The sequence below is a fragment of the Oligoflexus sp. genome (assembly GCF_035712445.1).
Lineage (GTDB): Bacteria > Bdellovibrionota_B > Oligoflexia > Oligoflexales > Oligoflexaceae > Oligoflexus.
This window is the reverse complement of sequence record NZ_DASTAT010000028.1, coordinates 1-57,671: the sequence shown is the minus strand read 5'-3', so window position 1 is coordinate 57,671 and position 57,671 is coordinate 1. Positions and strand designations below refer to the sequence as shown.

At 55.9% G+C, this 57,671-nt stretch carries 41 protein-coding genes (1 of these 41 running past the window's edge); 14 read left to right on the top strand and 27 right to left on the bottom strand.

What is annotated here, in order from left to right:
• The 8 genes from VFO10_RS06380 to VFO10_RS06345 form a co-directional block, all read right to left on the bottom strand.
• On the bottom strand, positions 1 to 430 hold the beginning of the coding sequence (locus tag VFO10_RS06380) for a hypothetical protein (protein ID WP_325138214.1). 602 nt of this gene lie to the left of the window's left edge; only the first 430 of its 1,032 coding nucleotides appear in the window; its start codon is at positions 428 to 430; its stop codon lies off the left edge, out of view.
• The gene (locus tag VFO10_RS06375; protein ID WP_325138212.1) at positions 427 to 1,287 is read right to left on the bottom strand and encodes an OmpA/MotB family protein; all 861 of its coding nucleotides are present in this window, start codon (positions 1,285 to 1,287) and stop codon (positions 427 to 429) included. Before VFO10_RS06375 ends, VFO10_RS06380 begins: the two co-directional genes overlap by 4 nt.
• 3 nt (positions 1,288 to 1,290) lie before the next feature.
• Positions 1,291 to 2,082, bottom strand: coding sequence for a motility protein A (locus VFO10_RS06370; RefSeq protein WP_325138210.1), 792 nt, complete (start codon positions 2,080 to 2,082; stop codon positions 1,291 to 1,293).
• 90 nt (positions 2,083 to 2,172) lie between these two features.
• Entirely contained in the window at positions 2,173 to 5,535 is a 3,363-nt protein-coding gene (locus VFO10_RS06365; protein ID WP_325138208.1) for a hypothetical protein, read from the bottom strand.
• A 132-nt stretch (positions 5,536 to 5,667) separates the two neighbouring features.
• The gene (locus VFO10_RS06360) at positions 5,668 to 11,421 is read right to left on the bottom strand and encodes a GLUG motif-containing protein (RefSeq protein WP_325138207.1); all 5,754 of its coding nucleotides are present in this window, start codon (positions 11,419 to 11,421) and stop codon (positions 5,668 to 5,670) included.
• 5 nt (positions 11,422 to 11,426) lie between these two features.
• A complete protein-coding gene (locus VFO10_RS06355; RefSeq protein ID WP_325138205.1) occupies positions 11,427 to 17,162 on the bottom strand; it encodes an IPT/TIG domain-containing protein in 5,736 nt (1,911 codons plus the stop codon).
• Between the two features lie 170 nt (positions 17,163 to 17,332).
• On the bottom strand, positions 17,333 to 17,968 hold the full coding sequence (locus VFO10_RS06350; RefSeq protein ID WP_325138203.1) for a hypothetical protein: 636 nt from the start codon (positions 17,966 to 17,968) through the stop codon (positions 17,333 to 17,335).
• Complete coding sequence (locus tag VFO10_RS06345; RefSeq protein ID WP_325138201.1) at positions 17,965 to 18,549, bottom strand: hypothetical protein; 585 nt, start codon at positions 18,547 to 18,549, stop codon at positions 17,965 to 17,967. Before VFO10_RS06345 ends, VFO10_RS06350 begins: the two co-directional genes overlap by 4 nt.
• A gap of 88 nt (positions 18,550 to 18,637) precedes the next feature.
• Between VFO10_RS06345 and VFO10_RS06340 the strand changes: the two genes are divergently transcribed.
• A complete protein-coding gene (locus VFO10_RS06340; protein WP_325138199.1) occupies positions 18,638 to 20,674 on the top strand; it encodes a hypothetical protein in 2,037 nt (678 codons plus the stop codon).
• Here the strand turns inward: VFO10_RS06340 and VFO10_RS06335 are convergent.
• A complete protein-coding gene (locus VFO10_RS06335) occupies positions 20,671 to 21,336 on the bottom strand; it encodes a class I SAM-dependent methyltransferase (protein WP_325138197.1) in 666 nt (221 codons plus the stop codon). The genes VFO10_RS06340 and VFO10_RS06335 overlap by 4 nt on opposite strands.
• A 66-nt stretch (positions 21,337 to 21,402) precedes the next feature.
• A complete protein-coding gene (locus VFO10_RS06330; protein ID WP_325138195.1) occupies positions 21,403 to 22,386 on the bottom strand; it encodes a hypothetical protein in 984 nt (327 codons plus the stop codon).
• Between the two features lie 217 nt (positions 22,387 to 22,603).
• Between VFO10_RS06330 and VFO10_RS06325 the strand changes: the two genes are divergently transcribed.
• From VFO10_RS06325 to VFO10_RS06315, 3 genes are all read left to right on the top strand, one after another.
• Positions 22,604 to 27,826 carry a SpoIIE family protein phosphatase gene (locus VFO10_RS06325; protein WP_325138193.1) on the top strand — a complete coding sequence of 1,741 codons (5,223 nt, stop codon included), beginning with the start codon at positions 22,604 to 22,606 and terminating at the stop codon, positions 27,824 to 27,826.
• Between the two features lie 213 nt (positions 27,827 to 28,039).
• The gene (locus VFO10_RS06320; protein WP_325138191.1) at positions 28,040 to 28,819 is read left to right on the top strand and encodes a hypothetical protein; all 780 of its coding nucleotides are present in this window, start codon (positions 28,040 to 28,042) and stop codon (positions 28,817 to 28,819) included.
• A 59-nt stretch (positions 28,820 to 28,878) separates the two neighbouring features.
• Positions 28,879 to 29,661: a cyclic nucleotide-binding/CBS domain-containing protein gene (locus VFO10_RS06315; RefSeq protein ID WP_325138189.1), complete on the top strand. Its 783-nt coding sequence runs from the start codon at positions 28,879 to 28,881 to the stop codon at positions 29,659 to 29,661.
• On the opposite strand, the gene VFO10_RS06310 is transcribed toward VFO10_RS06315, so the two are convergent.
• Positions 29,603 to 30,646: a hypothetical protein gene (locus VFO10_RS06310; protein ID WP_325138188.1), complete on the bottom strand. Its 1,044-nt coding sequence runs from the start codon at positions 30,644 to 30,646 to the stop codon at positions 29,603 to 29,605. The two genes, VFO10_RS06315 and VFO10_RS06310, sit on opposite strands and share 59 nt — an antisense overlap.
• A 191-nt stretch (positions 30,647 to 30,837) precedes the next feature.
• Here VFO10_RS06310 and VFO10_RS06305 point away from each other — a divergent pair, with 191 nt between their 5' ends.
• From VFO10_RS06305 to VFO10_RS06280, 6 genes are all read left to right on the top strand, one after another.
• Positions 30,838 to 31,233, top strand: a complete 396-nt coding sequence (locus VFO10_RS06305) for a response regulator (RefSeq protein ID WP_325138186.1) — start codon at positions 30,838 to 30,840, stop codon at positions 31,231 to 31,233.
• A gap of 14 nt (positions 31,234 to 31,247) precedes the next feature.
• On the top strand, positions 31,248 to 32,021 hold the full coding sequence (locus tag VFO10_RS06300) for a class III extradiol ring-cleavage dioxygenase (RefSeq protein WP_325138184.1): 774 nt from the start codon (positions 31,248 to 31,250) through the stop codon (positions 32,019 to 32,021).
• Between the two features lie 69 nt (positions 32,022 to 32,090).
• Positions 32,091 to 32,978, top strand: a complete 888-nt coding sequence (locus VFO10_RS06295; protein WP_325138182.1) for a 1,4-dihydroxy-2-naphthoyl-CoA synthase — start codon at positions 32,091 to 32,093, stop codon at positions 32,976 to 32,978.
• Positions 32,978 to 33,631, top strand: coding sequence for a 2OG-Fe(II) oxygenase (locus VFO10_RS06290; RefSeq protein WP_325138180.1), 654 nt, complete (start codon positions 32,978 to 32,980; stop codon positions 33,629 to 33,631). Before VFO10_RS06295 ends, VFO10_RS06290 begins: the two co-directional genes overlap by 1 nt.
• 91 nt (positions 33,632 to 33,722) lie before the next feature.
• Positions 33,723 to 33,986 (top strand): GlsB/YeaQ/YmgE family stress response membrane protein, encoded by a 264-nt coding sequence (locus VFO10_RS06285; protein WP_325138178.1) that lies wholly within the window; start codon positions 33,723 to 33,725, stop codon positions 33,984 to 33,986.
• A gap of 152 nt (positions 33,987 to 34,138) precedes the next feature.
• A complete protein-coding gene (locus tag VFO10_RS06280; RefSeq protein WP_325138176.1) occupies positions 34,139 to 34,831 on the top strand; it encodes a patatin-like phospholipase family protein in 693 nt (230 codons plus the stop codon).
• A 4-nt stretch (positions 34,832 to 34,835) separates the two neighbouring features.
• On the opposite strand, the gene VFO10_RS06275 is transcribed toward VFO10_RS06280, so the two are convergent.
• The 6 genes from VFO10_RS06275 to VFO10_RS06250 form a co-directional block, all read right to left on the bottom strand.
• Positions 34,836 to 35,708, bottom strand: coding sequence for an MlaD family protein (locus VFO10_RS06275; RefSeq protein WP_325138174.1), 873 nt, complete (start codon positions 35,706 to 35,708; stop codon positions 34,836 to 34,838).
• Positions 35,705 to 36,454 carry an ABC transporter ATP-binding protein gene (locus VFO10_RS06270; RefSeq protein WP_325138172.1) on the bottom strand — a complete coding sequence of 250 codons (750 nt, stop codon included), beginning with the start codon at positions 36,452 to 36,454 and terminating at the stop codon, positions 35,705 to 35,707. The genes VFO10_RS06275 and VFO10_RS06270 overlap by 4 nt, the downstream gene beginning before the upstream one ends.
• Positions 36,448 to 37,251 (bottom strand): ABC transporter permease, encoded by an 804-nt coding sequence (locus VFO10_RS06265; RefSeq protein ID WP_325138170.1) that lies wholly within the window; start codon positions 37,249 to 37,251, stop codon positions 36,448 to 36,450. The genes VFO10_RS06270 and VFO10_RS06265 overlap by 7 nt, the downstream gene beginning before the upstream one ends.
• Entirely contained in the window at positions 37,248 to 37,748 is a 501-nt protein-coding gene (locus VFO10_RS06260) for a hypothetical protein (RefSeq protein WP_325138168.1), read from the bottom strand. The genes VFO10_RS06265 and VFO10_RS06260 overlap by 4 nt, the downstream gene beginning before the upstream one ends.
• A 157-nt stretch (positions 37,749 to 37,905) precedes the next feature.
• Positions 37,906 to 39,189, bottom strand: coding sequence for an NAD(P)/FAD-dependent oxidoreductase (locus VFO10_RS06255; RefSeq protein WP_325138166.1), 1,284 nt, complete (start codon positions 39,187 to 39,189; stop codon positions 37,906 to 37,908).
• An 84-nt stretch (positions 39,190 to 39,273) separates the two neighbouring features.
• Positions 39,274 to 39,879: a GNAT family N-acetyltransferase gene (locus VFO10_RS06250; RefSeq protein ID WP_325138164.1), complete on the bottom strand. Its 606-nt coding sequence runs from the start codon at positions 39,877 to 39,879 to the stop codon at positions 39,274 to 39,276.
• 100 nt (positions 39,880 to 39,979) lie between these two features.
• On the opposite strand from VFO10_RS06250, the gene VFO10_RS06245 reads away from it, so the two are divergent.
• Positions 39,980 to 40,441: a DUF421 domain-containing protein gene (locus VFO10_RS06245; protein WP_325138162.1), complete on the top strand. Its 462-nt coding sequence runs from the start codon at positions 39,980 to 39,982 to the stop codon at positions 40,439 to 40,441.
• 4 nt (positions 40,442 to 40,445) lie between these two features.
• Here the strand turns inward: VFO10_RS06245 and VFO10_RS06240 are convergent, their stop codons facing one another.
• The 10 genes from VFO10_RS06240 to VFO10_RS06195 form a co-directional block, all read right to left on the bottom strand.
• Positions 40,446 to 41,756: an amidohydrolase family protein gene (locus tag VFO10_RS06240; protein WP_325138160.1), complete on the bottom strand. Its 1,311-nt coding sequence runs from the start codon at positions 41,754 to 41,756 to the stop codon at positions 40,446 to 40,448.
• Positions 41,757 to 41,832: 76 nt separating this feature from the next.
• Complete coding sequence (locus VFO10_RS06235) at positions 41,833 to 42,444, bottom strand: YkgJ family cysteine cluster protein (RefSeq protein ID WP_325138158.1); 612 nt, start codon at positions 42,442 to 42,444, stop codon at positions 41,833 to 41,835.
• Between the two features lie 2 nt (positions 42,445 to 42,446).
• Positions 42,447 to 43,508, bottom strand: coding sequence for a right-handed parallel beta-helix repeat-containing protein (locus tag VFO10_RS06230; RefSeq protein ID WP_325138156.1), 1,062 nt, complete (start codon positions 43,506 to 43,508; stop codon positions 42,447 to 42,449).
• 114 nt (positions 43,509 to 43,622) lie between these two features.
• Positions 43,623 to 44,552 carry a YihY/virulence factor BrkB family protein gene (locus VFO10_RS06225; RefSeq protein ID WP_325138155.1) on the bottom strand — a complete coding sequence of 310 codons (930 nt, stop codon included), beginning with the start codon at positions 44,550 to 44,552 and terminating at the stop codon, positions 43,623 to 43,625.
• A gap of 53 nt (positions 44,553 to 44,605) precedes the next feature.
• Complete coding sequence (locus VFO10_RS06220; protein WP_325138153.1) at positions 44,606 to 48,181, bottom strand: M1 family aminopeptidase; 3,576 nt, start codon at positions 48,179 to 48,181, stop codon at positions 44,606 to 44,608.
• Complete coding sequence (locus VFO10_RS06215) at positions 48,178 to 49,047, bottom strand: ABC transporter ATP-binding protein (RefSeq protein WP_325138151.1); 870 nt, start codon at positions 49,045 to 49,047, stop codon at positions 48,178 to 48,180. Before VFO10_RS06215 ends, VFO10_RS06220 begins: the two co-directional genes overlap by 4 nt.
• A gap of 15 nt (positions 49,048 to 49,062) precedes the next feature.
• A complete protein-coding gene (gene udp, locus VFO10_RS06210; protein ID WP_325138149.1) occupies positions 49,063 to 49,815 on the bottom strand; it encodes a uridine phosphorylase in 753 nt (250 codons plus the stop codon).
• Between the two features lie 106 nt (positions 49,816 to 49,921).
• A complete protein-coding gene (gene clpB, locus VFO10_RS06205) occupies positions 49,922 to 52,528 on the bottom strand; it encodes an ATP-dependent chaperone ClpB (RefSeq protein ID WP_325138147.1) in 2,607 nt (868 codons plus the stop codon).
• Positions 52,529 to 52,604: 76 nt separating this feature from the next.
• Positions 52,605 to 53,048: a DUF4920 domain-containing protein gene (locus VFO10_RS06200; RefSeq protein WP_325138145.1), complete on the bottom strand. Its 444-nt coding sequence runs from the start codon at positions 53,046 to 53,048 to the stop codon at positions 52,605 to 52,607.
• A 65-nt stretch (positions 53,049 to 53,113) separates the two neighbouring features.
• Positions 53,114 to 54,421: a vWA domain-containing protein gene (locus VFO10_RS06195; RefSeq protein WP_325138143.1), complete on the bottom strand. Its 1,308-nt coding sequence runs from the start codon at positions 54,419 to 54,421 to the stop codon at positions 53,114 to 53,116.
• 329 nt (positions 54,422 to 54,750) lie between these two features.
• Between VFO10_RS06195 and VFO10_RS06190 the strand changes: the two genes are divergently transcribed.
• The 3 genes from VFO10_RS06190 to VFO10_RS06180 all read left to right on the top strand — a co-directional run.
• A complete protein-coding gene (locus tag VFO10_RS06190) occupies positions 54,751 to 55,938 on the top strand; it encodes a hypothetical protein (RefSeq protein WP_325138141.1) in 1,188 nt (395 codons plus the stop codon).
• A 126-nt stretch (positions 55,939 to 56,064) separates the two neighbouring features.
• Positions 56,065 to 56,607, top strand: a complete 543-nt coding sequence (locus VFO10_RS06185) for a hypothetical protein (protein WP_325138140.1) — start codon at positions 56,065 to 56,067, stop codon at positions 56,605 to 56,607.
• Between the two features lie 90 nt (positions 56,608 to 56,697).
• Positions 56,698 to 57,671: hypothetical protein (locus tag VFO10_RS06180; protein WP_325138138.1), on the top strand; the 974-nt coding region annotated here is incomplete at its 3' end.

The window sequence follows — 57,671 nt, the reverse complement described above, 5'->3', positions numbered from 1 at the left end:
CGGTCGGATGATCCAGGCGCAGATGCGTAATGATCACGAGCTGGCCCTGAATCTTCCGAATATCCAGTTCAGCCGCCTGATCGTCTTTTTTCTGGAGAATCGCCTGCTCTTCGGGAGTGATCTGACCAAAGACGGTCTGAAGCGTGCTGCCATTCAAAAGAAGAGCGCGAGGTTCACGGGAAAAGCGCAGCTGCCATTGACCGTCCACGCGATCAAGGAAGAGACGCGATTCATCCCCTAGCATTTCCTTGATACGGTAGCCCTGCTGCTCAAAATTCATAAAAGCGATCGTGCGCCGGCTTTCAAGTTCATCTTTCAAATAAAAATAGAGCATGGTGCCGATCGACAGAAGAGGCGCGAAGATGGAAACACCAAGCAGGATCAGTCCCCAGCGGCGAAAGGTTTTGGCTTTGGCGGGTTTGCCACTCATGGCTTCCTCGTGGGTTCGGGCTCCGCTTCAGCTTTCTGAACGGGGCGCTTGCGTTTGATGGCGATTTCAATGCGGCGGTTTTTGGCCCGCGCTTCCGCAAGGGCTTCACCGGAAAGCCCCAGCACCGGAATCAGCGGCTGAAAATGAGCGACGCCGGCAATCCGCAGCTTTTCACCGGAAAGTCCTTCGTTTCGCAGGATCGCAGCGACAGACGCGGCCCTTGCGGCCGAGAGTTCCCAGTTGCTGGCCCACTTGCCGCCGACGCGGGTCGGCTGCTCATCGGTGTGACCTGTGACTTCCACTTCCAAAAGATCATCCAGGGGCAGAAGTCCCTGCGCCAGTTCTTTAAGATTATTTCGAGTCTGCGCGTTGACCTCGGCCTCGCCGCTGCGAAAGGTCGTGTCGCTTGGAATGACAAGGCGCAGAGCCACATCCTTTTGAAGAGGACCGGCCTTCAGGACCTGCAGCTGCTCTTTCGCTTTGGGGCTGAGTTCTTTCTCCAGGATTTTTTGAAAGGCCTGGGCGCTTCCGGCATCCGCATACTTGCGCTCGATGTTTCCGACCGCATTCTCGGCACTGTCGCCGAGGTCAAGCATGGTAACGAGCAGTTGAAAGGCGCGGGCTTTGCGTTCTTCGCTGGCCTCTTCGAGCACCTGCTCCATGGAGGCCCGCTTATGGCCCAGCATCGCATCACCGATCTGCTTTTCCAGCTTCTTCACCGAACCTTCATCGGCGACGACCTTATACATCAGGATGAAAAAGCCCAGCATGAGCGTGACAAGGTCAGCATAGGAGACGATCCATCCCTCGTCCCCTTCCTCGTGCGGCTGCTCCAGATGATGCGGGCTTTTGGACATGAATTAGGCGCTCTTCATTTGACGTTGACCGGGCAGAAGGAAGGACTTCACCTTCTCTTCGATGAATTTCGCGGGCTTTTTCTCGTGAATCAGCATGATGGCTTCAATGATCATCTTGCGGATGACGAATTCATCCCGCGATTTTTTCCCCAGGTATTCCGCGATGGGAAGAAAGACGACGTTGGCCAGGACGAGGCCGTAAAGGGTCGCGAGCAGGGCCAGGGACATCGAGCTGCCGATGCTGTCTGAATTGCCTTTGCCGATCGCCTGCAATAGGGCGATCATGCCCATGGTGGTTCCCATAAGGCCGAAGGCCGGAGGGAACTTGGCGATGGTTTTAAAGATCGCGGCGTCCTGATTGTAGCTGGCGAAAATCGTTTCGGCCCTGAGTTCAAGGAGTTCCCGGAGTTCTTCACGCGTGATGTCCGCATCGGTCCAGTGCAGAACCTGCGAGCATTCCCGCAGAAAGGGGTGTTTGACTTGTTCCGAGGCTTGTTTGAAGGCCTCACGACCTTGCACGCGCGCTTTGCTCAGCTGGATGATGGAATCGAGGACTTCGGCGTGAGTGTTGGCCGGCTTTCTTGCGATACCTTTGATGAAGACTTTGAAGAGATTGAGAACCTGGCGATAGGGGAAGCACGAGGAAGCCACGAAGAGCGTACCGCCCAGGACCAGGATGGTCGAGTGCAGATCGAGCGCAATCCAGGGGTTTTCCAGTGACATGATAAGGCTGACGATCACGATGACAAAGCAGCCAATAAAAGCGAAGACGGTACCAAAGTTGAAAGTTCCCATGGCGTTACCTATGCCTCTCGACGGCGGCTGACATTGATATCTATTTCATTTTAAGATGAAAACCGTAAGGATGGGGCGGGCAGAAACTGCTTAGCGTTCGGGCTGGAAGCGGGCCTTCCAGTTTTGCATGACGGTCAGCTGCTGCCTCGCAGCCTCGGCCAGGGGCGGGGTGGCCTCGGCCTTGCGCAGGGCGGACTCCATCCAGCTGATGGCCTTGCCGGCATTGCGATGATTCTGGAATTCGAGAAGACCGCAGTTGTAGTAAGCTTCCGCGGCAGGAGCTGGAACCGCCGTCAGGACTTCGCAGCGTTGATCAGCCGACTCGTTCCGCTCCAGCTGCCGTTCAATGGCCACCATGGTCCAGGCCAGCTGCGGATCGTCTTCAATCGGTTTCAATAGGACCATGGCTTTGGCAAAGAAACCAAAGCGCGCATGAAGAAGGCCGAGCTGCTTTCTGATTTCCGTCTGCTCGGGATCGAGCGCCAGAGCCTTCTGCCAGAAGTCCTCGGCCTGACCGAAAAGATCCAGCCGGGCCTTCAGGCGACCTTCCTGCCAAAGCCCGAGCGCCTTGATGCGAGGATCAGTGGATTGAATGAGTCTTTCGTTCAGCCATTCCGTTCGCGCAAAATCGCGAGTCTGGAGCGTGAAATAGATGGCCTTCAGAATAAGCGAAGACGATGCGACACCGCGATTGGCCTGGCTCGATTCCAAAAGCGCCGTCGCCACCTCGTCCCAGCGTGTCCAGCTGCTGATCCGTGTGCCGGGTGCTTCGGCATCTATAAGGCTCGGAAGCCAATCGTTGAATTGAATGGGATCGTCTTTCAGTCGATGGGCCTCCTGAATGACCCGCTGATTGTCGGGGTGCAGGATACCGAATTTTTCCACTGTTTTGCTGGCCTGTCCTGCCATGCTCTTGGCTTTGGCGCGCCAGCCCGCGATCTGGCTGGCGATCTGGCTCAAAAGTTTTTTGCGGTCCAGGCCTTCGATTTCTGGAATGCGGTTCAAAGCTTCCGCAAAATTTTCGGCTGCCAGGGCCAGATCGCATAGAGCGCTGCTGCCCCAATGCGGATCCTTGGTCTGCAGCACTTTATTATAGAGCGCTTCGATCTCGTCAAAGGCCTGTTTTTTAGCCTGAATCGACGCGATCAACTCGTCCGATCGGGTGCCATAGACGGGAATCGCCTGAAACGCGGTCAGGGATTTCTGAGCATCATCATAGGCGAGACCACCGAGTATCCGACGGGACTCTGGACCCAGACTATCGCTCTGTTCCAGGTAGTAATTGGTCATGGTCGTTTTGATGTCGTCGTCGCGGGCCGGAGTCAGGCTTCTGGCACGGCGCAGAAGATCAAGGACCATGATTTTTTGATCGACGCTCAGGTCCTGTCGATTCAGAAGATGATCCTGGGCATAGCCATGCAGCGGATCACTGTAACCACCATAGGCCAAAGCCCGGGCAAGGCGCAGACGCAGAAGCGAACCCTGCGTGACATGCGGCGCCAAGGCCTCGCAGCTTTTGATGGCGGTCAAAGGCTGCTCCAGAATATCGAAGAGGCAGGTTTTTTCCTGAATTTGATCCTTCTGCTCCGAGGTCCAGGTGTAGGCGCGGGTCCACTGCAGATACTGGCGAACTCGTGGAATCTGCAAGGCGTTCTCGGCCATGCTGATAAGCTGGAGCAGGCGGGACGGTGCATCCCGGGAGTCTGGATAATCATGGAGCCAGATTTCCAGGCGATCCAGGGCCCGCGCCAGGCGTCCGGATTTTTGATCCATGGCCACGGCCGTCAGAAGACTTTCATTGGCGAGAGGATCGCCCTTTTCCTTTTGCGAAAAGACGAAGTAGGCCTCGGCCTGATCATCGCTTGATGCCAGCTGAGTGATTCTTTGATAGGAACTTTGTCGGCGCAGATCCTTGAGCTTGAGCGCCCAGGGGCCGCTCTGGAAACTGCTGATATTCAGGAGCGTGTCGGTCGTGCGATAAAGATCGTCTGGAGTTTTGCGATTCAGTTCGATCAAGCGTTCGGCCGCTGTCTGTCCTTCGATCTTATGGGGAAAGGCATAGACGATCTGCCAGAGTTTTTGCTGGGCATTGGTTTCCTGACCCTGGCTGAGGGCCTGGCGGGCCATCATAAGATCACAGCGGGCCAGCTCCTGACGGGCCTCGGGAACCAGCTTCTGATAGATGCGGCAGGCATCGGTAAACGCGGGATCATCCACAAGGTCGGCTGCGGCCAGTCCAAAATTTTGCAGCATAAGATTGGCCAGGCGCCTTTGCTCAGAAGGAGCCTGAACCGAGAGTGCAAGTTCACGATAGAGTCGGGCGGCCTCGGCGTTGCGTCGGCCTTTTTCCAGGATGCGACCGCGCAGAGCCACCAGCTTCGAGACATCGAAGTTTTGGGCCGGAGGTTCAGCCTTGGGAAGAGCCGCCAGGGATTTTTGCACGATTCCGTCCAGGCGGTCGAGGAGGGAGGATGATTCCACCAGCGTGCGACTCGTCAAAAGAAAATCCCCGGCCTTGCGTTGGACCTCCATGAACTCATAGGCATCATCGTTCAGGCGAAGATCAGAAGGCCGACGGAAGCGCGCCGCGGCGTGATTCGTATAGGATTCGAGCCAATTCAAAAGACCTTCGGCGTGCACAGGCTCGACCAAAAGCTTCTCGATCTGTTTGCCCGCCAATCGCAGGGACTGCGAATGAGGTTCCGGCAGCTGTAAAAGCGCAGCAAGAGCCGCTCCGCGATCATCGGCATCGCGAGAGACGGTCAACACGCAGAAGGCTGCCTGGCCGAGGGAATCAGCGTCGGCTTTATTCTTCAGCTGCTGCAAGAAAGGTCGGACGGCGCGGCCACTGACCGAGAAGGCCTGGATGAAGCTTTGCAAGCGTTCACGAAGGCGGGGATCCTGCAGAAGTTCTGACTTCAAAACCAGAGCGAGCTGATCCAAAGAGCCTTCATTCTGGCCCAATAAAAATAGGGTTTCCATGCGGCGCCAGTCCAGCCAGCTGCGAAGGGCCGGGATGTCGAGCTGGTTATAGGCCCGGAGCGCTTCCGCATAGTCACGCAGCCCCAGACTGGTTTCCGCCTGAAGCCACACATTCAAAGGACCATCCGTTTTCTTCAACGCAGGATTCAAGACATCCCACTGCCTTTGGGCCAGCATTAAAAGCAGCCAGTGACTGCGCAAGGGCTCCAGACCGGGATCAGGCTTTTGCTGAAAAAGAAATTCCTGGATCGAACGGGTCAGATCCTGGGCTCTTGTGCTATTCCAAACCGGAATCGTTTCGCGGGATTCCTTTTCGATCAATGCGCGAAGATTTTGTTCCAGATCCAAAGCATCCGGACGCTTGCTGCTTTCGAGCTGACGCAGAGCCAGGGGAAGCGCGGGGGCTGGATCCATCGGATCATAGCTTCGCTGGCAGTTTTCCTTCCATTCCGCATAGGCTTTCGCATTCAAGCAAAAGACCAAAGCCCAGAGTAATCTGGGCCATTTCCGGGTTCTGGCCCGGAGTCTTGGATGCGGGGAACGAATCAGCATGCGGGTCCGATCACGTGCATTGTGAGCCTTGATTCCAGTATAGAACACTCTTCACGGCGCCGGGAGTTCCCAGAGGAAACGAGGATAGTCCTGGCTCGAATAGGACCAGATGGTGGCATCCCAGTTGGAATAGAGTGAAGAACCGAGCATTTCGCTCGTATTCTTGCCGATACCGGCCTTGCTCGTCGCCCGCCCGGACGCCTGCTTGTCCCAGTAGCTATAAGGCGCATCGCGCGGCCCATCAGGACTCCAGAGGTTTCCGACCAGACCACCGAGGTTGGTTTCACTCGATACCTTATCCACGCGGCCCGAGGCATAGACCTTCTGAATGATGTCACCGACCTGGCCGGCGAATCCACCGACGCTATCATTGCCTTTCACCTGACCGCGCGCATAGCAGTTGGTGATCGATACGTTATTACTGTTGTTGCGGAACGCCAGACCCAGAAAGCCCCCGACGTTGGTGTTGCCCGTAACGTTCCCGGTCGCGAGGCTTTGCGTGATCGTCACGTTATCCCCTTCGATCTGGGCGATCAGACCACCCGTATAAGTCGGGCAGGTCGTTGAACCGGAAGCCGCATTCTGCCGAATCAAAGCATACGAACGCACGCGACCGAACATGCCGCCGCAGCGCGTGTCACCGATGACGTTCCCGGTGGCCTTATTCTGCTGAAGGTTATTCACGCGCGTGGTGTTACCGTTTTCCAGATAACCGACAAGGCCGCCGATGTCGGCGTTGCCTGTCACCTCGCCCGAGGCTGTCGAGCCGGTGATTTCCCCACGATAGTAGCCGGCAAGACCACCGACATAGTTGCGACCCACGACCACACCGGAAGCCTGCACACGCGTCATGGTCGAACCATCGGAATCCGTCCAGCCCGTCCCGACCAATCCCCCCGCATAATCACCGTTGGGCGACGCCACGTTTCCTGTTGCATAGGAATCCACGAGGAGCCCGCGGCGCATTTCACCGACCATACCCCCGGTGTAACCCACGGCTGTCACATCACCGGCACTGGAGCTGCCATTGATTTCAAAGTTATCCCCGTATCCGACGAGGCCGCCCGCGCGGAAGGGACTGGTGACCGATTTCAGGTTCACGCAGTTTTTGATAAGAGCACGCTGGGTCGTCGATGTTCCGTAAATGCGTCCTGCGACACCGCCAGCTGTATCCGAGCCGGTGACGGGAGGAACCTGAGTTGGAACGGCCGCAAGCACGTTCCCGTTATTCGTGCAGTTCGTAACGCTGCCATAGGTCAGCTGCCCGAAAATGCCTCCCGTGTAATAACGTCCCGTCACCGCGCCTGAGAAGCTGGCGTTGGTGAAGACACCGCTGTTGGTTTCTCCGATCAGACCGCCCACATAGTTGCGACCCACGACGGTGGCGGTCGAGGAAATCTGATCCAAATCTCCGTTGGTAAGCTGTCCAATCAAGCCACCTGTATACTGCGCACCTTGGCCCGCATCATCGGTGCAGGTGACCGACCCTGAGCTTTTCGCGTTGGTAACGGAGTAAGTGCTCGCCGCCCAATGACCGGCAATACCACCGGCATAACACTGGTTGCTGTTCCCGGTCGCGAGAACGCTGCCGCTGTATTCCAGATTGCTGGCACCCCAGATTTTGCGGCCGAAAAGCCCGCCGATGAAACGGCGGCCAGTCACGGAAGCGAAAGACATCATGTTAAAGGCATTGCCATGACAGCGGCCGATGATGCCACCCGCATAGACATCCGCTGCAGTCACCGCTCCCGTCGTGAAGATGCCATCGAGCGTAATGTAATCGGCGGCTACGACTGCATCACCGTTGTAGCTGACCGTTCCCACGCCACCCGCCAAAGTTCCGACATACGAGCGGCCGCGAACCTGGAAGTTGATCAAACCCAGATCGCGAACATCCGAGTAATTCAAAATTTTGAAGAGGCCGACGAAGTCTGCGTTGATGTTATCGTAGCTCCAGTTGGCAATGATGTAGTTGTTGCCTTTGATGGTGCCGCGGAATTCGGTGTTGGCACCGTTGGTGATCGGCGCGAAGTTAAGACCACCGAGGTCGATGTTTTCACCAAGGGCATAGTAACGGCTATAGGGCTGGTTGCGGAGGTTATTGAGATGCGCGGCATTACAGATAATGAAAGGATCTGCAGCCGTGACGCCTGTACCATCGGCGAAGTTATTGTCCCAGTCGACAGGACGATTGCAGATGTTGGTGCAGCTGTTCGCGACGCTGGGATTACAGTAGTGATACGCATCGGCAAGGACGGCCGAGGATCCATCGGGATTTTGCACGGTGACGGCCACGGTGCTGTCGCTCGCAGCAGGTGGTGCATTGCAGAGGATGTGTTTACGCGAGATGATCTGCACCGACGAGCAGTTCGACGAGCCGATACTGACGGTGGCATCCGGCTTAAAGCCATCACCGACCAGGACCAGCGTGTTGCTGCCGGCCAAAGGACCTTCGGTTGAACGAACCGAGGTCAGAGTCATGCGGTTGTTCGAGGCCAGGGTCAAATGCCTGGTGGCCCTGTTGCCATCGGAATCCAGGGCTTCCAAAAGATAATGAATATAGGTGTCCGTGTTGATGGGCCCCTGCAGATTCGTTTTGCTGGTGGCCCCGCCCTGTGCCACTAGCACGGTATCCGAAGTCGTGGCCCTGTCGAGCGGATTGCTCGAAATCCTCTGATAGATACGATAGAAAATCGAACCCGCTGCCGTCGCGTTGTCAGAAGCGGTCCAGCTGAGCGTCCAGTTCCACTTGGTATCCGTCTTGTCACTGGTAAAGCTTGTGATCACAGGGGGAACAAGGTCCAGGGTCGTGATGGATTTCACGTTGCCATCGCAGGTGCGATTGCCGGTTCCATCCACAGCGCAGACTTCATAGAAATAGGTCTGACCGCTGGCGTAATCCGTACCGGGATCGGTCCAGGTCAGGTCCTGCGTTCTTTGCACGAGGGTCGCATCCGCGGTCGTGGGATTTGCGGGGTTGGCAAAGGTGCTGCCGGTTTTGCGCCAAACCTCGTAGTTGATGACAGCTCCGGGTTCCAAGGCATACTGATTATCGGTGGCCAGGGTCCAGGTCAGCTCCGTGCTCGCATTGCCGTAAACAGCGGTCAGCTGCGACGAGAAACTGGGCGAAGTCGTATCGCTCGTGCGCTTTTTGGTAGCGCTCACCATGGGATCCAACTGAGTCACGTTCCCGGCCGCATCATAGGCACGCACGTGAAAGACATAGGAGCGGAAGGGATTCAAACCCGTGATGGGACAGGAGAGCAGCGGGACAGGGCAACCCTGGGCCGAGCAGGCACACTCCCAGACCGGTGAATCCAAAAGGGCGTTGGTGGCCTGATCCACGAGATAAACTTTAAAGCCTTTGTAATCCGTCCAATCACTGGGCGCGATCCAGGTGACGTTGACCGTCCCCTCGACCGGCGTTGTCAGATCCGGTTCGGCGGCAATACCGAGGAAGCCTGGAGGCGGTTCAATATCCGGCAAAGTCAGAGTTTTAGGAACATCAAGCGCCGAGCAGTTCTGAGTCCCGCCGGCTATGCTGCCGCCGTTATCACAGGCGTTGACCAGGACATAAATATCCTCGCCGCTATTCAGATTGATGGTGCTCTTGCTCAGACTGGTGCCAGTGCGAGCCGTGGACTCAGGCAGTTTCAAAAGCGTGACGGGAACCTGCGTGCGATCAGGGTTGCTCTTCCAGATTTGGACCTGATATTCATAGATATCCGCGGCTGTGGACGGACTCCAGGCGAGCGCGAGTTTGCCGCTTTCCTTGTTGAAGGTCACGGTCTGCACGCCATCAAAGGTCGGGGCCGTGATATCCAGAGTCGAGCGATTCAATGCAAGCGTGGTGGCCGAGATATTGCCGGCTTTATCCCGGGCTTTCAGACAAACGCCATAATTGGTTTTCGGAGCAAGGCCCGTGATGACCGCTTCACCTTCCTGAGTGGCGGTGAAGGCGCTGGCCGGGAAAATCTGATGAATGCTGGTCAAGGAACAGGCGTTGCCCCCACCGGGCTGCACATAGGCGAGATATTCCCAGGTTCCGTACTTATTGCTGTCCGACTCAACATCAAGAGCGGTGAAACGGGCCCGCAGAGTGGTTTCCTCCTGGCCGCTGCTGCCGTTGACAAGGCTCGTCATGCCGGGGAAATTCGGAGCGGTCGTGTCGCCTGAAAAAATCGTGCGGGCCGTGGTCACCGTATTGGTCCTGCCGCTCGGATCCTGATCGCGAACGATGACATGATAGGTCGTGTTATCAGTGATACCGGTGTAGGTCAGCTGCGTGGGAACCTTGCCTGCTAGGGTCACCGGCACGGTCATCGCATTCACATAATCTGTAAGCTGAGTCGAGACCGGCCCATCCTTTTTAATATAGACAAAGCGTTTGGCCACGCCCCCCATGGAAGGCGTCCACGGTGCTGTGATCACAAGGCCGCCGTCACGCACGGTCAGAGCCGAGGCTCCTGTGGTCTTCGGGGCTCCATCATCCCTTGTGCTGGCCAGCAGGGCTAGATCGTTGGTGTCGCACACCCCTTTGATCGAACAGGCCCTTACACCAAACGCATAGGGAAGATCATCACCCAGGTCCTGCAGTTCGACTTCCATCGTATCGCCACCGACCATTGTCATGGGATCAGCTTCCCAATCCACCTGAGTTCCTGGGTTTGCATAGACTTTGAATTTGTGCGTGGGAACGCCGGTGCTGACGCCCCAACGGACCATCGCGGTGTGAGCGGACGTGATTTCCACAGTCCGAATGCCTTTGAAAGTCGGGGCATTCGAGGTCAGGGTGCCGACTGTGAGTTTGGTATTGCCCGTCAGGGTCAGGTCTTTGAATGTCGCCACGCACGAATACTGATAGACTTCACCTTCCTGCAGGCCAACGTCCATATATTCCGTGACACCCTTATCGCGGGTGGCAAAGACCTGGGTACCATTGCGATAGATTTTGAAGGTTTCAAATTCCTCTTCAGGCCAGGTGAACTGGATGCGGATACGATCCGCGCCGCGCGCCTCGCCTTTCAAACAGCCTTCAAAGACTGCGCTTGATTCCGGGATCGCGACGGTGATGACCTTGGTATTGCGGTCCGTGCGACCCTTGGGATCGGTGGAGCGAACACCATAGCTCAGAACTGTGCCCGGACGCACGCCCCGGACCGAGATCTGCATTTTGGTATCCGTGGTAATGGCCACGGGTTTGCTGAAAGCCGGACCCTCGTAAACGGTGTAGTTCACATCCTGGCCCTTCAGAGCCGTGACGAGTGCAGGCCATTCCAAAAACACATCGTCGCCGATGAGATCGGCTTTGCTGATACCTTCATAGCCCACGGTGCTTTCAATGCTCAGGATCACCACACGGGTGTTGGTATCACTGCGACCATCAGCAGCCACGGCCCGCACCTGGAAGGCATAGTGCCCGGGCAGGAGCGTATCGATCTCATAGCTATTCAAATCTCCGGCAATCACCTGCAAAAGCTTGCCTTTGGTGACCGGTGACTCCGCATCAGGCAAATCCAGGATAACGGTCGCCGTGCCGGTCGATGAACTGCCGGCATCATCCAGAAGTTTGGTTGTGGCGGTCGTGGCGGTCAGATCCTGAACATAGATTTGATAGCCGACGACCGTGATGGCGGCCGGTTGATCCCACATGAGGATAAGGCCACCCTTCGCTGCGACCTCGATCCCTTTCAGGCCTTTGAAGAGGATAGGCTGGGATTCCTGAAGCGTTTTAATCTTGTCGCAGCCCATCATCCCAAGGATGAGAGCGAGGCAGCCGAGAAATCCTGTGAGTAAGCGTTTCATGGCATTCAACTCCCCGGCCCAAGAAGGGTCGGATACGCACCACTTTTGATATTCCAGATGGCAGGATCATAGTTCACAAAGGTGCTGGGATCTTTCATTTCAAAACTGGTCTTGCCCGTACCGCCGGCACTGGTGCTGCGGCCTGATGTGGTGGTATCGTAAAAGCATTCGGGAGCGGACATGCTTCCGCCGCTGACGAAGCGACCGATAAAGCCGCCCAGGTTCGACGCTGTTTGCCCCTGGGTCACCGCGCCCGTGGAATAAGATTTGGAAATGATGGCGCCGGTCAGGCCCGCGAAGCCCCCGACATCGGACTCGCCCTGCACGGCGCTGCGGGAATAGTTGTTCATGACCTGCATCGTGGCATCGTAGCGATAGCCATAGCCCAGAAAGCCTCCGACCCGGGTTTTGCCGATGACTTTGCCCGTGGCATAGTTTTTCTCGATTGTCGTGGGACCCATGTCCATGGAACCCGCAAAGCCCCCGACGTTGGCATCCCCCGTGACGTCACCGCTGGCATAGGAATAACGAATTTCCATGGAGCGATAGATGTGACCGATGAATCCACCCACATGATCCACCGCGGCACTGACGGCGCCGCTTGCGAAACTTTTCTCGATCTTCGTGCTGACGGCCCCCGAAAGGTCGTAGTTACGACCGCAGAAACCGCCGACCACCGAGTTGCCGACGACCCGTCCTGTGGCGTAATTGGAGGTATAGGTTCCCCGACATTGGCCGGCAAAGCCACCAATGTTGTTGTTGCCTGCGACATCACCTTTGGCGAAGGAATTGGTGATGACATGACCACCATTCACATCCGTGATGCCTACGAATCCGCCGACGTTATCAAAACCTGTGCTATCCACATCACCGTTGGCGAAGCTTCCATCGATCACCACACTGACTTCAGACCAGCCGAGAAAGCCACCGGCCTGGCCTTTGGATCCCTTCACATCACCGTTGGCTGCGGTGTTGATCACATCGGTGTTCGAAGCACTGCCGATGGCGCCACCGGTTCGATAGCCCCCGAGATTTTGCACAGCTCCGTAGGCGGCGCTGCTCTGAATCAGGTTTCTGCGATCCGTTCCTGAAGGCTGCGCCCCACCAGCTGAGTTGCCGACAAGGCCACCTACATAACTGTAATACGAGGTGACCGCAGCGGAGGACGTGCTGTTTTTAAGAACGGCGCGATAAAGGAGACCGACGACGCCTCCTGTTTCATAACCGCTGTTGACATAAGCGGAATGCCCGCCCGTGACCGTACCGAGCACCTGCACACCTTCCACGCCGCCGCGGACGACAGTACCGACTGCGCCGCCCGTGCGACGATCGCCAATCACTGTCCCGCTGAACCAGCTATTGCTGATCGTATGATCATTCAAACGTCCGACGAGGCCGCCAGTTTCCAGCATCTCGACGGCAGAGAAGCGTTCGCAGCGGACCGTTGCGGCGGCGTTGATATCACTGGCTGTTCCGTTATTGCCATCCCAGTAGCCGACGACGCCCCCGGTATTGCAGGTCGTGCCTGCGGGAACCGTCGTGACCGTCCCTTCAAAATAGAGGTTGGACGCGTTCTTGGTCTTATAGCCGATGACGCCTCCGACCGTGACCTTGCCATTGATCGTTCCATAAGCCGACATATCGAACGACTGCACCATCGCGCGACCCAGGATGCCACCCACATCCTGGCGACCGTTCACGGTTCCTGACATCATGATGTCCTGAATCACTGTGTTCGCATCGTTCGCTGTATCACCGACCAGAGCCCCGACGCGATCCCGCGCATTGATGTTCACATTGATGAACTTCAGCGACGAGACTTTGCTGTTGCCCGAGATGTATTTGAAGAAGCCGTAATCATCCTGATTCGTGTTGTTGTACGAGAAATTGGCGATTATATTGCCGTTCCCCGTGAAGTTGCCCTGGAAGGTGGCGCTGGATTGCGTGACAAGCGGGGTCCAGGCCACGCCGTTGAGGTCGATGTTCTCCATAACCGAGAAATAGCGGCCGTTCGCAATCGTGCGGATGTTATTCAGATGCGTGGCGTTGCAGATGATATAAGGCGTGGTCACAGTCGTGCCGCGGCCGGTCTGCAGCGCGAAGGATGACTCCCAGCTGCCGGGGTTATTGCAGATGTTGGTGCAGTTCACGTCGGCCGTACAGTAGGTGTAGGCATTATTCATCGTAGCCGAGGACCCATCGCTGTTGCTGATGGTCAAGGAATAGGTATTCTGCGATTTCGCAGGAGTCCGGCAGAGGATATGACGTGACGAGACGATCTGGGTATTCTGACAGTTTGTTCCGCCGATGCTGACGGCGGAGCTGTTATGAAAGCCGCTGCCCTCGACCAGAATCAAACGGTTGCCGGTCGTCGGCCCTTCGGACGTGCGGACGGCGGTGATGGTGATCAGGTTCAAAGATTGAATATCAATCTGCCTGGTCGTCGTGTTACCGGCTTCATCGGTGACCATGAGGAGGTAATGGATATAGGCGTCCGTGTTCACAGGACCGGTAAGGCCCGTGGCGCTGCTGGCGCCGGTGGCCGTGAAGATCGTGGGATCGGAGTCCTGGACTTTTTCCGTCGGATCCGTGGATATCCGGGCTTTGATGCGGAACAATAGATTGGCGTTGCTCGTCGTGTTATCCGCCGCTGTCCAATTCAGGTTCCAGGATTTTGCGCTGGACGTCTTATTGGTGGTCAGCGCGCTGATGGTCGGGGGGACAAGGTCAGGTGTTTGAACGGATTTATAGGTACCGTCACAGGCTTCATTGCCGCTCGCATCCACAGCGCAGACCGTATAATAGTAGGTCGTACCGCTGACGAGGTTGCTGGCATCGAAGTAGCTGCGATCAGACAGTTCCACGAGCGCCGGTCCAGCAGCCCCGGGGTTAAGAAGGTTGGCAAAGTTGCTGCCGGTTTTACGATAGACGCGATAGGTGAGGGTCGCGCCTTGCTCCTGCGCATACTGATTGTCACTGGCCGCTGCCCAGTTCAGCATCGAACCGCCGTCTTGAAAGTTCAAGGCCAGGTTCGAAACGAAGGTCGGCCTGGTCAGGTCGATCGTCCGCTTGTCGGCAAAGGACATGATGGGATCGAGTATGGTGAAGTTTCTGGCAACATCATAAGCGCGCACATGAAAACGATAGGTGCGGAAGTCATTTAATCCCGTCACCTGGCAGCTGCTGATATGATCCAGGCAGCCCGGCATCTGACTGCAGGCACAATCTTTCACCAGGGTCAGAGCATTGGAACCATCCAGGGTATAGACCTGAAAGCCTGCATAATCCGCCCAGTCCGTGGGTTCAATCCATTTCACGGTGACCTGGCCTTCGGTGGTAGCGATCAGGTCCGACGAGGCCGCGATACCCATGAATCCAGGTGGCGGCTGGATATCGGCAAAGGTCATGGAAAGGGCCTGAGCCCGGGCGAAGACGCTGCAGTTTTTACTGCCGTCGGTGATGCTGTCGGCGTTGTCGCAGGCATTCACCGCGACTTCCAGAGTGGCCTCACTTTGGAAGGGGACGACCGTACTGTCAAAGCTGAAGGAGTTCGGCGATTGCGCTGCCGTCCTTTGGATGGTGATCGGCAGGGCCGTCGCGCTGTTCTTCAGCGTCAGCCAGGTGTCGATCTTATAGCTGCCAATATCAGCTGATGAAGACGGGTTCCAGGTCAGCTTCACCACACCTTTGTCCGCATCGAAGCTGAGGGTTTGAATGCCATCGAAATCCGGCGCGGTCTTATCCTGGGTTTGCCGGCTCAAATAGTTGGTGTTGCTTGAAAGGTTGCCATTGGCATCAATGGCTTTGATACAGACGGAATAGAGCGTCTTCGCCTTCAGCCCGGGTATGGTGTAATTCGCATCCCCTTCGGGAACGGTGAGGGCATCGACCTGAAATTTATAGTGATCCTCGTGGCAGGCGGCACCACCGCCTTCGCGCACATAGAAGCGATAGCCAAAGGCCCCGCGCGGATGCTGCTGATAATTCTGAATCGCGCGGAAGTTCGCGATCAGGGTCGTTTCCTCCTGGCCGCTGGCGCCTGGAAGAAGTCCGTTGGCATTCAGACCATTGAAATCGGGAGGACGCAGGTCCCCGACCGTGACGGTGACGACCCGCGAATTGCTGCTGATATTTCCATGCTTGTCTTCATCGCGCACGATGATGTGATAGGTCCGCGCGCTGGTCACATCATTGAGCGTCAGAAGACGGGGCGGGTTGATAGGGTTCGTGACGACCACGGTTTGCGCCAGTGTATAGACACTGATATCAGTGCTGGGGTCGCCGCCGACTTTCGTAAAGACCTTACGTTTGAGTATACCGCCCTGCTCGGGGCTCCAGGGCGCCTGAATCAGAATTTGCCCCGTGCTGACCACGGCGCTTTCCGCTCCGATTGTTTTGGGCGCGCCATCGTCCGGCATGTTGATAAGAATCTGCTCGGTATTGGGATCGCAGACGCTCACCCCGCAGGCCCTGACACCGAAGGCATAGGGGAGATCGTCACCCAGATTTTTGATGGGAGTCTGCAAAACGCTCGGTTCGATGGTGGCAGAAGGTTGCGCGGCCCAGTCCACGCTGCTGCCGGGATTCGCATAGACCGTGAAGGACTGCGCTGGAACTCCCGTCGTCACGCCCCAGGAAACAGTGGCCTGATGCGCATCATCAGCCTTGACGTTGGTGATGCCTTTGAAGGTCGGCGGGTTACTCGACAGCGTCGCACCTTTGATCTGGTTGCTGCCGGCGATCACATCCTTGCCCGCCACGCCCTGGCAGGTATAGGTGTAGTATTCACCTTCCACCAGCCCGCGATCGACGAAGCTCGTGACCCCGCGATCCAGAGTCACGAAGGCTTCCTGCTGGTTTCTGTAGATGCGCATGGCCGTATAGTTTTCCGAGGGCCATTCAAAATTGACTTTGAGGCGATCTGCCCCCAAACCCTGGACCGATAGGCAGCCAAGGAAGTTCTTATTGATGACGGGAACCGTCAAGGGCAGGAGCGTGGTGTTGCTATCCTCGACGCCTTTGGCATCGACAAAGCGAACGCCGTAATAGAGAGTGTCGCCGCTGTTTTCCTTGAGCAGGGAAATGCTGACTTCCGATTCCTTGGTATAGGCCACGCGCTCATTGAAGGCGGGTCCTTTGTAAACGATATACTGGTAGCTGTCGGTGGCCCTGATGTTCGGATAGGGGATCCACTTCAGATGAGCATCCGAGCCAATGACTTCAGCGATCTGAAGACCTTTGAAGAGCTGGCCGGCACTGACCCTGACGATGCGCGCACTCACGTTGTTATCGCGCCGTCCATCAGCGGCGAGGGCGCGCACCTGGAAGAGGTAGATGCCTTCATCAAGACTCGCGGTGCGGTAGGAACTGCGGTCGGCACTGACCAGGGCCACGAGCTTGCCCTTGGTCATGGGGTTGAAGGCGTCGGTCACCGTCACGGCCTGGGATACATCCGTGCTTTCCGCCGCGGGGCCGTCTTTTTTATCGGAACTGCTGGACGCTGCAGCGGCTATCAGCGCGTCGGCATCGGCCGCCTGTATCGGCTGAACATAGACTTCGTAGTTTTCGATGAAGACGGTAAAGGGAATCTTCCAGGTCAGGATATAACTATTATCAGAACTGGCCTGTATGCCCGTTATGCCGGAGAAGGTAATAGGATTCGCTTCGCCTGCCGTCTGCAACTTATTGCAGGACAGCAGTGCGAAGAGCATCATGAACAATACGAGGCTTCGCGTTTGCATGTTTCCCAAGCCTAAAAAGGGTGAACCCCATCATAAGAAAGCTTCGGCTGGGATTTCCCGAACTTGAGACGCGGGCTCGGACTTGTTTCTTTTTTAAGGTAAGAATCGGCCAAAGCCGAAATGTTTGGCTGCTTTATTTTACTGGGGAAGGAATACCGCAGGTCTTCATATCAGAGGTAATAACGCCAGGACAGGGTGAGCTCGGTGGCCCTTTGGGTCGACTTCTCGATGCTCATGGCCATCGAGAGAAGGGTGACCATGGCGTCGACGCCCAGGCTGGACTGCGATCCATACTTCCACGTCATACGAAGGCCGGTATCGAGATGAAGGTTGGATCCGGTCAGTTCCAAAGCGCCGACGGCCGAAGGCGTGGCCGAAAAGCTGGCATAACCGAGCCGCCAGGCCCAGCCCAACGCAAAATCGTTGCTGCTGGCAAAGGTGCCGGCGCGGAGACGATGGATCTGCTGCTTTTTCCCGCCCAGAAAATTCCAGACGAGACTGCCATGAACGCCTTTGCGAATGACCTGAAGACTGCCGCCATCGATGAGAAAGTCAAAACCTGCGGAGCTGGTAAAGCGGGAGAGGAGATATTCATTATAAACGCTGGCGCCGGTCAGAAGACCGCCAAAGCTTTTCGAGAAATTGTCTTTGGTGGTGAAGGTGCCGAAGCCCGCTCCAAAATGGAGATCAAGGTCCCAGGGATCTTTCGCTGGTACGGGAATGGTCTTGCTGACCCTCGTCTCGCTATCGCGATCCTGAGCCACGGCGGAACTGGCCAGAAAACAAAGCGCCAGAAGTTTTTTCATGGGTTGCTCAAGCGCAGGAGTTCTTCAAGATCGCGGTCCTCTGGGTCCAGATTCTTGGCTTTCAGAAAGGAAGCGCGCGCCTTGGACTTATTGCCCTCCGCTAAAAAGCTAAGGCCGGTGATGATGTGAGGGGCGGCGATATCGGGTTGTAACTGATTGATTTGTTTAGATATTTCTCGGGCTGTTTCCAGGTCTTTGGCCGTCAGGGCTTTGTAGGCGCGCATCATCATGCGGAAGGAGCGATTGAGTTCCTGCAGTCGGAGCGCGGCATCGCTCTCACCGGAGTCTTCCTTGCGATCCAGGCGCAAAGTGATTTCTGTTTTGCTGTCTTCCAGGGGTTTCACAACCCAGAACTGGGGATGCAGGTCTTCACCCCAGACGCGAATATACTGTCGTTTGAGTTTATCGACTTCAATGGCGACCGGCGTTTCCCCGACCAGATCGCCTTCACCGGCCTGGTCGTCGTAATCGACAAGGCTGATGTTGGCTTTTTCATTGCTGACGAGGGTCAGGGTTTTGGTTGCGCAGCCGCCGGTCAGGGATAAGCTCGCGAAAAGCATTAGAAATTTTTTCTTATTCATAATTCCCTTAACCTCGGCTGATAACCGACGATAAGCCCAGATATCAGGTGCAATTCGCCCTGTTTGCTGTCCGTAAAGGAAGTTTCCCATGGTCAGTGGCAAGTCTGCAGCCTTCGTGCTTTTCCTCATTCTAGCATCCGGTGTTTCATGGGCACAAGGAGCGCGTACCAAGGAAGTGGCCATCACGCCATCCGCCGAGTCGCAAACGGCCCTGGTTCGGCACGCTTTTGAAAGCGAGCTGGAGTCCATCCTGCAGAAATATCTGAAGCCGCATCAGTACGCGATGGACATCAATTTTAAAATGCCAGCGAATGCGCGCGGTATAGGTGATGTTCCTTATGCACCCGACTCCATCATCCCCGAATCCTATCAGGGTCTGCCGCAGCCTGCGCAGCTGAAAAAACTCCAGGACCTGAAAGTCAAGGTCCTCGTTCCGCAGTGGATGGATGGTCAAACCAAATCCACTCTGCAAAACCTCCTGAGCAAGCGCCTGGAGCAGCTCATGGGCGCTCAGGTGCCTTTGGAGCTGCAAAGCGTTCCCCTGAATGTGGAAGAACCAGCCAAACCCATTCCCGGTTTAAGCGCAGCGCCCGGTGCCGTTGCGAATAACGCGGCGGTCGAAGAGCTGAAGGCTCAGTTTGAAAAAGAGCGCGAGCAGCTGAAAGAGGAGCTGCGCGATCTGCAGGATAAACTCGCGAGCAGCGAGAAGACCCCGGGTGCCGCAGCCCCAGCCGCAAGCGGCAACAGCTTTCAGGAATTCTGGGATTTTGCCAAAGCCAATCCAGTCGGAGCGGCCATTGTTTTGATTTTGATCTATGGCGGTATTTTTACCTTGGCCTTTCTGCCTTCCCGTTCGATGGCGACCGGCCTGGGTTCGATCCAGGGGGCGTTTGGTGCCATTGCCAAATCCATCAAAGGCGTGGCGGATTCCATGGCTCGTTCAGGCTCCGGCGGCGGCAGTTCATCGGAAAGCGCGGACCGTGCGCCACCTGCATCCACATCCCCTTTGAGTGGCGGCACAGCGGTAGCGACCAGCAATAAGTCCCAGCAGCCCAGCTACCCTGAGCTTCGCGAGATGCTGCAGGAGCTGCAAAAACAGCATAAAGTACCGTCCGATCCCATAGCGATGGAAATGATCCAGAGTTTTCTGACCCAGGACGGCCAGGCCTTCAAAGCCGTGCTTGTACTTGAACTCCTGGGACCGCAGCATGCGAATCGCATCTTTGAACAGCTGGCTCCTGATCAGAAGGATACGATGCTGCGCTTGATTCAACGTGCAGAGCATGCTGTCTCGGATAAAACCGAAGTCCTTTACGAAATCGCCGAGGCCTATCAAACAAGGCTTTTGGCTGCCGGATGGAAGGGTGGAACGCGCGCCGCGCTCAATGATAATCTGCAGCGAGCCGTGGGTGGTTTGAAAGCGGATGAACTGGCCTTCATCGCCCGTCAGTTGAAAACAGAAGACGGTCTGCGTCGCTTCATGCTCTATCTCGATGCACCGGCCCTTGTGCAGCTCATTCAGAACTTCAAGCGCCAGCCCCAGGAAAAGGACCTCGTGCTCAAAGCCCTGGCTGAGATGCCCGAAGCTTTGGATGCCGGTCATGCGGATCGGGAAATAGATGGGGTCCTTCAGCATTACCTGACGCGCAAACGCGAGGATCGTTATCTGCCTTACCTCGCTCATTACGAAAGCATCATCGCCCAGAGCGGCGAGGATATGGAAGACGATCTGATGGAACAGATCAGCCTCAGCAATCCCACGGTGGGACGTCAGCTGCGCCGGCGCGTGGTTACAATCGGCAGCTTCTTTGCGCAGCCGGATAGTGTGCGTGCGGACCTGCTCGGGCCGTTCTCGAACTATGAACTCGCTGTGCTGGCGTCGGCCTTCCCGGATGATCAGAAGAAAGCCGCGCTCCTTAGCTGCATCGAACCACGACGTCGCGAACTCGTGCAGGAGCAGATGCATATGCTGGTCGATGAAAATAAGTATGCCCTCGCAGAAACCCAGCGGAATCTGAAGGCTCGATTGAAGGATGGTCTGCGTGTGCTGAAGGCCAATCAGGGGGATGATGAGCCCTTGGATGAGCAGGACGCGGCGCCGACGTCGTCGGGAGCTGCCGCCTAGCGTGTCAGCTGAAACGAATGAATCTCAATGGGAAGCTCATGACCGGAAATCATGAGCTTTTCAAGCTTATACTGCCCCTTCGTCTTCAGGCTCGACCCAAAGCGGGACACCGCGTAGCGACCGGGATCGGCAATAATAATCAGACATTTTTGAGCGGCGTGACGCAGGATGAAATCCTCAAGTTTCGGATAAAGATCCGGCTCATAGAGGATGTCGCTGCCGATGATCAGATCAAAGGTTCCGAGGCGCGCGCTGGTATTTTGAAAGGACGCGAGATGAAAGGTCAGGGTCTTCAGCTTATTCCGCTGACAGTTGCGGGCCAGGAGCGAGGCGACGCCGGGATGGTGATCCATGGTTTCCACCTGGGCTCCGAGCTTGGCGCAAAGAAGACTCGGCAGGCCAAGGCCGCAGCCGATTTCCAAAACCCTTTGCCCGCGGAGCGGCCAGTCTTTTTGCAGAAGATAGTTGGCCAGACCTTCCGCAGCAGGCCAGAGGCTGCCAAAGAGAGGCGGCTCGGGAAGATCCTTGGCAGGATCGCTCAGTTCATCAAAATGAGCCGAGAATTCACGGTCAAGGTCCGCGAAAAGTTCCAGCTCAAAGCGTTCCTGAGCCACAGCGACTGATTTTATGGTAAAGCGATTGTTCATACTTCTATTGTTCATGATCCTGAATACCCAGATCAATGGGAAAAAGTTTCCTACCCTGGACCTGGCGGCAAGTCAAGCCGCTTAAAAATTGTCATAGGCTTCCAGAAGGTCGATGAAACCCGCTGCGCTCGGGGTGAACAGGCGGCGACGGTAATCCACCGCCTGCGGCAGTCCCTTGGGGTGACAGGCCGTGCCATCGAACTCAAAGGGATCGGGCTTCCCATTTTTTTTATACAGTTCAAAGCTTACGACGGGGCGAGACATACAGGACCAGGCGTAGGCGTCAACAGTGGGTGCTTCCAGAGCCCTGAGCGCGGTCAGGAGTCTTTCGTTTTCGGTTTCGTCGAACGGAATCGTTCGCGATCCCAGACCGCGATCGCCGTCACAGCGTGAGACTTCGATACTGCGTGCGTCCGCATTATAGGTATAGGACCTTTGCCAGGGGCAGGCTGGATTGCCTGGCAAGAGCTGGGGAAAGACTATCGAAAATCCATTATGCTCGTTATAAATTTTGCGTAGCGCGCGTTCTTGAGTGATAGGGGCTCGCCTCGCTGCATAACCAAGACTATCATTCAAGCTGTTGGCCGCGATCTCATCAACGTAAGCCACACGGGAGCCGCAGCTCTTCCAGCCTGGTTTTGTGATCAAGAATGTTTCCTCGCCCACGCGACCTTGAAGGATGAGAGCTGCAGGGATGAAATCCGCAACGCAGGAACTGCCATGATCATCCAGTGTGTGAATGTTCTGAGCCATTCCCAGATAGAACTCTTTTTCCTCATGACTCAGAGGTGTCTTTTGATGCGTGATTTCTGGAAAACAGCTGCAGCGTTCTTCCTCAACAAATGATTCCTGAAAGGAAATCGTTCGTTTCACACGGAAAGGGCAGCTGATGTTGGAATATTCGGCACCCGTGCATTCATTCATGGCAGAAATGGGCGAGGAATACTCCACAATGGAAAGCGCAAAGGTATCCGCCCGCACCGGATAACTCACCTTGGGTTTGGAGCGCAAGACGCTACAGCTTGCCCATAGCAAACTCAGACCCAGGACTACGGCCTGCCGCATAATTCCCTCAAGAAGTATAGAGGGAAACATGCAAGAAATGGGCACGACCTAAATCATGGATATCCCTGGGCTCCATTTGTCAAAGCTTCACCACTTGGTCAAAAGCATAAACATTCAAAATTCCTCTCTTGTTTTAGACGGCGAGCCTCGTAAACCCTCAATCTTTCCAGCAAAGCCCCGAAACAGAAAGGGGATTTAACACAATCCAGGAACCCGCATGAGCGCATGGTCCAGCCAACTCTTCACCGATGTCGAGCTTCTTTACGAGCTCTGCGGCATCCGTGTGGCTCGGGCGCGGACTTCGGATGGGACGCGGGTCCTTTTGAAATCCTTCGACAACGCCTTTCATCCCGAATGGGACGTCGGGCTATTGGAAGCGGAAGCCCAGCTGCTCGAAAGTTTTCGTCTGCCCTGCTTTCCTGAATTGATCAGCCTTTGGCACGAAGGCACAAGCACCTGGGCCGCCTATCAATTCCATGAAACCTTGAGTCTTGATCATTATCTTCACATCGAAACGCTGACCCTCGCCGAAAAACTGCGGGTCGGACGCAAAATACTGGATGCCCTGAGCATGATGCATGAAGTCTCGCTGATTCATCGCACGCTCTGCCCGCATCTCATCCGAATCACCAAGGACGGCGAGACCATCATCTTTCAGGACCTTTATTTCTCGGTGCATGAAGGCCATCGCGGAGCCCTGGTGCAGGATATTCCCTTTCCCCAGGTGTCCCTGCCTTTCATGGCTCCCGAGCAGTTCGGCCAGATCGAAAATCGCCTGTCGCGCGCCAGTGATTATTATGCCCTGGGCCAGGTTTTGTACCGCATCCTGTCCGGCAGCAACGCCTTTCAGAGCAGTGATGCGCGCGAGCTTCTCTATCAGCATCTGTCCGTGATTCCCAAGCCCCTGCATAAAAGCATCGAAGGCCTGCCGATTCCTCTTTCCCAGATCGTTCAAAAACTTTTGGAAAAGGTCCCGGTTGATCGCTACCTCACCTTCGATGGCATACGAACAGACCTCGGGCAGGCCGCCGCCATTGTCGAAGGGCGTATGCCCGGCAGCACGCGTTTTCCGCTCGCCAGCACCGACGTGCTCGATAAACTCACGATACCGGAAAAAATCTATGGACGCGCCGACGCGCTGCAGACTCTGATTCGCGGCGTCGATCGCTTTTTGGAAGGCCGGCCCACCTTCATCATGCTGCGGGGGCCGGAATATGCGGGCAAGGCTCTTTTGGTCAAGGAACTCTGGCGGCCTCTGGCCAAGAGCCGCGGCTACCTCCTGCAGGGATCTTTACAGAAGCACCGCCTCGGCATTCCCTATGAAAGCCTCGCTTTGGTGCTTGATCTGCATCTCATGCAGCTTCTCTACCGGCCCAAAAATGAACTTGAATACTGGCGTAAAAAAATAACGGAAGCCTGCGGACTCAACCTCGCCGTGCTCCTGGATCTTCTGCCCAGCCTCGATCAGCTCTGTCCCGGTCTTGCGCCGCTGCAGAATCTGCCGCCGAAGCAGCAGGAAAGCCGTTTCGAATTGACCCTGAAAAATCTGGTGCGGGTGCTCTGTGAACCGAATCATCCGCTCTTGCTCTTTTTGGATCAGCTGCAATTTTTGGATGGCAGCTCGGCAAGGATTTTAAAAAGCCTCACTCTTTATGATCCCGTGCCGCATCTTCTTTTCATCGGCGCCTTCCGGGAAAATGATCCTGAAGTCACGGCGACCTTCCGCGAGTTTCTGCAGGAGGCCGCGCAGCAGTCCTCGTTCCTGGAAATCCAGGTGCCGCGTCCCGAGCGGCGCGACATCGTGCAGATGGTTCAGGACATGGCGCGCAGCAGCGATGAAAAATTTCAGGCGCTCGGCGAGCAGCTGCATCTTATGAGCCATGGCGACGCGAGCGTGATCGCATCCGTCATCGAAAAACTCTGCGGCATGGGGGCTCTGCGCTTTGATGCCGAGCAGCATCGCTGGCAGATCCGTGATGATGTCGTGCGCATCTGCCAGGCCATGTCACCCAACATGGTGAGTCTGCAGGAAGAGTGGCGCTGGCATCCGGGCTTTGAGTATCTGAAATATGCCGCGATCTTAGGCATCAGCTTTGAAAGCAATGACCTGCAGGCGCTCCTGCCACCCGGTGCGGTGCGCTGTGGCCTCTATGATACGCTGCATGACGCCATACAAAGCGGTCTGATCGTCGCCTTGCGCACAAGTGAGTTCCGCCAGTTCCAGGTGCAGCCCACCCGTAACTGCGGTTTCATGTTCGCCGCCAAAAGTTTGCGCGATAACATCTTGCACCGACTCTCGCCGGCCGAGAGTCGGACGCTTCATGAACAGATTTATCTTTATCTCCGTGTCAAAGGCAACGGCAGCATCCGTATGCAGACCCTTATGAAAGCGGCCCGCTGTCTGGATGAGGCGCGTTTGCAGAAGGCCTTCTTCCATGCGGAAGAAGTGGCCCGCATCAATCTTCTGGCCGCCCGCGAGGCGCGGAAAATCTGTGATTATGAACTCTGTCTCCATCTGGTCGAGCAGGCACTGTCCTGCTTCGGCGCTGATCGCTGGGAAAAGCACTATCAGCTTTGCGTGGACCTGCTCACAGAAAAGGCAGCGGCCGCCTTCATGTATGAACTCCGTGACGAGCTGGATGCCGCCGTCCGCGAGGTCGTCGATAACGCGCGCAATCCTCTGGACGCCTTTACCTGCCAGGAGCTCATGGTCGAAGACCTGCTCCGTCGCAACATCTTTCAGGGCATCCTCTATGGCAAGCGGGTCATTTTTGAGCTGGGCCTCGCCGTTCCCGAATTCGTTGGCCGTGCCCAACTCATGCGGGAGCTGCTCAAAGTCATCCGGCTCGGCGATCCGCGCCATGTGATGGAAACCATCATGCAAAAGGGCCCGACGGTCGATGCGAAAATGGATGCCGCCTTTCGTTTAAGCCAGCGTTTGTCATCAGCCTCCTATCTGGTGGAACCCTTCCTGGCGCCACTCTTTGTCTGCAAAGGCATTCTGATGGCGCACGAAAAAGGCACGACCGCAGAAATGCCCGTGATTTGTCAGAGTTTCAGTCTCATACTTCTGGCGCTGACAGGTCGTATCTCCTATGCCGCGGATCTCTCGGCCGTCGCGCGGGAAAAAGCCCGCAGCGTCGGCAGTTCCAGCACCCGCTGTCGCGTGGAACTCCTCTACCAAGGCTTTATAAGGCCCTGGCTCGAACCGATCGGGCGCAGTATTCAATCGCTCCTGGGTAACTTTCAAAAGGCCCTTGACTGCGGCGATTACGAGTTCGCCACTCACTCCTTCAACCTTTATGCCATTTATAGTTTTCAATCGGGTCGGCCCCTGAAAATCTTTCAGGATGAGATGCGAAAATACGCGCGCCTTCTGGATGAACTGCACCAGGAGCACCTGATTCCGCATCGCAGCGTGTTCGTCGAGGCCGCGGCGGTCCTGCTTGGGGAAACCCAGGACGGTTTATCCTTGAAAGGTTCAGCTTTCAATGAAGACGACTACAGCAATTTCCTGCATACCGTTCAGGACTGCGCATTCTACTATCATTCTGCCAAGCTCATGCTGGCCTTCTATGCTGATGAATGGACGGTCGCGGCCCATTATGCCGATGAAGCCCTGAAACTCAGGGAAGCGGTGCTGGGATCGTGGGGGCTGACGACGGTCCTGTTCTATGGGGCGCTGGCGAGCCTGCGTCTGGCGGCCGGGACGGAGGGCCTGGACAAGCGGCGGCTGGAGCGGAAGGCGAAAAAAAATCTGCGGCAGCTGCGGCGCTTCATGGGCCAGGTGCCGTGCAATGTGCAGCATCGAGTCTTCATCTTGGAAGCCGAATGGGCCCTTCTGCATGAAAAATCCGAGGACGCCATGCGTCTTCTTCATGAGGCGATGCTGGCCGCGCGCGCCTCGGGCTTTGGTTTTGAAGAGGCTCTGGCGGCCGAGCAGCTCGGCTTTCTCTGTAAGTCGATGCGGCTTCAGGAAAGCGCTGATCATTGGCTGGGTTTGGCCCTGCGCCTTTATGCGGAATGGGGCGGGGTACGCAAGGCCCAGGCCCTTTTAGGGCGCGTGGCGCTGACTTCGCCCATGGCTCCCATCGAGGATCTGGTCAGCACCGGCGGCAACGAGCTGACCTCCTTCCGCACCGCGATCGCGGACATCGCCCGTGAATCGGACGATCGCCTGCTCTTCAAGAAAGTGATCGCCTATGCGTCGCAACTTTCCGGAGCGCAGACCGGTCAATTGCTCACCCGCGATGGCGTATCGCACCGCTGGAACGTGATTGCCACCTTTCAGGATGGTCAGGTCGACGTTAAAAGCCCGGATGCTATTCAGGATTCCTCAAGCGTCTGTTGGCCGGTGATCGGTTATATCGAACGCACCAGAAGCAAGCTGGTGATCGACGACGCTCATGTCGCGCAGAGCATGCTTCCGGGGCTTGAAAAAGAGCTTTACATCATCAAAACCGGCGTCAGGGCTATCGTCTGCCTGCCGATCATCACGGGTGATCGGGATGCCTATGAGCTCCTGGGAGTGCTTTATCTTGAACATCGACAGATGTCGCATGCCTTCAACGGGCAGAAAATAGAAGTTCTCGAATTGCTCGCGCAGATCACCGCCGGGCGCATTGAACTTTCCTCCAAGGCCAGTTCACTGGAGGCTTCATTCCGCGAGGTGCGGCAGGTGCAGAGCGCCTTGCTGCCGAATCAATCCATAAGTCCGCATTACGCGATATCGCACTATTATCGTTCCGCGGAAATCAGCGGCGGCGACTGGTTCGGTTTCTTCGAGGATGAGGAGCAGGGCCGACTCTACCTTTTCGTGGGTGACGTCACCGGTCATGGCGTCCCGTCGTCCTTGATTACCGGGACCGCTGCAGGTTCTTTGTACTCCACGCTTTATGCCTTCCGTTCAGCGAGCGTGAAGCTGAGCCTGGAAGAGACTCTCATGACCCTGGTCAAAGCAACGAATCAAACCGTCTTGGAGACCGGCGCGAAAGTCGATCGACTCATGACGATGGTGTTCATTGGTATCGACACCAAAACCGGCGCGGGAACGATGATCAGCGCCGGACACCAGCCCGGCCTTCTGCTCGGTCGGAATCGAATCAGTGGCCTGAAAGCCGCAGGCAGTCCTCTTGGGCATCGCACCGATGGCAACTGGAAACCGCGCAGCTTCCAACTTGAAAAAGGCGATGCGCTTTTCCTCTTCACCGACGGACTCCTCGAAAATGTAGGGCCGCAGGGCGAAAAGATGAATCTCAGAACGCTCGAAAAAATTCTGGAGAACTCACGATCTCCTCATGATTTAAGACGCCAGATTCTGGAAGAAGCCTTTCATGTTTGGAAAGAACACAAGCCAAGCGATGATGTCACTTTTCTTCTTGTGCGTTGGGGTGAGGCTCTGGACAAGGCTTTGGACGAGCCCTGGAGCGATTCTGCTTGAGCCTGAAATCGGGCAATTCGACTCTGCATGATTCCTGGTCTTCCATTTTTCGCGTAATCGACGTAATATTCAGCCCACCCCCGAATAGGGGGCGACAACAGTGTCGACTTCACAGTCAAATGTGTCTGTCAAGTCATTGCTTTGATACAAAGGCCGTCCCGTGCATGGCTTTTGCAGCAAGGCTCTCGAACCACTTGAAGAGGCTTGTCACAAATGGGTCCTTTCACCCTCAGCGTAATCTTGTATGCGGCTGCTCACGCCGGACAAAACTGCGAAACGGTCTTTCAGGAAACCGCTGCGAAAGTCAACCCCAGCATCCTTTCCAATGGGGAGCGCCCCTACCTGGAAGAGCTGGCCTACGCGGCCTGCCAGACAACGAATCCCGATATCATCTGGCAGATCGTCAATCAGGAATCAAGTTTCCGTTTTGTCATCGCAAGGGACAATGCAACAGAAGGCGGACGCGTTTATCGAGGCCCGGCCGCCATCGACTTTCTTAAAGATCTGCAGAAGAAATCCCGCCGTAACCCCGAAAAGGCTGCCAGCGTTGATATTGGTGCCATGCAGTTCAACTGGAGCTGGCACCATGACGGCTTTGGCAAAGACCCCATCCGGATGCTGTCCCCCAGTGCCCAGGTTGAATATCTGCTGGAAAAATTCGGAGAGCATATCTATCAGCGCTGCTCGCGCCAGTGGGTCGGCTGCTATCACAATGCCTCCGACCGCGAGCGTGGCCTCGCTTACCAGACGGCCGTCCAGAAGAAAGGCCGCATCCTTCAGCTTCAGGCTCTTTATTATCTGAAGGGCGCCTTGAAAGAGATGAGTCCCGAACAGAAGGCCTCGCTTCCACGCCTCCGTAAAGAGGAATTCTTTCAGGTCCTGAACCAGTCGCGGGCCATCCCCCTTCCCGAGCGGGAAATTCGGCGTTTTGTTATCAATCCGCCTAGTCTCGCCCCGGAAGCAACGCCCCTTTTCCGTGATCTTCGCAGCTAAGGCCATTGACGGCTCTCCCCCGGTCCCTTGACAATGGAAGGGAGAGGAGGGCCTCACCCATGAAAGAACTCATCAAGCGCCGTCTGGTATTCGTCGAAGCCGAACAGACGATGACCGATGTCGTGGCCACCATGCGCGACCAGAATATCAGCAGCATCCTCGTGCTCAATCACGATCGCCATGTCGTTGGCATCGTCACGGAGCGCGATATCGTCCAGAAGTTCACGCTGCTCGAAAAGCAGGAGAAGCTTCATGCCAGCGTCGCCGCGTTCATGACCCGGCCCGTGGCCTTTGCCCGCCTTTCCCATCTTGAAGAGGATGTGCGCGAGATGTTCTTTCAGAAACATCTGCGCCACTTCCCTGTGAATGATGGTTCGGTCCATGAAAAAGATATACTCGGTATGCTGACCGTCACCGACATGACCCGCGCCTATCTGAAATCCGGGCAGAACCTGAAGAAGGATCTGGTCAAGGAATCGCTCGTCATCGTCTCGCGCGATATCGGGACGAGGAAGCGTTATCAGACGCTTTTTGAAGCCCTTAATTTCACCGTGATCACAGGCGGAGACATCGACCTTCTGGTGCGGCAGGCGCTGAATGGAGTTTATCCCATAGTTTTTGATGTCGATAATTTAACGCTCGATGAAGCCAAGAAAGATCTGGCCCGACTCAAAACGCATCGCGGCGTTTTCATCGTCCTGAGTTCCCAGCCTCAACTGGTGGAACCCTTGAAGAAACTTCTGAATAACGATCTGCACTGCGTGGCGCAAAAGCCGCTGGATATCAGCTATATTCTGCTTCTGCTGTCGCGTTTGAATCAGGCGGCGAGTCAAGCGTCTTGAAGAAGGCGGTCAGCTGCCATCCCTCGGGTGATTCCGCGCTGTCCTGAAGCGAGGCTCCCACGCGCTGAAGCATTTGTTCCGCCAGGGTCCTGTCGGCATAAGCCCAGGGCTTGCCATGCTTCGCGTTATCGCGGTAGCGAAGGCGCAGGCCGTCACCCTCCGGTTCAAGGTCCAAGCTGATCTCTTTCCCGTTTCCATCCTGGTCCTTGAAGCGATCGACGCTATGCAGGATGAAATGCATGAAGAGAGTCTGCATCAGCGTTGGATGCCCAAGGGCGTTCGGAAGGTCGGAAAGGGCAGGGACGCGTACGTGGATGCTGTGATACTCCAGAGGACGCTCCACGAACTGCAGAGCATCCTGGAGCACTTCCGGCAGGCTGAGCGACTGCAGCGGCTCATGCCTGGAGTCCCGGGTCAGAAGGCTCAGCTGGGTCAGAAGCTTCAGCATTCTGTCATTGGCAAGAAGACTGCGTTCGATCTTGCGCCGCTGCGCCGCGGACAGGTCATCTTCTTTCATCTGATCGAGATAGCCTGTGACAATGGCAATCTGATTGCGCAGCTCATGACCCAGCCCCACGGTCATGCGACCCCAGACATGGTAGCGCGCGATCTGCAAAAGCCCGTCCTGCAGTTCACGGATCCTTTCTTGTTCCCGATGCAGCATAAAGTGCAGCGTGCTGACGAGGCTGCTCAGAAAAACCAGGAGCACGGCAAGGCCAAAGCCGGATGGGATGGAGCGCCAGGGATTCATGGACAGGACCTCCCATGAGAGGGAGGCGGACATGACACAAAAGATGCCCACCGTCAGGAAGGGCGCTTTTCTGTCCCAGATATATCCGGCGGTCAGAGCCCATACCAGAAAACTCCCATAAGCCCAGCTCGCAGATCCGACGAAGAATTGCAGTGACCAGCTGAGCAAAAGACTGACGCTCCAGACGACGCGAAGTCGATTTTTGCTGTATTTGATGGGCAATGAAGGCAACACTCTCATGTCCTGGATACTGGCCACGATAATGATTGGTATCGGCTATATTTGCTGAGGGATAAGGCCGCAGAGCATAGGCTGCCGTGCGCCTTTTGTGAAGAACTCCCAAAGAGTAAAAAAAAGCTGAGGGAACCCGGGGCCTTCTGTATTATAAGGACCTAAGGCCTGCGAAAGTCTCATGGGTGTTACAAATGAACGAAAATCCAATTTCGGTGCTGGTAGTGGATGACGAGCCGGTGTTGCGTGAACTGGTCGCGTTTATATTAATCGATAAGGGTTTTCAAGTACTCGAGGCGGAAAGCGGCGATGCCGCTTTTCAGTTGATCTGCAAGAATGATTTTGATGTCGTTGTCAGTGATGTGCGCATGCCCAATGGTAGTGGCGTCGAATTGCTGACCCGGATCAGCAGCATGACCAAACGCAAACCCATGGTTTTTTTGGTGAGCGGCTATTCCGAAATCAGTCTGGAAGAAGCGCGGAGACTTGGTGCCCGTGATCTTCTCAATAAGCCTGTCGACTATGACAAACTCTGTCAGGCCATCATTTCCAGTGCGCGCACCAATCAGCAGCATTCGAATTCCGGCTAAGGGGGCGCAACGCCATGTCTGACGCTTCTCGCATGCCCGTTCTCTTCGTCTCTCACGGCGCTCCCAGCAAGGCTCTCGATCACAATCAGGCCGCGCACTTCCGCGCCTGGGCCAAGGCCCTGCCGGCCCCGGAAGGCATCATCGTGATTTCCGCCCACTGGTGGGAACACGCGATGCAAATCTCCTGCTCCGATCCCTTGCCGACAATTCATGACTTTGCCGGCTTTGGCGAGGAGCTGAAAAAGATTCAGTATAAGGCCCATGGTTTTTCACCCGAGCAAAGAGCGCGGGTGCAGGCCTGCATCGGTCCATTGGATGAAGTGGAGCGAGGCCTGGACCACGGGGCCTGGGTGCCCCTCATGCATATGTATCCGGATGCTGCCTTTCCCATACTGCCGCTGGCTTTAAGGCTTAAGGATAAGTTCCCACGCTTTTTTGAAATCGGAGAGAGACTCGCCGTTTTGCGTCGCGAGGGTTTTCTGATCATCGGGACTGGCGCCGCCACCCATAACCTCGGGGCCTTCGAGGAGGGACGGACGGATGCGCCAGAGTGGGTGACTGACTTCGATCGCTGGCTGCAGGAACGTCTTCTGGCTCGGGACAAGGACGCTCTGGTGGAGCCGCGCTTTATCCAGCCCCTTTTCCGCAAGAACCATCCGACCAATGATCATTATGCCCCGCTTCTTGTCGCTCTGGGTGCAGCATGGCAGGGACTGCAGGATGTTCGATTTCCCATTCAGGGGATGGAGCACGGAGCACTCAGCCTACTCTGCGTGCAATTCGACTGATTGTGTTTGACCCCCTGGCGTGAACTGTTGAATAAAAGAGGCCTGATTCGGCTCAACATGAGGTACGTCATGGTTTCTCCACTTTTTCGCGCCGCCAGCTGGGAAAAAGTTCCTGGCTTTGATTTTTCCGATATCACTTACCACCGGGCCATAGGGCAGGGAACTGTTCGGGTCGCCTTCAACCGACCTGAAGTGCGCAATGCCTTCCGTCCGAAAACAGTGGATGAACTTTATACCGCATTGGATCATGCACGCTGCAGCGCTGACGTTGGCACGGTGCTGCTCACCGGGAATGGTCCATCACCGAAGGATGGGGGCTGGGCCTTCTGTTCCGGTGGGGATCAGCGCATTCGCGGCAAGGACGGTTATCAGTATGAAGATAATGCAGCGGCCCCGACCCGCCTCGGTCGCCTGCATATTCTTGAAGTGCAGCGATTGATCCGTTTCATGCCCAAGGTCGTGATCGCCGTCGTACCGGGCTGGGCCGTAGGTGGTGGTCACAGTCTTCATGTCGTCTGCGATCTGACCCTTGCCAGTCGCGAACATGCCATCTTCAAACAGACCGATGCGGACGTCGCCAGCTTCGACGGTGCTTTTGGTTCGGCATATCTGGCCCGCATGGTCGGACAGAAAAGAGCGCGCGAAATCTTTTTCCTGGGTGCCAACTACAGCGCCGAGGAAGCCATGGCCATGGGCATGGTGAACAAGGTCGTGCCGCATGAGCAGTTGGAAGACGTGGCTCTGGAATGGGCTGGTGAGATCAACAGCAAATCACCAACGGCCATTCGCATGCTGAAGTTTGGTTTCAACATGATCGACGACGGCCTTGTCGGTCAGCAGCTCTTCGCCGGGGAAGCTACCCGCCTTGCCTATGGTACCGACGAGGCTGAAGAAGGCCGTCGGGCCTTTTTGGAAAAGCGTAAGCAGGACTATTCCAACTTCCCTTGGCCTTACTGATGAGAAAGACCTTTGCCGAGCGTTCGGAGACTCTGGATCAGCTGGCGATCGACGGCTATGCCGTGATTCCCGACGCCTTGCCCCCGGCGCAGACGGAAGCTCTGCTGCAGGAATGGCGAAGGCGCTATGCTGAAGGCGCTTCGACTCCGGCCCAGATCGGCAAAGGTCATCAGAAGCACGAAGCGCAAACCATTCGCAGTGATCGCATTCATTGGCTGGACCCCAGCGATCCCCAGCCGGCAGTGGCGGCCTGGTTCGAACTCGTTCGCAGCTGGAGCCGTGCGGTCAATCAGGGGCTTTATCTTTCCATCAATGCTTTTGAGTGCCACTTTGCAGTTTACGAGGCGGGTGCATTTTATCAAAAGCACCGCGATCGCTTTCAAAACGACAACGGCCGCCGTCTGTCGCTGGTCTTTTTCCTGAACAAGGATTGGCAAAGCCAGGACGGAGGTGAGCTGGTGATCTATGACCCCGAGGATGAGGACCGCATTCTCAAAATTGTTTCACCCGCTTTCGGTACCCTCGTCCTCTTCGATAGCCAGCGCTTTCCGCATGAAGTCCGGGCCCCGAAGCGCCAGCGCCTTTCCCTCACGGGCTGGCTGAAATCCATTCCTGCCCATGAAGCCGCTCTGAACGGAACGGGCTTCCTCTGACCCCGCATGACCCCCGAGCCTGGCAAAACTCTTGCAAAGAACGAAATGGGATTGTGATGGTATCACGGTAACCTGCGTAAAGGGGACATATATGGGTTTGGAAACGATTTTGATTTGGGCTGTTATTGGTTTGATTGCGGGCTGGCTCGCATCCGCTGTCGTCGGCGGAGGATACGGAGTACTCGGTGATATAGTGATCGGTATCGTCGGTGCCTTCATCGGCGGTTTTCTTTTCCGTGAGCTCGGAGTCGGAGCCCCTTTCGGTGGGCTGGCCGGAACTATTTTCGTGGCCTTCATCGGTGCGATAGTTTTGCTGCTTCTGCTGCGCCTCATTCATCGTGCGCAGCGAACGTGAACGGGTTTTGAAATAGCGACATTGAGAGGGGAAGCCGGAAGGCTTCCTTTTTTTATTTGTAAAGCGTGGCATTGAATTCGCATTGCTTACGTTATGACGATAGGAGATATCGTCTGCTTTCAAGGAAGGCTCAATGTGCAGGAGGTGAACATATGCTGGAATTTTCCTTGCCAGGAGGCGGTCTTTGGGGAATCGGTTTAACCGGTTTTTTATGCGGTTTGCGAGAACGGCGTCTTGTTCCTGATGTGGTGTGCTCTGTCTCCTCGGGAAGTCATGCAGCGTATCTCACCTACAGCAGCAGCGATGCAATGCGCTCGCTGCAATGGTTTCAAACGGCCCGCGATTTCCTTATCAGTAAACCCTTGAAGCGTTTTCTTCCGCCTTACGATATGCAAGGCGAAACACTGCGGACTCTTGTGCAACCTTTCATTGCCAATCCCGAGAGTTTCGCGAGCATCGGGCTCCGGCATTTCTTCGTCGGCTATGTGAGCCTGAAAAGCCGCAGCTTCGTGATGGAGGATATCCTCGCCCATCCTTCCGACCTGGCCTATAAAGTCATCATCAAGTCCTCGACCATTCCCTTCCTCACCAACTTCGTGCCGCATTTCGATGGCTGCATCGATGGTGGCTTTGTGACCAATAACTTCACATCGAAGCTGGAAACCACGGAAAAATGGATGATTTCTTATGATTTCGGCCGGCTGCCGGTGTTGGACAAAAAAACCTATCATCGGCGTATCGTCCTGCCAAGGCCGAAGGGAACGCCGCTTTATATGAGCAATGATCAAATGAGTGAAATCTTCGAGCGCTGCTACGAGATCGGCGTGACGCTTCACGCCGCCTGACGCCTCAACGAGGATTTTCCTTGTCCTTGCCGTCCTGCTCGGCCGCTTCGATGAAGACCCGCCGGGCGATCTTGCCGCGATCTATGCGTCCCAGGATGGAACGCATGTCCTCATACATGCTGCGGTCATTCACCAAGGCCCCAAGGGTACCCTGGCCGGCATCTATTTTCTTCGCCACTGAATCCAAATGAGCGGTGGCGCTTTCCATGCTCGCAAGGCTATTGCGCAGCATGCGTTTGGAGGCGGGATCATTCAGCATGGCGAACATCGAATCCTCGGCGGCCATGCGCGTCATGATCTGCCGCAGGGCGCGGGTGGAAACCGTAACGTCCTCGGCGGCAGTTCCGACGATTTGAGCATCGGGAAGGCCGGCGGCGAATTCGTCGATTTTTTTCGTCGTGTTGCTGACCTGATCCATGATCACAGATGACTTCTCGACCATCTTGGCAAGGTTATCCGCTTCACGGGTCGCAATCACCGAACCTTCAGGCAGGTTGTTCGTTCCTGCCGTGTTCCCGGGATAGAGCGAGACGAATTTATCCCCCAAAAGACCCTGGGTTTCCAGGGCCACCGAGGCGCTCGGGCTGATCAGATCATAATAGGGGCTGTCGACGCTCAGGATGGCGACGATGGCCAAGGCCCCGTTCGGTGATTCGATTTTGATATTCGAAACGTGACCGACTTCCACCCCACCGATGCGCACGGGAGCGCCTTCGATCAGGCCCGAGGTATTGGTGAAATGAGCCTGATATTTCCGGGATTTTTTAAAGAGATTGACGTTGTCGCCTGCGAGGAGAAGGGTCAGTCCCGCGACCGCTGCCACGCAAATGACAAAAACACCCAGCTTGATTTTGGTTCTTACGCTTGCCACTTTCACTCGACGTCTCCCTTGATATAAGCCTCAATGCGTTCGTCCGGTTCCCGGTCGATCGCGGCACGATCCTGAATCACGGCAATCCTGCCTTCATGCAAAAAGGCAATGCGATCCCCGACAGCCAAAGCGCAGGGTACATCGTGAGTCACCAGAATACCGGTCTGTCCATGGGCCTTGCGATCCAGCATGAGGCCCGAAATTTTTTTGATGTTGGCCGGATCCAGTCCCGCCGTGGGTTCATCATAGAGAATAAGCGCCGGATTCAGCATCAAAGCGCGGGCCATGCCCACGCGTTTTTGCATCCCACCGCTCAATTCAGAAGGATAAAGTTGGGCGATATCCGGCATCCCGATGCGTTCGAGCATGTCATGAATCGCCTTCTGCCTTTCGTCAGGAGGCATGTCTGTCAATTCCCGCAGGGGATATTCCAGATTTTCCGCGACGGTCAGACTATCGAACAGAGCCCCATTCTGAAAGGAGTAGCCGACCTTTTTCCGTACTTCCCGCCACGCGCTTTCATCGAACTGCGTGATGTCCTCGCCATCCAGAAAAATGGACCCGGCAGCCGGAGCATCAAGACCGATGATGGCTCTCAGAAGCGTGCTCTTCCCCGTGCCGGAGCCGCCGAAGAGGACCAGGATTTCCCCGGCCTTGACGTCAAGGTCGAGTCCGCTATGAATCACTTTGGAACCAAAACGCGTTTCAAGGCCTCGAATGGAAAGCAGGGTTGTCCCTGCGTTCTCTACCATTGCAGCATCCATTGCAACTTGGTGATGAAAAAATCGCCCACCAGGACAAATATATTCGCAACAACGATGGCCGTGGTGGTGGCAATACCGATCCCGGACGTTCCGGTCTGCGTACGCATGCCCATGAAACACGAGATAAGGCCGATGACGCCGCCGAAGATCGAAGTCTTGGCAAGACTGAACAGAAGATCATCGAAGGGTACGGCATTCATGGTCTTTTCAATATAAAGCGAAGGCGCGATCCCAAGGCTGCTGATGGAAACCAATAGCCCACCGGCAATGCCGGCGATATCGGCCAGGAACGTAAGAAAGGGCATGCCGCAGACCAAGGCGATGACGATCGGCGCCACCAGCTTTTCCTCGGGCTTTGTGCCCAGGGCCCTGAGGGCGTCTATCTGCTGGGTGATCTTCATGGATCCCAGTTCAGCCGCCACGCCACCCCCGGAACGCGCAGCCACCATCAGACAGGCGAACACCGGACCAAGCGCCCGCACGATGGCAAAGGCGATGATGTTCGGCACATAGAGTTTGCCGCCGAAGCGGGACATGCCCTGACCGAACTGAAGAGCCATGGCTGCACCCGTGGCAAAGGAGGTGATCACGACCAGAAACCACGAGCTGATTACGAGGGATTGAAAGCGTTCGATGATCACGCCCGGTGATTTGAGGGCCTTCGGGACACTGATCAGAACGTCCTTGGCCATATAAAGGAAGTCGGCAACGACTTCAGCCGCATGGGCCAGAGGAGTTCCCACATGATAAAGAAAGAGCGGTACGCCATGCGATCTTTTTGTCATCGAGCGGCTCTTTCCTGGAAACCTTGGAGCGAGCGGTCAAAGGCCATACGGCTGCTGGAATCGAGCTTGGGGCCGGCCAGGATGAAATCATAGAGACAGGTATCCGTCCGCACCACACCGATGCGAACATTCAAAGGTTTTCCATCCACCTGCCCGCGCGCTTCCGTGATCAAAGCCGGATGACCGCCGACCATAGCGCTTTTGGGAGCATCGACGACCTCATGTTCCGGCAGCTGCTTCAGGATGTCGGTCGAGAGTTCTTCCAAAGGTTTATAGCGAGCTTCACCACAGACCGAACTGACATTCAGGATGGCCTGATCCAGGCGATTGCGATAGGCGCGATCAGCCTCGCCGGGATCAATCGGTTCCCAGTCGGCACCAGGCTCTGGAATCTTATAGGCCTCGCTGCGTGAATCCTTGGTTCCCATGATGGTGGAAAGACAGGCGGGCAGCGGCAAAATCAAACCGATCAGGATCCAAAAGGAAAGCTTTTGCATCGCTTTTACTCCCATGAACAAGCGTCCAGAAGCGGACTTGCCCGGATCGTTGCAAAAAGCAGACCGAGTTCAAGTGCGCGGAATTTCAGTTATGTCATTAAGACTAATGAAGGCGACAAGGGACAGCCCTTGTCGCATTGCGAATGCTTCCGGTGAATCAGGTGCTGAGTTTCCATTCCCTTTGTGTGATCAGGCGAGCGCCGCGCTTGGAGAAGGTATAGCTCCAGGCCCATTGCGCCATGACGGAAAGGCGATTGCGGAATGTGACGAGATAAAAGACGTGAACGAAAAGCCAGGCAAGCCAGGCAATGAAACCGGTCATCTTCAGGCGACCGGCTTGAGCGATCGCACGGTGTTTGCCGATCGTGGCCATCTGTCCTTTGTCATTGTAAACAAAATCCTCGCGTGCTTTGCCGGCCATTGTCCGCAGAATATTCTTTGCGGCGTGACGTCCGGCCTGCATGGCAGCAGGAGCAAGCCCCGGCAGGAATTGACCTGGAGCTATTTCCAAAGACGCCATATCACCGACTACAAAAACGTTCGGGTAATTCGGAATCGAAAGATCCTTGTTCACCTTCACGCGTCCGGCCTTATCCAAAGGAATTTCCGGGATGAATTGCAAAGGCGCCGCCTTTACCCCCGCGCCCCAGATCACAGTGCGGGCGCGAATGAGCTGATCGCCGATCTGGACGCCTTCGGCATTGATGTTCTGCACCATGGATGAGGTGCGAACTTCCACGCCCATGTCCTCAAGATCTTTTTTGGCTCTTTCGGCCAGTTTTTCATCAAAGGAGTTCATGATTTTAGGCGCGGCCTCGACCAAAACCACATGGGCCTGGGCCGGGTTGATATGTTTGAAATCCTTCACCAAAACTGTGCGCGCAATGTCCGCGATCGCACCGGCCATCTCCACGCCGGTCGGTCCACCGCCGACCACGACAAAGGTCAAAAGTTCTTTTTGCAGGGCGGGATCAAAGGTGTTTTCCGCCAATTCAAACGCGGAAAGGACCCGCCGGCGGATTTCGGTGGCCTGCTCCAGCGTCTTCAAACCGGGAGCAAAGGCTTCCCATTCAGGATGTCCGAAATAATTATGCTGCGTGCCGGTGGCAATGATCAGATCATCGTATTCGATTTCGTGATTTTCAGTGACCACATACTTTTCATCCAGATGCACGGCCTTGACTTTGCCCAGGTGCACTTCAACGTTGGCCGCGTCCGAGAATTGAGCCCGAATCGGAACGGCAATATCCGAGGGATTCAGACCGGCTGTGGCGACCTGATACAAAAGCGGCTGAAAGAGATGGTGGTTGTTCTTATCAAGCAGGAGCACCCGCACTTTCGGTTGATTGGCCAGCTCCAGGGCCGCCTTCATCCCGGCAAAGCCGCCGCCAATGACAATTATCCATCTCTCGCCGTCCTGTCTGGTTGGTTTCAAGCGCATTGCAAAACCTCCTTGCGCAGTATCGTAAAACGCTGGGCCGAAGAGCTTTTGCAAGAATGCGGCCAGGCAGCGCCCAAGGGTGCTTTACCAGGACACCTCCAGGTCGGGTAATCCTGCCATATTCAGCCGGGAGTAGACCCAAGTGTCGGTCAACTCCCCACTCTGACTGTTGCGGCGGTCATGGCGGAGTATCCCATCCCGCTCAAATCCCAGGCGCTCGGCCACGGCGCGACTCCGTGTGTTATCTCTTTCACAGCGAATCTCGACCCGACTGGCCTGCAGCTGCTCAAAGGCATAGCGAGTGACGGCATGCACCGCCTCTGTGACCAGACCTTGGCCTTCATGGTCCTTATGGACCCAGTAGCCGATTTCAAAGGAAGGGACCGACCAGTCCATGCGATGCATGCCCGAACTTCCGCACAGCTGCTGCGTTTTTCGATCAAAGAATGGCAGCACGATATCGGTGCGCGCCAGGTATTTCGCGTGGCAGAGGCGAGCCATGTTTTCGCTGTCTTCCTGAGTTAAATGGGACGCGTCAACCCAAGGCAAAAAGCGGCGCAGATGCTCGCGTGAGGCATTGATGGCGGCATAATAGGCCGGTCCATCCCCGGCCTGGGGCGGGCGAAGGACAAGGCGTGGCGTAAGAATCGGCATGGGTAATGCGATGAGAGCGGGATACTGGGCTGACATAAAGGCTCCTGGATGAATCGGATCACAGACTTCCTTAAAATAACACGATCCTGGCAAATACATTGCAGAGCTGAGGACGGAACAGACTCCGGAGGCTCCCTTGACCAGTTCAGATGTTTGGCAGCAGATCGGCTTATCGTGTCTTTATTATTTCGGATTAATCCTCATCGTGCGCATGGCCGGCAAGCGGCTGGCGGGGCAGACCACGACGATTGACCTGATTATTTTGATTTCGCTGGGTGTGGTTCTGCAGAATCTGACCCTCGGCGAGGGCAAGTGGAACTCGGCGGTTTTTATTTTGACCGTTTTCAGCCTTCATGTGGTGCAGGCTCGGCTCTGCCAGCGTTTCCCTGCCTTCCGTCGCCTGTTCCGCGAACAGCCTCGGCCTTTGATTCGGCAGGGACGGATACTGCCCGAGGCTTTGGAGGACGAGGGACTGACGGAGGATGAACTGCTCGCCGCGTTAAGGCGCATGGGCGTGGATTCTCCGAAGCAGGTCCGGCTCGCTGTTTTGGAGGAAACCGGCCATATCTCGGCCATTCGCAATGATGGGATGGCATGATACCTTAACGCGCACTGAGCCGTTGATCACGGGCCCCATGCCGCACGACTTCGCCATCTTTCATTACGAAAGAAATTTTTGTCAGAAGGCTGATGTCCTGCAGCGGGTTCCCTTCAACAGCGACGATGTCGGCAAGCTTGCCCTTTTCGAGGGACCCGAGTCTATCCTCAGCCTTCAGAAGCTGCGCGGCATTCCACGTGGCCAGCTGAATGGCCTCCATGGGGCCGAGTCCCGCCTTGACCATCAGAAGGAATTCCTCGGCGTTGCGGCCGTGTTCGGAGACACCCGTATCGGTTCCGAAGGCGAGTCGCACACCGGCCTTCATCGCCCGTGAAAAGGTGTCCATGATTTTCGGGCCGATGCTGATGGCCTTCACGCGCACCATTTCCGGGAAAAAGTCCTGGATTTTAGCTTTTTCCGTGACCCATTGCCCGGCCTCCAGGGTGGGCACGAAAAAGGTTCCGCGGCTTTTCATCAGCTGCATCACCTCATCCGTCATGTAGGTTCCATGCTCAATGGAATCCACGCCCGCCAGCACCGCTCGCTTCATGCCCTCGGTTCCATGCGCATGCGCTGCGACAGTCATCCCGTAGTCGCGGGCCGTGCTGATGATCGCAGCCAGTTCCTCGGCGGTGAACTGCGCATTCTGTCCGCTTTTTGCTGGACTCAGAACGCCGCCGGTTGCGGTAATTTTAATCAGATCCGCGCCATCCTTATAGCGTTGCCGCACGGCCTTGCGCGCCTCATCCGGTCCATTGATCACGCCCATCTCCGGGGTCGGTTCCGGCAACATACCCTGCCGCGCCCCATTCGTAGGATCGGCGTGGCCCCCCGTGGTCGCAATGGATTTGGTGGCCGCCCAGATGCGCGGACCTTTTAATTTCCCCGAATCAATCATGCGCCGCAGGGCAACCGTCACGTTATCGGTATCACCCAGATCGCGTACGCTCGTGAAGCCGGCCTGAAGCGTCCGTTCCGCACGAACTGCAGCTTCCAAAGCGTAGTCGGCTGTATTCAGGGTGTAGCGTTCCAGATAGGATTTTTGACTGAACTCGGTGCTCAGGTGCACGTGCATGTCCATAAATCCAGGCATGATCGTCGCATTTTTCAAGTCAATGAGCTGATCACCGGGCCCCGGGGCGACAAAGCCTTTTTCCACGCCTTCGATGCGATTCCCGTTCACAATCAGTGTCATGTTTTCCTGGGGGCGGGACGTGCGGCCATCAATCAGCTGCTTCGCATGAATCAGCGTGCGTGCGGACAGTGGACCTGTCGACAAAAGACAGAGCAGTGCCACGATGCGGGTTGTTCCCATGCGTTTCTCTCCTGACCTTGAATGTCTGACCCTTGTTTAAAGGGACTTTGGGCGCGGCGCAAGAGAGAAAGCAGGACTAGTCAATCTTATCGAGGTTCTCACTCAAAAAAAGGGGCAGGGCTTCGAATTTAAATTTGGTGAAGACCGCCGATAGAAAACCATCGGCGTCAGAATCCGTGACCCTTGCGATCTGGCTCCAATTTTCGTCGTAGCAGTGTTCCTTGAGCGAGGTCACAAAATAACGGCGGCAGAGCAAAGGCCGGCTTTCGTAGATCGAGCAGCGACTTTCTTGATCCAGGAATACGCAGCGGCGATCGGCGAAGGGCAGCAGGTCCCAGCGACCTTCGCGCAGAGCCTGAGCCTGGATGGCAAGCCGTTCCTTATTGATCTGCACTTTATGCTGCTTCAGATGGGTCAGGAGGAGACGCTTTTCATGCTTGGAAATATCCACGCGCGCATGACAGCAGGCCGCGCAGCCTGCCGTGCAGCTGATCGCTTCGGGGGCTTTTTGAAAAACCTGATCAATTTTTTCCAGGGAACGGGTCTGGACCGCAGCCTCTTTCTGATCACGCAGCCAGTGCCGATACTGCAAAAAAGCCTGAACCAGAAGGCCTTCCTGCGTGGTGCCCCGCTGCGCTTCGGCCGTGGGGATCCAGGCCACGTCGATGTCTTTCTTCGCTTGTGACACGATCACTCTTCCTTGCAAAGAATGTCATTCGGCGTATTGCCTTTGAAGACATTGCTTCCATCAATCGCGATCGTGGTTCCATGACCATCGCAGGAAATCGCGCCTCCGGGCTCGCCGGCCTTGTTGTTTTCAAAAGTATTGCCCGAGAGCAGGATGGCTGCCGAATCGATGAAGGCGATACCACCTCCGTCGGCCTTGCTGCTGTTGTTGATAAAGGTATTCTGCTCGATCTTCAGATTGCGGCCGTGAGTGATCTGCAGCGCGCCGCCGCCGCCGTCATTGCTGTTGTCACGCAGGGTATTGCGCCGAAAGATGATGTTGGGATTCTCGGCGATGACTTCGATCGCGCCGCCGCGTTCGAGACTGAAATTATTTTGAAAGACGCTGTCCTCGATCACCACGGTTTCGGTCATGCGGATATTGAAGACGCCGCCGCGCCGCCAGGTGACATCGTTGGGATTGGTATCGGCCTTGCGCGCTCTTTCGAAGATCGCGTGGCGGATCTCGATCTTGCCCTTCACCTCTTCGGTATCGCAGGCCGTGGCCGAGCAGACCCTTATGCCTTGCCAGGTCTGCTCCGGGGTCAGGCTCGTAAAGCGGACGGGTTCCGCCGCTGTGCCGGCGATTTTCAGCTGGGCGCCTTCCACGTAAAAGCGGGCGTTGGGATCGAAGAAAACCTCGACGCCTTCCTTCACGATCAGCGTTTTGCCGTTTTTCAGGGTGATGTCGCCGACCACATAAACAGGGGCCACTTTTTTATCCCAGACGCCGGCGATCGCCCCGGAAATCTCGATGCCACCGTTGGGTCGTCTCACCACGGTGCCTTCCAAGGGAACATCGGCGGTGGGCTCGGGGATGCGGAAGACTTCATCGGCAACCGTGGGGCCGGTTTTGGGAATATTGGGAAGGTCGGTGCCGCCGGCCCCTGATCCATCCGCGCTGGTGGCGGGTGCCGCGGGGCTTTCCGAGCCTTTATTATGCTTGCCCCGAAAGGAAGTGGATATCAGTTTGCAGCCCGTACCCATAACGAGGCAGATCAGCAGAACTTTGCCGCGATGCACCATGAGCGATCATCCCCTTATTGTTTCCAGGATTATGCTAGCAAATTTTGCGGGAGGGCTGCTGATATTTCTTGCAGGGGGAGGAATGAAAGCCCGGCGGACCGGGCTTTTTTCGCATCAGCTGGCAGGAGTCGGACGACCGGGGCTGCCGAGCGGCGGCATAGGCTTTTCAAACTGCACGTCTTCGCCCACTTCGATCGGCTGGCCCTGATGCAGGGCATAGATCTTACTGAAGCAGGCACCGAAGAAGAGCACCTGGGCCAGGTAATAAACCCAAAGCAGTATGACCACCACCGAAGCTGCAGCGCCGTAAGAGGAGTCGAGGGACTGACTGCCAAGGTAAAGACCGACGAGGCTTTTACCGATCGTGAACATGATCCCCGTGAAGGCAGCGGCGGGGAGAACGTCCTTCCAGCGGATTTCCACGTCAGGCAGAACTTTAAAAATCAGCGCAAAAAGAAGGCTGATCATGCTGAAGGAAAAGAGGGTGTTGATGAGGGCCAGCACCTGTTCGGGAAAGGGCAGAAGGGCCCCGATATAACCGCCCAGAAACTGGAGGATGGCCGACGCCATCAAAGAGACGACCAGGATAAAGCCCAGGCCCAAGAGAGAGGCGATCGACATCACGTAGTTTTTGAAAAAGACCTTCAAGGTGCGGCCGGGTTTCGCGCGCACGCCCCAGATGGTATTCAGAGCGTCTTTCAGCTGCACCACGACGCCGGTGGCCCCGATGAACAGCGTAATCAAACTGGAGGCTGCGGCAATTCCGCCTGATACCGGCTTGGTGGAGGCTTTCACCAGCAGCTGCACCGCTGCGGCTCCAGCGTCACCAATGATGCCACGCAGCTGGGTAAAGATCTCGCCCCTTGCGGCCTCCTCACCGAAGAAAAAGGCGGCCACCGCGATGGCAATAATCAGCATCGGCCCCAGGGAAAACACCGAATAATAGGAAAGTGCAGCCCCCAGACGCGTGGCATTGACATCCAGCCACAGGTCGAAGGTGTCTTTCAGAAGTTTCTTCGCAGTCTGAAATTGAAAAGCTTTCATGGGCGGCTCCTTTGCTCCTGCCGAAGCAGGAGCAAGACGCATGCCATGGGGTCCTAGAAGGTCAGTTTGTTATCATCGCGGTTCAAATCTATCCAAATAAAGCGGGGATCCAGCAGCAGGGACTTTGGTTTTTGAGCGAATTCAAGCTGAATTTTATTCACTCCATTGCGGATCACGCGACGCTCGGTCCCCAGGGTTTTATCCTGAGCATCGCGCCCGGCGAATTCCAGCTCCTGGGTAAAGTCGATAGCCTTCTGCGCACCCTTCTCATCGACATCGATCTTGCGACCCAGAACTTCAAGGTCCACTGTCACCGAGCCATCCGGGTGTTCCGTCAGCGTATGGCTTTGCAGGCGGTTGTCATAGACCACGACCTTATTGAAGAGCTCGTCGATCAGCGCGTGATGCTGGGGTCCAAGGTCCGCCTTCAGGCTGGCGACAAAGTCGAGCGAGGTGGTGAAGGGCGGCTCCTGATAACGGACCCTGTCGGCGAATCGGTGGATGGCCGTGTTCAGGGCTTCTTCGCCGACGGCTTCCTTCAGCGCGTACATGACGATCAGACCCTTTTTATAATGGATATAGCCTTGATTCTCATTCAAAGCCAAAGGCCATTCCCTTTTCGGCTCCGCGCTGCGGCTCATCAGATAGTCGCGACCTTCATAGCGAAGGAGTTTGGCGGTCGTCTCGGGGCCGAAGGTTTTTTCCATCACCATGGCCGCACTGTATTGCGAAAGGGTCTCGCTCAGCATGGTGGACCCCTGCACGTTGCCGCCGACCACCTGGTGGGCCCACCACTGATGGGCCAGCTCATGGGCGGTCACGAAGAAGGGGTAGTTGAAATCGTCGGGATTCTCTGGATCCACCTTCGCAATAAAACCAATGGACTCGGAAAATGGCACGGTATTCGGAAAGGATTGCGCGAAGCTCGCATAGCGTGGGAATTCGATGATGCGGAACTGCCGATGCTGATAGGGGCCGAAGGCGCGCGAAAAATAGTCGAGCCCTTTTTTGCTCGCCTCGATCATCGTGTCCACGTTGTATTCATGACCTTTGTGATAATAGACCTCGATCGCGACATCGTTCCAGCGATCTTTCTTCACTTCGTAGCGCGCTGAAAGAATCGACCAGAAGTTCAGGATTTTGCGATCCATCTTATACTCGAAATAGCGGCGATCGCCCTTGGTCCATTCCTTCTGCAGATAACCGGGCGCGATCGCGATCTGATCGCTGCTGGTGCTGATCGTGGCCGAGAAATCAATCCAATTGCCGCTTTTGCCGATATAGGTGAACTTCAAAGCATCCTTATCATCTATGGGATTGGCCCGCGGTTTCGGCTGAAGGCCGAATTTTTCCCGTTCCTTGTCCAGACTGATCTCGCGATCAGGATCGTAACCGATACTGGGGAAATAATCCGTGCTGTTGAAAAATGTTCCATTCGCGACGATCCGGGTTTCCCGTGACTTCCCGGAAAATCCCAGCGGCAGGTATTCGACGCGATAGGTCATCTGCACGCGGGCTCCAGGTGCGACCGCATCCTTGAATTTATAGATGAAGAGGTTCAAATCCTTGTCTGACTTGACAAGGTCAGCCGGGCGATCGAATTCCAGTTTGAATTGAAAAGTTTCCAAGGGAATGTGAAGAAATAATTCCTGGATGGGCGCACGACTTTTGTTTTCGAGCGTATAAAGGACTTCAGCCTGCAGGCTTTGGAAATTGGGAAAAAGGTCGGCCTTGATATCGGTCGCCACATACTGAAGCTGATCGCGATCATTCCATTCGGCCCTGTAGGTTTTTTCGTAGTCAGCCTGAAGCCTCTGGGTTTTGGCATTGGTTCTAAAATCGGCCAGCACATGAGTGTTATAGTAAACCCAGTAGCCCTGGGCGCCGAATCCGGCCAGAACCAGAAACGTGAAGACCGCCAAAGGCCGATTCAAACGGCGAAGAGCCAGCCTGCGGCGCAGCGCCAGAGCCCCGTCGGTTCCATAGGGCCACAGCAGATAGGCTCCTATGAGCGCTAAAATCCCGCCCAATCCCCAATAGAGCTGATAGGCGTGAATCCTGGGCATGAAGGGTCCATAGAGATTCATATCCGAATATTCGATGGAACCGGGAACAGCGGCGGGAATATAAATCGCCTGCGTGAAATCCATAAGCGGCAGGATCACCTGCGCGATCATGAGTGCGGTGCAGAGGGTGTGACCCAGGTACTTGTTATCGACCAGGGTATGGATCAGGAAGAAAAAGCAGCTGAGTATGAGAAACCGTGGATAGGCGATCAAAAAGAGGGTTTTGACCACCTGATCCCATTCAAAGTTCGTATAACCCTTCGCCAGCTGAATCACCATTCCCGACAGTCCGCAAAGGGATAAGAGAATGATCACGATAAGCTGCAGCGCAAGGAATTTACTGATAAGGGGCAGCCAGCCGGGTTGGGGCAGGGCATCCAGGATCTGGCTCATGCGGCTCTGCCGCTCGCGCCAGACGAGTTCGCCGGTATAAAAGATAAGGATGGAGGTCAGAAAAAGGCTGAAGCTGCCCACCACGGCGGCCAGGACGATATAAGTCACAGGATAGGTCCTGGTCTCATACGCCTCTCCAATATGCTGGGCTGTGGTGAAGACAAAGACGATGCCAGCCAGCGCGAGGCTGACGAAGAAGATGTTTTTAAACGAAGCCCTGCATTCAAAGAGCAGCTGCCGCACCAGCAGGCGGAAACGTGCGGTCAGGTTGAAGTTCAAATGGGAAGAAACGACGATCGTCTGCGGCGCAGGTTCGGCAAGCGGCTCCTTCTGAGCGGTTTTGAGTTTGGGACTCTTCTGGGTGAATAAAAGTCCAAGGCCCAGCATGAGCGCGCTAAAGCCGAGCCAGACGAGGCGATTATAAAGAAGGATGCCGCTGAGCGTGACGAGCCTCGTGTCCTGCTCCAAGGGCGACCAGTATTCCGTCAGAAGACTGGTGGCTGTCAGACCAAAGGGATCAACGAGTCCGCGCAGGGTTCTATAGTCGATCTTATCGGTGAAATTCATGGAAAAGAGGTAGCCCAGATAAAGCAGGATCCCCATCACATAAACCGAGCCCATGTTTTTGGTGAAGGCCGCGACGGCGAAAAAGATGCTGCCGAAGATCATGATGTTGGGAATAATGCCGGTCGCATAGGGGAGGAGGTAAAAGCTGAGGTGCGAAGGCCCAAGCAGGGAAGCCTGCAGCAGAGGGAGCTGCGTGGCTAAAAAATAGCCGAGTCCGATGCCCGAGAAAATAAAGGTGCTGACCAGGGTCGCCCCCAGGAAGCGGCCCAGATAGAAACCAATGCGATGCGTGGGTGTCGCCAGCACGATCTGATCTATTTTGGCTTCATAATCCTTACAGACCGCCTGACCGAAGATGGGGCTGATGAAGAGAAGCCCGAAGAGGCTGACCAGAAGCTGAGCCATGTGCAGGACAAAGCTGCCGTTCAAAAGAGCCTTCGAAGAATTGCCGAGCGAGATCGTGATGCCTTCGAAGCCTCCGCCGGTGGAATAGGCGACCAGAAAGGCAAGGGTCGCCATCACCAGAAAGTAAACATAGGTCGAAATCAGCTTTTTCCGAAGAGTCAGCTCGATTTTAAGGTTGGTGATCAGACTCTGCATCATGGGGTCAGCCCCTTGATCGTCACGAAGTAGAAATCCTCAAGGGTCGGCTCAATCGCGCGCGCTCCGGCGAGAGGCGCTTCCTGACCATGAAGCCGCATCACCTGATCGCCCATCGAAAGATGCATGGACACCAATCCGGCCGGTGACTCCTGGGACTGGCCGCGCGGCACCCGCTTCTCCCAGATTTTCCCCTGCAGAGTCTTCAAGGCCTCCCGCGGCGTCATCTGCGCCAGCACTCGACCTTGATTGATAATGGCAAAGTTCTGGCAAAGGTCACTGACATCACTCACGATATGCGTCGAGAGTATCACGGTCACGTCGCTGCTGATTTCGGCCAGAAGATTGTGAAAGCGCACGCGTTCCTCGGGGTCGAGGCCGGCCGTGGGTTCATCCACGATGATCAGCTTCGGATCGCCAATCAAGGCCTGCGCAATCCCAAAGCGCTGCTTCATCCCACCCGAATAGGTCGCCACCGCTTTTTTTCGCACCGCATGCAGGTTCGTTACGGTCAGGAGCCTTTCCACAAGGTTTTTGCGTTCCTTGCGATCGGCAATGCCCTTCAGCTGCGCGATATAATCCAGAAGGTCGACCGCCGAGGTCTTCGGATAGACATCGAATTCCTGGGGCAGATACCCGAGCTGACGCCGCAGCGCGGTTTTGTCATGCAAAACATTCAGGCCATGAAACTCGATGGATCCCGAATCCGGGTCCTGCAGCGTGGCGATCGTTCGCATGAGCGAGGATTTGCCCGCTCCATTCGGTCCGAGCAGACCGAACATGCCGGTCGGGATATTCAGATGGATGCCCTGCAGCGCATGAACGCCGTTCGGATAGGTCTTGGACAGATTCTGGATCGAAAGGCTCATGGTGTTTTCCTCTGTTCAACCTAGACAGCTGAGAGCGGCGCGAATCACGCGGTCTTCAATTTGCGCATGCTGGGCGGCGTCGGGAAACTCAGCCCGATTGCGATTGACCAAAACGCCCAAAACAGCGGCGGCACTCAAACCAAAGGTGGCGCATTGAGTCAAGAGAGTCGCGACCTCCATTTCAAACGACAGGACGTTCAGCTCCTTCATTTCTTGCAGCTGGTTGGCGATTTCCCGGGGAACCCAGCCCTTTTTGAAGGAATCGTGGCGATTTTGCCCCTGATAAAAGGTATCGCTCGAAGCACAAATTCCCAGGTGATAAGGAAACTGATTCCGTTCCACGCCCGCGACCAGTTTCTGCACCAAACGAAAATCGGCCACCGCAGGATAGGCCAAAGGCGCAAGGTGTCTCGATGCGCCATCAAGCCTTACTGCGCCGGTGGGAATGATCACATCCCCCGGATTGATCGGATCCTGCAGCGCTCCGGTCGTGCCGATACGCACAAAACGCTTGATGCCGAGCATGGCCAGTTCTTCCACGCAAATCGCCGTGGATGGCCCGCCAATTCCTGTGGAGCAGACCAGAACTTCCTGGCCCTTCCACTGCCCGCGCATCGAACGATACTCGCGGTGATAGGCCAAATCCTTGGCATTCTCCAGGTATCCGGCGATCTTCGGAACGCGGCCCGGGTCACCAGGTAAAAAAGCGATGTCGATATTCTGCAGCTGGCTCCGGTCGAGGCCCAGGTGAAAGACTTTCTGATTCATGGGGGTGGCTCCTTCCAAACAAAAGGCTATCATAGCCTTTAGGGCGGGCAAAAAAAAGCCCCCGAACCGAAGTCCGGGGGCTCAGGAGCGCATTCGCTTCAATCGTTCAACCAGCGGTTTCGAAGGCCAGATGACCATCTTTCAGCTGGATCTTGAGCACATCGCCGGTTTTGATCTGACCGCCGATGATCTGCCGGGCCACCTTGTTTTCCACTTCCTTCTGGATGTAACGCTTCAGAGGCCGTGCCCCGTAGATGGGGTCATACGCGGACTTCGCGATGAACTCGCTGGCCTCCTGGGTCAGATCCAGACGGATGCCCTGTTCTTCAAGACGCTTTTGCAGTTCGCCGACCAGGATCGCGACGATCTTCGTCACCTGCTGCAGCTGCAGCGGTTTGAAAAGGACGATGTCATCCACCCGGTTCAGGAACTCAGGCCGGAATGCGGCCTTCAGATCCTGATGCACTCTCTGCACCGCCGACTCTTTCAGATGACCATCCGATTGGATGCCTTCGATCAGAGCCTGCGAACCGATGTTGCTCGTCATGATGATGATCGTATTTTTAAAGTTCACCTTGCGCCCTTGATTATCGGTCAGATGACCATCATCAAGCAGCTGCAGAAGGATATTGAACACCTCCGGGTGCGCTTTCTCGATCTCATCAAAGAGCACGACCGAATAGGGTTTGCGCCGCACGGCTTCGGTCAGCTGACCGCCCTGATCGTAGCCCACGTATCCCGGGGGCGCCCCGATCAGACGTGAAACCGCATGTTTTTCCATGTATTCGGACATATCAATTCGAATCAGATTCTCGGCCGTATCAAACATCTGTTCGGTCAAAGTCTTCGCCAGCTCGGTTTTACCCACCCCGGTCGGGCCGAGGAAGATGAACGAACCGATCGGACGCCTGGGATCCTTGATCTGGGCACGGGCCCGGATGATCGCATCGGCGACGGCCTGGACGGCTTCCTCCTGACCGACGACGCGCTTATGCAAAGCCTCATCCAGGTGCAGAAGTTTTTCACGCTCGCCTTCGACCAGTTTTTCCACGGGGATTCCCGTCCAGCGACTGATCACCTGCGCGACCTCGGCTTCTGAAACCTCTTCCCGAAGAAGGGTCGTGCTGCGCTTGCCGCGGGCTTCCTCCTCGGCTGCCTTCAGACGACGTTCCGTTTCGGGAATCAGGCCGTGACGCAGCTGAGCCGCTTTATCAAGATCGTAGTTCCGTTCCGCCTGCTGCAGCTGGATGCTCAGCGTTTCCAATTCCTTGCGGATATCCTGGACGCGGCGGATCTGGCTCTTCTCATTTTCGTACTGATCTTCCAGCAGTTTGGTTTCCTTGCGCAGATCCTGCAGTTCCATCTGCAGAGCTTCGAGGCGTTTTTTACTGCCGGCGTCTTTTTCTTTTTTCAGAGCCGCTTCCTCGATCTCAAGACGCATGAGGTTCCGGCGTTTCTTATCCAGTTCCTCGGGCACGCTGTCGATCTCGGTACGGATCATGGCGCCGCATTCGTCGATCAGGTCGATGGCCTTGTCCGGCAAAAACCGATCGGTGATATAGCGGTCGGAAAGCGTGGCGGCGGCGACCAGGGCGTTATCCTGGATGCGAATGCCGTGATAGAGCTCAAAGCGTTCCTTCAAGCCACGCAGGATCGAAATCGTATCCTCGACCGAAGGCTGATCCACCATCACGGGCTGGAATCGGCGTTCGAGGGCGGCATCGGCTTCGATATATTTGCGATACTCATCCAGGGTCGTCGCACCGATACAGTGCAGTTCCCCACGGGCGAGCATGGGTTTCAGCATATTGCCCGCATCCATCGAGCCTTCGGCCTTGCCGGCGCCGACGATGGTGTGGATCTCGTCGATGAAGAGGATGATGCGGCCTTCGCTGCTCTTCACTTCATTCAGGACGGCCTTCAATCGCTCTTCGAATTCCCCGCGATACTTGGCGCCTGCGATCAGGGCCCCCATATCGAGCGAGAAGATGCTGCGATCTTTCAAACCTTCCGGCACATCACCGCGCACGATCCTCTGCGCGAGTCCTTCCGCTATCGCTGTTTTACCCACGCCGGGTTCGCCGATGAGCACGGGGTTGTTCTTCGTTTTGCGACTCAGGATGCGCACGACGCGCGCAATTTCCTGATCACGACCGATGACCGGATCGAGCTTGCCGATACGCGCAGACGCGACGAGGTCAATCCCGTACTGGTTGAGCGCATCGTAGGTGGCTTCGGGATTGGAACTGGTCACCCGCTGATTGCCGCGCAGATCGGTCAGGGCCTGCAGAAAGCGGTCTTCGGTCAGATTGAATTCCTTGAGCACACGGCCGGCCGCGGTCTGCGTGCCGGTCCGAATGATTTCAAGGAAGACATGCTCTACCGAGACGTAATCATCCTTCAGTTTTTTCGCCGTCTGTTCCGCCTTGGCCAGCAGGGCGGACAGGTTTTGCGCAAGAAATATTTTTTCCGGATCAAAACCGGAACCGGACACGCGGGGTTTCTTTTGAATCTCCTGGTCGACCATTTTTGTCAGCCGATCCAGGGGGATATCCAATTTCGTGATAAGCTTGGGAATAATACCATTTTCCTGGGCCAAAAGGGCCTTCAGAACATGCTCTGCGTCAACTGCGCTGTGGCCTGACGTCACCGCAAAATTCTGAGCCTCTTTAATGGCTTGCTGGGTCCGCTCCGTGAAACGATTGAAGTCCATAGTTGGCTCCTTCCTGCCTCTGTTCTTCGATAAACTTGAGTCGTCTTCGAACTTTGTCAAGGGAGCCGCTGGATTTTCACAAAGCTTTAATGCCGGTCGCCTCCAGTTCGAAGAAGACCTTGTCCTCTTTCACTGCGGCTATGGTTTTGGCCGACTCGCCAGCGTCTTCGAGCAGATGTTTCTGCTGCGCGACGGTGCGCGTTTTCTTATGCAGAATGCCTTCCGCCAGAGCCGCCTTGTCTTTGATTTTTTGCGTGACGAAGAAACTATGATCCTTGAAGAAGACGCGAACGCTTTCGCCCTGATCTTCCAGCACCATCCAGCAGCCTTCCTTCTCACAGACTTTCTTCACGGTGCCCTGCACCAGGACCGGCGCGGCGCTGCCGTCCTTATACTCCGAAAGCACGGTCTTCAAAGGTTTTGCCGCCGTAGGGGCCAGAGTGAGTTTGCCATAACTTTCCGCGGCGTGAACAAAGCTGGAGGGGAGCATGAGCGTCGCGAGCAGAACGAATGCTTTCATCGGATATTCCTTGCTGACAAAAAAAAGGGGCCCAAAGGCCCCAGTCTACTGGCTCAGTTCACTCTTTACAACTTCCGCTGATAAAGAATTTTTACGACGCTGGTGTGAACCGTTCCATCCTTGGCCTTGGCCGAGACCTTGACCAGATGGGTGTACACATCATCACCTTTTCCGAGCAGGACAAAAGTCTGGGTCTCAAAAACCCAGGCTTTGGGATTGGCGGGATCCTGGTTGAAGCTCAGAACTTTCAGATCCGCTTCAGGCTCATAGGGTTCAATGGTCAAAGAGCCTTTTATCTGGGTCGGGTCAAAGCTGGCGATCTGCTCTTTACCGACTTCCACAGCCAGCTGCGCGGCAGAATCCACGCGCACGACGCGCTCAGGGGCGCCGATGGTCTGGACGAGGTTATCAAAGCCGACCTTGTCTTCCTGCAAACCGGACTGCTTATTCTGCAGGAAAAAGGCGTTGAAATAGAGGTTTTCAATCGTCTTCAGCTTCGCAGCCGCGTTCTTGCCTGCGGCCACGGGATCATTGCCGCCGGCTGTGGGGCGACCATCGGTGATGAAGTAAACAGCCTTGCGGCCTTTCACGTTTCTCAGGAAATCATAGGCGCGATTGAAAGCCGCCGCATAGTTGGTGGCCCCGCCGACGTTGGCGTTGGGCACGGCCATTTCCTGATTGGCAAAGCTGGCGTCGGGCGCGACGTAGCTGCAGAAGTTACTGAGCTTGCTCGCTTCAGCCAGACGCGTGTCCTTGAAAGTCTGAGCATCGACGGGCGCGGTCGTATGCGATCCCACGATATCACCGGCAAAGGTCACGGTTCCGACGTTCACCTTATCACCGGCTTTGAATTTCGCCAGGATGGCTTCCACCGCCTGCAGGCGTCCGCAGCTTTTCTGAGCGCCGACCATGATGCGGGGATCGTTGCCGGCTGCGGCCTGGAAGCTCATATTGCTCTGGTCAGGCGTATTCGGGCCCATGGAGCCCGAATAGTCGATGATGAAGAGTACGGTCAGGTTATCCGAAACGGTTGGGCAGAAGCGGCCTTTCACATTCATCACGACGCGCGCATCATCCTTCACCTTGATATCCGCGCCCTCATTCGGCGATACGCGAATGGTCTTGTCCGAGGTCGCTTCACAGCTCAAATCCGAGGGGCTTTCCACCAGCGTGGAAATACCTGTCGTCGGGCCACCGCTGTCGCGCGTGTCCACATTCACGGGAAGCTTCGAGATATCCAAGGGAGTTTCATCAAAGGCCAAAGAAGGCGACGAGGTCGTTACGGTGGCGGAATCAGCTTTGAATTTGCTGCCTCCGCATTGGGTCATCATATAAGCCAGCGCGAGCAGGGGAATCAGGCCAATCGACTTCATGGTGCATCTCACTACGTTCGGGGTCCAGCATCAGCAGGGTGCTCTTAAGAGGCCCTTGTGCAATGGGTGTACCACGAAAAATCTCCAAGTTTTTGTGCGTTATTTTCCTGATCGTAAGGTTCGTGCGCGAAAGCTGACCAGAAAAATGACAATTCTTACGAGGCCGCGTCCGGCCGATTCTGACCCTATTTCCGAATTGTAAGAATTATAAGTAATTGAAATGTATCAATAATGTTAATGTATACAGGTAGACAAGTAAGAAAGTTCAGGCAGGAAAAGGGCAGGGCCGATAGTTCAGTAGCTTTTCTGCAAGCGATTGGAGGGGACCAATGGACTTTATCAAGAGACGCGCTCTCTGGAGTGCTCTTCTGCTTATGACGGCGTGCGGTGGTGGCGAGGAATCCATGCGGGGCAAGGCGCATCTTTATATGCAGCCGCTCTCGCCGGACGCGAAGAAGGATGAAAGCGAGGACGCGATCATTCAACCGGCTGATCCGAATCAGGCTCCGGTGATTTTTGATAAAAATGCCATGCAGCCCCTTACTTTGGGCTTCGCGGCCGATCAAAGCGGTCTTCCGGCGGGACTGATTGATGATATCTTCGCCGTTCATAAGATCGCCGAAGGCAAGATCCTTCTTTTCGGCAAGTCCAAACAAGGCTGGCTTTTGGATGAAAGCCAGGGCGGACTTCTGACAAGGCTTTCGCTGGATGTGGTGCCACCCGGAGACGCTCAACTCTATGTGATGGAAGACAATAACTTCTGGCTCCTGGGCAAAAGCAGTCTTGGTTTTCCCTCGACGGCGGCCATCAAGGATTCCGCGCAGGTGACCATGATCAATATCGCGCCGGATCTTCTGAAGGAGGCTGGGCCGCGCCCTCGGGTTCTTTATGCAGGCCCGCAGCGCATGATCCTCGCCACGGACAAGCGGGCCAATATCGTGGTGCTGGATGGTGACAAGGCGCGGGTGATCGCTCTTGATTTTCCCAGGATGGGTGCGATGCCGGTACCGATTCGCAGCGCAGGGATCATGAAGGGTGCGGAATCCTTCTGGTTCCTTTCCCAGGACTATCTCCTGCTCCTCAAGAAAAACGACGAGGGCCGCTGGCGCTGGGTGATCAGCCCCTTTCAGGTGAAGACGGAAGCCCAGAATCCGGAAAGCCCCTCGCATGTCGCCATGATGCTCGAAGCCCAGGATGATCGCAGCTTTGCGCTGGTCGGCCGCACCCTGGAATTCACCGGCGGACGCCTTTACGATCAAAATCCTTTGACGCTGCGTGTGGACATCAAAGCCGATCCGGCTCTGGATCCCGTCTTCACCAAGACGATCCAGCCCATGCTCGCGACCTACTGCGCGCCTTGTCACTCAGGTTATGAGGATTTCATCAATATGAAGGCCAAGGCCGCTGTTTATCAGAGCATGATAGCGGATGGCAGCATGCCCAAGAACATGGCACTGCAGCCGGAACAGATCAAGATCCTGACCGATTATCTGACCACTGTGATCGCGATGCCTTGACTCTGGCAGCGGAGCGGACAGGCACGAAAACTCCAAGACCTTGAAATGATGGGCGCCGGGCCGAGGCATCAAGCTTGCAAAAGCTGCCTCGGTTCTGCCTTTCGTATTCACTGACTGGAGTTCCTCATGCTGCCTAAGTTGCTGCTGGCCTGCTTCGCTCTGACCATGACGTCCTCTGTTTGGGCCAATACCCTTGATCTGAATGTCGGTATCCGCCGCGGCGAAGTCAATGTCGTGGATTGGAAGGGAACTGAGTTTGGTTTCGCCTATCTTTTTGATCTGAACGATGCCGTGGCTTTGGGCCCGTATCTCACCAGCACCAACTGGAACATCCATAACGATGCCCTGCATGTGAAATCCACCGGCAGCCATCGCGAGTTCGGCCCGGAAATTCGTTTCACAGCCCCGCTGGAAACCCTGGATTTCGTCGCCGGCGCATCCTATTCCATCGTCTCGAAAGGCACCGTCGAGACCGAAGGCGGTCAGACCGCGGACCTTGCTCTGCGCGGACTTCGCTTCAAAATCGGCCTTGGCATTCCCTTTGAAAGCGGCGCGGCTTTGAACGTCTTCCTGAGCAAAGGCCTTCAGGATGTGGAAGTGGAAACCGCAAATGAAAAGGTCAAGGAAGAGCTTGACGAATTCGCTTTCACGGTGAGCCTGTCCTTCTAAAACGCCTTTGGGTGTTTTTGCAAAAACCTTGTTCGCACGAGGGATCCGCTCTATCATGAATCATCCTCGATTGATGATGCGGAGCCAGACGTGCGAAGCCTTTACCTCGGACTGACCCTCACGTGCCTGAGTTTTTTGAGTTGCAAAACGCTGCGGCCCCAGAGCGCCGAACTCGCGTCCCTGCCGATCAATTGCCAGGAACCCATTGCCCTTCAGGATTATTTAAAAGCCGATACGAGCTGCACGGCGGATGCTTTTTATGAAAACCCCGCCGACGCCCGTAAGCGCGATCTTTCGCCCTGGATCCCCTGCAATGATGTGGAATGGATCGACGACACCCAGGATCTGTTCGGACCCGGTGCGGGCAATGATGTCGAGACTCTCGCGCTGGCGACCTATCAAAGGATTTACCAGGATTGGCTCGGCAAGGCCGATCGTCTGACACCGGATATGGCCAGCCGGGTCTTTCAAAAACTCGATCAGCCTCTGACGCCTCCCGAGGAAAACCCCATACTCGATAGCGCCAGGTCCCGTGCGGTCAAGGGCCTCATTCAGAATGCAGAGCACAACATCATCATGGATATGCAGATGCTCGGCGGCAGCTGGGGAGCGGATATCCTGCATGATCTGGCCGCCGTCGCGGAGCGCGGTGTCGAAGTCGTGCTGCTTCATGATGGGGACGTCCCATCCTCCCTTCGCAGCGAGGTGGATCCTCTCAGGCAGGCGGCGCAGCAGTTTTCCTTGAAGCACCCGCGCTTCGTCGTGCTTGAGGCCGCCACGCGGGGTTCGCAAAAAATCGCCCTGCCGCAGCTGACGGAAGGGGCCTGGGGCCGAAGCGATCACAGCAAGGTTATGATTGTGGACAGCCTCTTTCAGAAAACACCAGACGAATACCAGACCCTGAAACCACGCGCGCTGGTGATGTCGTCCGATCCTGTCGATGCCGCGGGTTCCTTCAACCATGATGAAGGGATTATTATCCGCGGGCCGGCCGCCGTCGTCACTCTTCTTCATTATCAGCCCGATGTTTTTGCAGCCTGGGAGCAGGCCAGGAAAAGCAAACG

Coding starts and splice junctions, on each gene's coding strand:
- VFO10_RS06375 (WP_325138212.1), bottom strand. CDS start 1,287: ATGTCCAAAAGCCCGCATCATCTGGAGCAGCCGCACGAGGAAGGGGAC.
- VFO10_RS06370 (WP_325138210.1), bottom strand. CDS start 2,082: ATGGGAACTTTCAACTTTGGTACCGTCTTCGCTTTTATTGGCTGCTTT.
- VFO10_RS06360 (WP_325138207.1), bottom strand. CDS start 11,421: ATGAAACGCTTACTCACAGGATTTCTCGGCTGCCTCGCTCTCATCCTT.
- VFO10_RS06355 (WP_325138205.1), bottom strand. CDS start 17,162: ATGCAAACGCGAAGCCTCGTATTGTTCATGATGCTCTTCGCACTGCTG.
- VFO10_RS06350 (WP_325138203.1), bottom strand. CDS start 17,968: ATGAAAAAACTTCTGGCGCTTTGTTTTCTGGCCAGTTCCGCCGTGGCT.
- VFO10_RS06345 (WP_325138201.1), bottom strand. CDS start 18,549: ATGAATAAGAAAAAATTTCTAATGCTTTTCGCGAGCTTATCCCTGACC.
- VFO10_RS06340 (WP_325138199.1), top strand. CDS start 18,638: ATGGTCAGTGGCAAGTCTGCAGCCTTCGTGCTTTTCCTCATTCTAGCA.
- VFO10_RS06335 (WP_325138197.1), bottom strand. CDS start 21,336: ATGAACAATAGAAGTATGAACAATCGCTTTACCATAAAATCAGTCGCT.
- VFO10_RS06330 (WP_325138195.1), bottom strand. CDS start 22,386: ATGCGGCAGGCCGTAGTCCTGGGTCTGAGTTTGCTATGGGCAAGCTGT.
- VFO10_RS06325 (WP_325138193.1), top strand. CDS start 22,604: ATGAGCGCATGGTCCAGCCAACTCTTCACCGATGTCGAGCTTCTTTAC.
- VFO10_RS06320 (WP_325138191.1), top strand. CDS start 28,040: ATGGGTCCTTTCACCCTCAGCGTAATCTTGTATGCGGCTGCTCACGCC.
- VFO10_RS06315 (WP_325138189.1), top strand. CDS start 28,879: ATGAAAGAACTCATCAAGCGCCGTCTGGTATTCGTCGAAGCCGAACAG.
- VFO10_RS06305 (WP_325138186.1), top strand. CDS start 30,838: ATGAACGAAAATCCAATTTCGGTGCTGGTAGTGGATGACGAGCCGGTG.
- VFO10_RS06300 (WP_325138184.1), top strand. CDS start 31,248: ATGTCTGACGCTTCTCGCATGCCCGTTCTCTTCGTCTCTCACGGCGCT.
- VFO10_RS06295 (WP_325138182.1), top strand. CDS start 32,091: ATGGTTTCTCCACTTTTTCGCGCCGCCAGCTGGGAAAAAGTTCCTGGC.
- VFO10_RS06290 (WP_325138180.1), top strand. CDS start 32,978: ATGAGAAAGACCTTTGCCGAGCGTTCGGAGACTCTGGATCAGCTGGCG.
- VFO10_RS06285 (WP_325138178.1), top strand. CDS start 33,723: ATGGGTTTGGAAACGATTTTGATTTGGGCTGTTATTGGTTTGATTGCG.
- VFO10_RS06280 (WP_325138176.1), top strand. CDS start 34,139: ATGCTGGAATTTTCCTTGCCAGGAGGCGGTCTTTGGGGAATCGGTTTA.
- VFO10_RS06270 (WP_325138172.1), bottom strand. CDS start 36,454: ATGGTAGAGAACGCAGGGACAACCCTGCTTTCCATTCGAGGCCTTGAA.
- VFO10_RS06265 (WP_325138170.1), bottom strand. CDS start 37,251: ATGACAAAAAGATCGCATGGCGTACCGCTCTTTCTTTATCATGTGGGA.
- VFO10_RS06260 (WP_325138168.1), bottom strand. CDS start 37,748: ATGCAAAAGCTTTCCTTTTGGATCCTGATCGGTTTGATTTTGCCGCTG.
- VFO10_RS06255 (WP_325138166.1), bottom strand. CDS start 39,189: ATGCGCTTGAAACCAACCAGACAGGACGGCGAGAGATGGATAATTGTC.
- VFO10_RS06250 (WP_325138164.1), bottom strand. CDS start 39,879: ATGTCAGCCCAGTATCCCGCTCTCATCGCATTACCCATGCCGATTCTT.
- VFO10_RS06240 (WP_325138160.1), bottom strand. CDS start 41,756: ATGGGAACAACCCGCATCGTGGCACTGCTCTGTCTTTTGTCGACAGGT.
- VFO10_RS06230 (WP_325138156.1), bottom strand. CDS start 43,508: ATGGTGCATCGCGGCAAAGTTCTGCTGATCTGCCTCGTTATGGGTACG.
- VFO10_RS06225 (WP_325138155.1), bottom strand. CDS start 44,552: ATGAAAGCTTTTCAATTTCAGACTGCGAAGAAACTTCTGAAAGACACC.
- VFO10_RS06220 (WP_325138153.1), bottom strand. CDS start 48,181: ATGATGCAGAGTCTGATCACCAACCTTAAAATCGAGCTGACTCTTCGG.
- VFO10_RS06215 (WP_325138151.1), bottom strand. CDS start 49,047: ATGAGCCTTTCGATCCAGAATCTGTCCAAGACCTATCCGAACGGCGTT.
- udp (WP_325138149.1), bottom strand. CDS start 49,815: ATGAATCAGAAAGTCTTTCACCTGGGCCTCGACCGGAGCCAGCTGCAG.
- clpB (WP_325138147.1), bottom strand. CDS start 52,528: ATGGACTTCAATCGTTTCACGGAGCGGACCCAGCAAGCCATTAAAGAG.
- VFO10_RS06200 (WP_325138145.1), bottom strand. CDS start 53,048: ATGAAAGCATTCGTTCTGCTCGCGACGCTCATGCTCCCCTCCAGCTTT.
- VFO10_RS06195 (WP_325138143.1), bottom strand. CDS start 54,421: ATGAAGTCGATTGGCCTGATTCCCCTGCTCGCGCTGGCTTATATGATG.
- VFO10_RS06190 (WP_325138141.1), top strand. CDS start 54,751: ATGGACTTTATCAAGAGACGCGCTCTCTGGAGTGCTCTTCTGCTTATG.
- VFO10_RS06185 (WP_325138140.1), top strand. CDS start 56,065: ATGCTGCCTAAGTTGCTGCTGGCCTGCTTCGCTCTGACCATGACGTCC.